The sequence below is a fragment of the Halomonas sp. B23F22_3 genome, from assembly GCF_043496965.1.
Classification (GTDB): domain Bacteria; phylum Pseudomonadota; class Gammaproteobacteria; order Pseudomonadales; family Halomonadaceae; genus Halomonas.
In genome coordinates, this window is the sequence record NZ_JBIEKG010000002.1 from 1 (window position 1) to 56951 (window position 56951).

49 protein-coding genes and 2 riboswitches (1 of these 51 running past the window's edge) are annotated in these 56951 nt (G+C 66.0%); of the genes, 33 read left to right on the plus strand and 16 right to left on the minus strand.

Translation table 11 applies throughout. The features are described 5' to 3' along the window. Window positions 1-489 precede the first annotated feature (489 nt). Window positions 490-873: a nuclear transport factor 2 family protein gene (locus ACGTNG_RS03685; RefSeq protein WP_108444877.1), complete on the plus strand. Its 384-nt coding sequence runs from the start codon at window positions 490-492 to the stop codon at window positions 871-873. 46 nt (window positions 874-919) lie between these two features. Then, entirely contained in the window at window positions 920-2362 is a 1443-nt protein-coding gene (locus ACGTNG_RS03690) for an NAD(P)/FAD-dependent oxidoreductase (RefSeq protein WP_394575568.1), read from the plus strand. A gap of 93 nt (window positions 2363-2455) precedes the next feature. Here the strand turns inward: ACGTNG_RS03690 and pdxR are convergent, their stop codons facing one another. Then, on the minus strand, window positions 2456-3928 hold the full coding sequence (gene pdxR / locus ACGTNG_RS03695) for a MocR-like pyridoxine biosynthesis transcription factor PdxR (protein WP_394575569.1): 1473 nt from the start codon (window positions 3926-3928) through the stop codon (window positions 2456-2458). Between the two features lie 399 nt (window positions 3929-4327). Here pdxR and ACGTNG_RS03700 point away from each other — a divergent pair, with 399 nt between their 5' ends. The 5 genes from ACGTNG_RS03700 (at window position 4328) to ACGTNG_RS03720 (ending at window position 9323) form a co-directional block, all read left to right on the plus strand. Continuing rightward, window positions 4328-5341, plus strand: a complete 1014-nt coding sequence (locus tag ACGTNG_RS03700) for a TRAP transporter substrate-binding protein (RefSeq protein WP_394575570.1) — start codon at window positions 4328-4330, stop codon at window positions 5339-5341. 95 nt (window positions 5342-5436) lie between these two features. Beyond that, entirely contained in the window at window positions 5437-6000 is a 564-nt protein-coding gene (locus ACGTNG_RS03705; protein WP_394575571.1) for a TRAP transporter small permease, read from the plus strand. Window positions 6001-6002: 2 nt separating this feature from the next. Then, a complete protein-coding gene (locus tag ACGTNG_RS03710; protein ID WP_394575572.1) occupies window positions 6003-7343 on the plus strand; it encodes a TRAP transporter large permease in 1341 nt (446 codons plus the stop codon). A 61-nt stretch (window positions 7344-7404) separates the two neighbouring features. After that, window positions 7405-7896, plus strand: coding sequence for a universal stress protein (locus tag ACGTNG_RS03715; protein ID WP_394575573.1), 492 nt, complete (start codon window positions 7405-7407; stop codon window positions 7894-7896). Between the two features lie 356 nt (window positions 7897-8252). Then, the gene (locus ACGTNG_RS03720; protein WP_394575574.1) at window positions 8253-9323 is read left to right on the plus strand and encodes a YeiH family protein; all 1071 of its coding nucleotides are present in this window, start codon (window positions 8253-8255) and stop codon (window positions 9321-9323) included. A gap of 109 nt (window positions 9324-9432) precedes the next feature. Here the strand turns inward: ACGTNG_RS03720 and pta are convergent, their stop codons facing one another. Together pta and ACGTNG_RS03730 are read right to left on the minus strand one after the other, a co-directional pair. Beyond that, entirely contained in the window at window positions 9433-11634 is a 2202-nt protein-coding gene (gene pta, locus ACGTNG_RS03725; protein WP_394575576.1) for a phosphate acetyltransferase, read from the minus strand. Further along, window positions 11621-12826, minus strand: a complete 1206-nt coding sequence (locus ACGTNG_RS03730; RefSeq protein WP_394575578.1) for an acetate/propionate family kinase — start codon at window positions 12824-12826, stop codon at window positions 11621-11623. The genes pta and ACGTNG_RS03730 overlap by 14 nt, the downstream gene beginning before the upstream one ends. Before the next feature lie 222 nt (window positions 12827-13048). On the opposite strand from ACGTNG_RS03730, the gene ACGTNG_RS03735 reads away from it, so the two are divergent. After that, window positions 13049-13555 carry a porin family protein gene (locus tag ACGTNG_RS03735; protein ID WP_394575580.1) on the plus strand — a complete coding sequence of 169 codons (507 nt, stop codon included), beginning with the start codon at window positions 13049-13051 and terminating at the stop codon, window positions 13553-13555. 122 nt (window positions 13556-13677) lie between these two features. Here the strand turns inward: ACGTNG_RS03735 and thiC are convergent, their stop codons facing one another. The 6 genes from thiC to ACGTNG_RS03765 form a co-directional block, all read right to left on the minus strand. Then, window positions 13678-15582 carry a phosphomethylpyrimidine synthase ThiC gene (gene thiC / locus ACGTNG_RS03740; protein ID WP_394575581.1) on the minus strand — a complete coding sequence of 635 codons (1905 nt, stop codon included), beginning with the start codon at window positions 15580-15582 and terminating at the stop codon, window positions 13678-13680. 77 nt (window positions 15583-15659) lie between these two features. Further along, a riboswitch (TPP riboswitch) is annotated at window positions 15660-15771 on the minus strand. 85 nt (window positions 15772-15856) lie between these two features. Then, on the minus strand, window positions 15857-16525 hold the full coding sequence (tenA, locus tag ACGTNG_RS03745; protein WP_394576164.1) for a thiaminase II: 669 nt from the start codon (window positions 16523-16525) through the stop codon (window positions 15857-15859). A 69-nt stretch (window positions 16526-16594) separates the two neighbouring features. Then, window positions 16595-16737, minus strand: a riboswitch (TPP riboswitch). 84 nt (window positions 16738-16821) lie between these two features. Then, a complete protein-coding gene (locus tag ACGTNG_RS03750; protein WP_394575582.1) occupies window positions 16822-20199 on the minus strand; it encodes a hypothetical protein in 3378 nt (1125 codons plus the stop codon). A 60-nt stretch (window positions 20200-20259) separates the two neighbouring features. Next, window positions 20260-21189 (minus strand): lysophospholipid acyltransferase family protein, encoded by a 930-nt coding sequence (locus ACGTNG_RS03755; protein WP_394575584.1) that lies wholly within the window; start codon window positions 21187-21189, stop codon window positions 20260-20262. Between the two features lie 3 nt (window positions 21190-21192). Beyond that, window positions 21193-21576 (minus strand): DUF4870 family protein, encoded by a 384-nt coding sequence (locus ACGTNG_RS03760; protein ID WP_394575585.1) that lies wholly within the window; start codon window positions 21574-21576, stop codon window positions 21193-21195. A gap of 87 nt (window positions 21577-21663) precedes the next feature. After that, window positions 21664-22065 carry a VOC family protein gene (locus ACGTNG_RS03765; RefSeq protein WP_394575586.1) on the minus strand — a complete coding sequence of 134 codons (402 nt, stop codon included), beginning with the start codon at window positions 22063-22065 and terminating at the stop codon, window positions 21664-21666. A gap of 39 nt (window positions 22066-22104) precedes the next feature. Between ACGTNG_RS03765 and ACGTNG_RS03770 the strand changes: the two genes are divergently transcribed. The 6 genes from ACGTNG_RS03770 to ACGTNG_RS03795 all read left to right on the plus strand — a co-directional run bounded on the left by ACGTNG_RS03770 (window position 22105) and on the right by ACGTNG_RS03795 (window position 30197). Then, complete coding sequence (locus ACGTNG_RS03770; RefSeq protein WP_394575587.1) at window positions 22105-22743, plus strand: class I SAM-dependent methyltransferase; 639 nt, start codon at window positions 22105-22107, stop codon at window positions 22741-22743. A gap of 365 nt (window positions 22744-23108) precedes the next feature. After that, window positions 23109-24458, plus strand: a complete 1350-nt coding sequence (locus ACGTNG_RS03775) for a purine-cytosine permease family protein (protein ID WP_394575588.1) — start codon at window positions 23109-23111, stop codon at window positions 24456-24458. Between the two features lie 194 nt (window positions 24459-24652). Then, window positions 24653-26698 carry a hydantoinase/oxoprolinase family protein gene (locus tag ACGTNG_RS03780; protein WP_394575589.1) on the plus strand — a complete coding sequence of 682 codons (2046 nt, stop codon included), beginning with the start codon at window positions 24653-24655 and terminating at the stop codon, window positions 26696-26698. Continuing rightward, window positions 26695-28668: a hydantoinase B/oxoprolinase family protein gene (locus tag ACGTNG_RS03785; RefSeq protein WP_394575591.1), complete on the plus strand. Its 1974-nt coding sequence runs from the start codon at window positions 26695-26697 to the stop codon at window positions 28666-28668. Before ACGTNG_RS03780 ends, ACGTNG_RS03785 begins: the two co-directional genes overlap by 4 nt. A 131-nt stretch (window positions 28669-28799) precedes the next feature. Continuing rightward, window positions 28800-29822, plus strand: coding sequence for a helix-turn-helix domain-containing protein (locus ACGTNG_RS03790; protein WP_394575592.1), 1023 nt, complete (start codon window positions 28800-28802; stop codon window positions 29820-29822). A 69-nt stretch (window positions 29823-29891) separates the two neighbouring features. Beyond that, entirely contained in the window at window positions 29892-30197 is a 306-nt protein-coding gene (locus ACGTNG_RS03795) for a cupin domain-containing protein (RefSeq protein WP_394575593.1), read from the plus strand. Between the two features lie 15 nt (window positions 30198-30212). Here ACGTNG_RS03795 and ACGTNG_RS03800 read toward each other — a convergent pair whose 3' ends face one another. After that, entirely contained in the window at window positions 30213-30623 is a 411-nt protein-coding gene (locus ACGTNG_RS03800) for a hypothetical protein (protein ID WP_394575595.1), read from the minus strand. Between ACGTNG_RS03800 and ACGTNG_RS03805 the strand changes: the two genes are divergently transcribed. Next, the gene (locus ACGTNG_RS03805) at window positions 30601-32034 is read left to right on the plus strand and encodes an MFS transporter (protein WP_394575596.1); all 1434 of its coding nucleotides are present in this window, start codon (window positions 30601-30603) and stop codon (window positions 32032-32034) included. The two genes, ACGTNG_RS03800 and ACGTNG_RS03805, sit on opposite strands and share 23 nt — an antisense overlap. A 58-nt stretch (window positions 32035-32092) precedes the next feature. Here the strand turns inward: ACGTNG_RS03805 and ACGTNG_RS03810 are convergent, their stop codons facing one another. Genes ACGTNG_RS03810 through ACGTNG_RS03820 form a run of 3 tightly spaced genes read right to left on the minus strand, consistent with a single transcriptional unit; the run spans window position 32093 to window position 34856 of the window. Then, a complete protein-coding gene (locus tag ACGTNG_RS03810) occupies window positions 32093-33334 on the minus strand; it encodes an NAD(P)/FAD-dependent oxidoreductase (RefSeq protein WP_394575597.1) in 1242 nt (413 codons plus the stop codon). A gap of 20 nt (window positions 33335-33354) precedes the next feature. Beyond that, window positions 33355-34425 carry a YkvI family membrane protein gene (locus ACGTNG_RS03815; protein ID WP_394575598.1) on the minus strand — a complete coding sequence of 357 codons (1071 nt, stop codon included), beginning with the start codon at window positions 34423-34425 and terminating at the stop codon, window positions 33355-33357. A gap of 53 nt (window positions 34426-34478) precedes the next feature. Then, a complete protein-coding gene (locus tag ACGTNG_RS03820; RefSeq protein WP_394575599.1) occupies window positions 34479-34856 on the minus strand; it encodes a RidA family protein in 378 nt (125 codons plus the stop codon). A gap of 265 nt (window positions 34857-35121) precedes the next feature. Here ACGTNG_RS03820 and ACGTNG_RS03825 point away from each other — a divergent pair, with 265 nt between their 5' ends. From ACGTNG_RS03825 to ACGTNG_RS03845, 5 genes are all read left to right on the plus strand, one after another. Then, a complete protein-coding gene (locus ACGTNG_RS03825; RefSeq protein WP_394575600.1) occupies window positions 35122-35712 on the plus strand; it encodes a helix-turn-helix domain-containing protein in 591 nt (196 codons plus the stop codon). A 94-nt stretch (window positions 35713-35806) separates the two neighbouring features. Beyond that, a complete protein-coding gene (locus ACGTNG_RS03830; RefSeq protein ID WP_394575601.1) occupies window positions 35807-37612 on the plus strand; it encodes an acyl-CoA dehydrogenase in 1806 nt (601 codons plus the stop codon). A gap of 75 nt (window positions 37613-37687) precedes the next feature. Next, window positions 37688-39319 carry an acyl-CoA synthetase gene (locus ACGTNG_RS03835; protein WP_394575602.1) on the plus strand — a complete coding sequence of 544 codons (1632 nt, stop codon included), beginning with the start codon at window positions 37688-37690 and terminating at the stop codon, window positions 39317-39319. 213 nt (window positions 39320-39532) lie between these two features. Next, entirely contained in the window at window positions 39533-40381 is an 849-nt protein-coding gene (locus ACGTNG_RS03840; RefSeq protein ID WP_394575603.1) for a 3-hydroxybutyryl-CoA dehydrogenase, read from the plus strand. A 240-nt stretch (window positions 40382-40621) separates the two neighbouring features. Then, window positions 40622-41395, plus strand: coding sequence for an enoyl-CoA hydratase-related protein (locus ACGTNG_RS03845; RefSeq protein ID WP_394575605.1), 774 nt, complete (start codon window positions 40622-40624; stop codon window positions 41393-41395). A 91-nt stretch (window positions 41396-41486) separates the two neighbouring features. Here ACGTNG_RS03845 and thpD read toward each other — a convergent pair whose 3' ends face one another. After that, window positions 41487-42431, minus strand: coding sequence for an ectoine hydroxylase (thpD, locus tag ACGTNG_RS03850; RefSeq protein WP_394575606.1), 945 nt, complete (start codon window positions 42429-42431; stop codon window positions 41487-41489). A 359-nt stretch (window positions 42432-42790) separates the two neighbouring features. Between thpD and rbsD the strand changes: the two genes are divergently transcribed. The 5 genes from rbsD to ACGTNG_RS03875 are packed head-to-tail and all read left to right on the plus strand — an operon-like array spanning window position 42791 to window position 47732. Then, window positions 42791-43210 (plus strand): D-ribose pyranase, encoded by a 420-nt coding sequence (gene rbsD, locus ACGTNG_RS03855; protein WP_394575607.1) that lies wholly within the window; start codon window positions 42791-42793, stop codon window positions 43208-43210. Then, window positions 43207-44739 carry a sugar ABC transporter ATP-binding protein gene (locus tag ACGTNG_RS03860; RefSeq protein WP_394575609.1) on the plus strand — a complete coding sequence of 511 codons (1533 nt, stop codon included), beginning with the start codon at window positions 43207-43209 and terminating at the stop codon, window positions 44737-44739. Before rbsD ends, ACGTNG_RS03860 begins: the two co-directional genes overlap by 4 nt. Window positions 44740-44745: 6 nt before the next feature. After that, a complete protein-coding gene (rbsC, locus tag ACGTNG_RS03865) occupies window positions 44746-45711 on the plus strand; it encodes a ribose ABC transporter permease (protein WP_394575610.1) in 966 nt (321 codons plus the stop codon). Window positions 45712-45761: 50 nt separating this feature from the next. Then, window positions 45762-46649 carry a ribose ABC transporter substrate-binding protein RbsB gene (gene rbsB, locus ACGTNG_RS03870; RefSeq protein ID WP_394575611.1) on the plus strand — a complete coding sequence of 296 codons (888 nt, stop codon included), beginning with the start codon at window positions 45762-45764 and terminating at the stop codon, window positions 46647-46649. A 51-nt stretch (window positions 46650-46700) separates the two neighbouring features. After that, window positions 46701-47732, plus strand: coding sequence for a LacI family DNA-binding transcriptional regulator (locus tag ACGTNG_RS03875; protein ID WP_394575612.1), 1032 nt, complete (start codon window positions 46701-46703; stop codon window positions 47730-47732). Here the strand turns inward: ACGTNG_RS03875 and ACGTNG_RS03880 are convergent. After that, complete coding sequence (locus ACGTNG_RS03880; protein WP_394575613.1) at window positions 47713-48483, minus strand: Mut7-C RNAse domain-containing protein; 771 nt, start codon at window positions 48481-48483, stop codon at window positions 47713-47715. The genes ACGTNG_RS03875 and ACGTNG_RS03880 overlap by 20 nt on opposite strands. 36 nt (window positions 48484-48519) lie before the next feature. Continuing rightward, complete coding sequence (locus tag ACGTNG_RS03885; protein WP_394575614.1) at window positions 48520-49401, minus strand: DMT family transporter; 882 nt, start codon at window positions 49399-49401, stop codon at window positions 48520-48522. 143 nt (window positions 49402-49544) lie between these two features. Here ACGTNG_RS03885 and ACGTNG_RS03890 point away from each other — a divergent pair, with 143 nt between their 5' ends. From ACGTNG_RS03890 to ACGTNG_RS03925, 8 genes are all read left to right on the plus strand, one after another. Further along, window positions 49545-50624 (plus strand): NAD(P)-dependent alcohol dehydrogenase, encoded by a 1080-nt coding sequence (locus ACGTNG_RS03890; RefSeq protein ID WP_394575615.1) that lies wholly within the window; start codon window positions 49545-49547, stop codon window positions 50622-50624. A 367-nt stretch (window positions 50625-50991) separates the two neighbouring features. Then, window positions 50992-51330, plus strand: coding sequence for a hypothetical protein (locus tag ACGTNG_RS03895; RefSeq protein WP_394575616.1), 339 nt, complete (start codon window positions 50992-50994; stop codon window positions 51328-51330). A gap of 102 nt (window positions 51331-51432) precedes the next feature. Next, complete coding sequence (locus ACGTNG_RS03900; RefSeq protein ID WP_394575617.1) at window positions 51433-51651, plus strand: GDCCVxC domain-containing (seleno)protein; 219 nt, start codon at window positions 51433-51435, stop codon at window positions 51649-51651. Between the two features lie 118 nt (window positions 51652-51769). Then, a complete protein-coding gene (locus ACGTNG_RS03905; protein WP_394575618.1) occupies window positions 51770-52615 on the plus strand; it encodes an MOSC domain-containing protein in 846 nt (281 codons plus the stop codon). 142 nt (window positions 52616-52757) lie between these two features. Further along, a complete protein-coding gene (locus tag ACGTNG_RS03910; protein WP_394575620.1) occupies window positions 52758-53561 on the plus strand; it encodes a methyltransferase domain-containing protein in 804 nt (267 codons plus the stop codon). A gap of 682 nt (window positions 53562-54243) precedes the next feature. Then, window positions 54244-55272 (plus strand): hypothetical protein, encoded by a 1029-nt coding sequence (locus tag ACGTNG_RS03915; protein ID WP_394575621.1) that lies wholly within the window; start codon window positions 54244-54246, stop codon window positions 55270-55272. Next, entirely contained in the window at window positions 55269-56117 is an 849-nt protein-coding gene (locus ACGTNG_RS03920) for a histidinol-phosphatase HisJ family protein (protein ID WP_394575622.1), read from the plus strand. Before ACGTNG_RS03915 ends, ACGTNG_RS03920 begins: the two co-directional genes overlap by 4 nt. A 23-nt stretch (window positions 56118-56140) precedes the next feature. After that, a protein-coding gene (locus tag ACGTNG_RS03925; protein WP_394575623.1) for a hypothetical protein crosses the window boundary here: on the plus strand, window positions 56141-56951 show its 5' portion. The gene runs 314 nt beyond the window's last position; the window shows 811 of its 1125 coding nt (coding positions 1-811); the start codon lies at window positions 56141-56143; its stop codon lies off the right edge, out of view.

The following is a 56951-nucleotide window of genomic DNA, read 5'->3' on the forward strand; positions in this document are numbered from 1 at the left end:
ATGAACGAAGGCAAGACCTGCATCCTCGAGATCATGTGCACCCGGGAGCTGGGCGACCCCTTCCGCCGTGACGCCCTGAAGAAGCCGGTGCGCCTGCTCGAGAAGTACCAGGACTACGTCTGATCGAGAGCGAACCTATCATCGAATGTGCTGCAACGTGTTCCCCCGGCTTCGCCGGGGGTTTTTTTGTCTGACAAACGACCGATCACGGCACAAGAAGCCCCGCCCCGACGACGCCGGTCGCCGTCGGGGCGGGGCTTCTTGCGGACTGAGCCGAGGGCCATCGGGCCGCTCGAGTGGCGTGACGAATTGCGCACCGCGCGAGGCCGATCACGGCGAGCACGCTGGTCCAACCGCCGGGGCGTATCTGGCGCTAATGCCCCCTCGGCTTTGTCAGTAGGCTGGATCCGTTCGCGGCCGATGTGCCGCCCGATGTGTCACCCATTGCGTCACGACACAGCCAACAACGACAACCGTCAGGAGCCCGCCATGAGCCAGCCGACCACCGAACTTCTCGAAGCCTTCAGCGACGCACTGAACCGTCACGACATCGATGCCGTTATGAGCATGATGACCGATGACTGCGTCTTCCACGCCATCGCCGGTCCCGAGCTGCAGGGCAAGAGCTTCGTCGGCCAGGCCGAGGTGCGCCAGGGCCTCGAGAACGCCTGGAAGACCGCCCCCGATGCCAGCTGGACCGACGCCGAGCACCACGTGATCGGCGACAAGGGCTTCACCGAGTCCACCTATCAGGGCACCACCACCGACGGCGTACGCTCCGAGGCTCGGATGATCGACGCCTTTACCTTCCGCGACGGCAAGATCGCCGTGAAGAACGCCTTCCGCAAGAACCGCCCCCCCGTCAACGCCTGATTGCCTCGGGTTCGAGCACGCCATCCAGACTGCTAGGAGTCCGATCATGGAGACAACAATGCCAAGAAGCGGGACGGAGACCGAGGCGACCAGGACCTCACCCTCCCAGCCATATGATCCGGCCTATGACCCCCTGAAGAGCTCCACGCCGGGGGCGGGTCGTGACTATGCGCCGACCTACTGGATCGGCACCGCCGGCGAGCCGCCGGCCGATGACGGACCCATTACCCAGGACACGGATGCCGATGTGGTGATCATCGGCTCCGGCTTCACCGGACTCACGGCGGCGATCTTCCTGGCCGAGGAGTACGGCATCAAGGCCACGGTGCTCGAGGCCAATCGCGCCAGCTGGGGCTGCTCGACCCGCAACGGCGGCCAGGCCCAGTGTGCCTCCGGTCGCCTCAAGCGCTCCCAGTGGATCCAGCGCTACGGCCTGGATACCGCGCTGAAGCTGCATCGCGAATGCCTCGATGGCATGGCGACCTTCAAGGCGCTGATCAAGGACATCGACTGCGAGCCCCAGCCGGGTGGCCACCTCTACGTGGCCCACCGCGACAAGGTGATGCCGACCCTCGAGAAAGAGGCGAAACTGCTACGCGAGACCTTCGACTACGACGCGCGGATCATCGACGCTGATACGGTGAAGCGCGAGTGGCTCGGCGACCAGGAGGCGGCCGGCGCCATGCACGAGCCCGAGGGCATCGGCATCCACGCTGGCAAGCTGGCCTTCGGCTACCACCGCAAGGCCCGGGCGCTGGGGGTGAAGATCCATCCGGCGAGCCCGGTGCAGGGCTTCGAGACCCGCGGCGGCGTGCACTACCTCAAGACCCCGGGGGGAGTTGTCAAAGCGCGGGCCGTGGGCATCGCCACCGGCGGCTACACCTCCCAGAGCCTGCATCGCGAGCTCAAGAACCGGCTGCTGCCGATCCTCTCGAACTCCATCGTCACGCGGCAGCTCACCGACGACGAGATCGAGGCCTGCAGCCTGCGCACGCGCCAGGTGATCACCGATACCCGGATCCTGCGCCACTACTATCGCCTGCTGCCGGACAACCGCCTGCAGATCGGCAGTCGCAGCGCCATCACCGGCCGCGATGCGCCGCAGAAGAAGTACGAGTCGATGCTGATCGGCGACATGCACCGCAAGTTCCCGGCGCTCGATGGCGTCGATATCGACTACTCCTGGTGGGGGTGGGTGGATGTCAGCCACGACATGATGCCGCGCATCCATCAGCCCGATGCCAAGGAGACGGTCTATTACGCCCTGGGCTACGGCGGCAACGGCGTGATGTACTCGGCCCAGGCCGGACGACGCCTGGCGCAGTGGATCGCCGGGCATGGCCAGGAGCTGGACCTGCCGATCTTCACCTCGAAGCTGCCGTTCCCCAACCTGCGCGAGAAGGTCGAGTCCCAGGCCTTCGCGCCCTTCCGGCGCGTCGGCCAGCGTTTCCTCTATCGCTGGTACCACCTGAAGGACGAGGTGATCTGAGTCGCGCCCTGTCCATTGCCTTAAGCCGCCCTAGAGGCGGCTTTCTTGTGGGTGCGAGCTGAAGAGAGGAAGGCCGCTCCAGGCGGGCGGTGCTCAGGAGGGGGTGATCGCCTGGGGAATCAGCGCCGCCAGGCGTTCGATGCCGGCCTCGATGCGCGCCTCGGGAATGGCCGAGAAGCCCAGCCTGAAGTACTCGAGCTGAGGGCCGTCGAAGAAGTGGATGTCGCCGCACTCGATGAGGATGCTCTGCTCGGCCGCGAGGCGGCGCAGTTCATGGCAGTCGAGCCCTTCGGGCCCCTTGACCCAGAAGCACGAGCCGCCATAGGTCGAGGGCACGAAGGCATCGGGCAGGTGCCGGGCCAGCGCCTCGTTCATGCGCTGCCAGCGGCTGTGGAACACCTGGTGGATCTGGCGCAGCAGGGCATCGTGATAGCCGCGGTCCAGGAACAGGGCCACGGCGCGCTGGTTGTTGGTCGGCGGGTGGCGCAGCATCAGCCGGCGCAGCGCGCGGGCCTCGCGGATCAGCGCCGGCGGGCCGACCATGTAGCCCAGGCGCAGGCCCGGCGCCAGGGTCTTGGAGAGGCTGCCCACGTAGATCACCCGGTTGTGGCGATCCAGGCTCTTCAGCGCCGGCGTGGGGTTGTCCAGGTAGTTGGTCTCGCTCTCGTAGTCGTCCTCGATGATCAGGAAGTTGTCGATCTCCGCCATGTCGAGCAGCTCGCGGCGCCGCTCCAGCGGCATGGTGACCGTGGTCGGCGACTGGTGGCTCGGTGTCACGTAGAGCAGCTGGCAGTCGGCGATCGTCGGATCGAGGCGCATGCCCTGTTCGTCGACGGGCAGCAGGTGGATATCGTCGGTGAAGGTGCGGGCGATGTTGTAGACGTCGACGTAGCCGGGATTCTCCATCCCGAAACGACGGCCGGCCTTGAGCAGCAGCATGCAGCTGATCCACAGCGCCTGCTGGGCCCCGACCGTGACCAGGATCTCCTCGGGCTTGGCCCACACGCCGCGGCGTGGCAGCAGCCGCTTGTGGATCTGCTCGATCAGCAGCGGGTCGTCGTCGTTGAGGTGGTCCACCGACCAGCTGCGGATCGCCGGCACGCTCATGGAATCGCGGCTGCACTCCCGCCAGTGCTGTGTCGGGAAGAGCTCGGGATCGATCTGGCCGTAGAGGAACGGATAGTCGTAGCGATGCCAGTCGCTGGGCTTGTTGATGGTCTGCTGTCGGGAGGGGTGCATGGTCAAGAGCTCCTCCCAGGGCAGGCGCTCGGCGTCGATATCGTTCAGGCGCACCGGTTTCTCGGCCCGGCCCTCGAGGATCTCGGGATTGACGAAGTAGCCGCTGCGCTTGCGGGCGATCAGGTAGCCATCGTCGAGCAGGTGCTCGTAGGCCAGCATCACCGTGTTGCGGGCAACATGCAGCTCCTTGGCGAGCTTGCGGCTCGAGGGCAGCGGCTCGTCCAGGGGCAGATGGCCGTCGAGGATGGCGCGGGCGATCTGCTCGCGCAGCTGTTTCTGCAGGCTCTCCGGTAGGTCGGGATCGAGATGGAAGAGAAGCTGGCTCATTGAAATTGTGTCTCGCCAAGGTGCTGGAAAAGGCAGCTAGAGATTATGCCATAGCGTTGAGGCATCATGGCGGCCGACTCGGGGCCCGCCCGGCGTGTCGATGATCGTTCTCTCATGCGACGGGCTGGACCAATCGATGTCGGAAGACTGGTTCTAGTGGCGCTCTGGGGGAGTGCGTAGAACGTGGTAGTCAGGATATGGCGTACAGCATGTATCCCGATGATCGGCGAGGGGCGAGATCGCGGAGTCGAGGCAGGCGCGGTGAGAAACACAATAAATCACCTCGAATCGCCGCCTTGGGCCGCCCTCGATGGACACCCCGGCTCGCCGTCATCCAGGAGCGCCTCGCATCACGTTGGCATCCTGTCTTTCCGACAATAACAAGCTGTGGAGATCACAATGCGTATCCAGAAACTACTCCTCCCCATGGCCGTCTCTGCCGCGACCCTGGCACTGAGCGGCCAGGCCATGGCCGAGACCTGGAAGATGGCCCTGGGCGACGCCGCCGGCGGTACCCAGTACGAACTGGGCACGACCTTTGCCGATCTCGTCGAGGAGAAGACCGAGGGCGAGGTCACCATCGACCTGTTCCCCAACGGCCAGCTCGGCAGTGAGCAGGACACCGTCAACAATGCCAGCATGGGGATTCTCGATCTCTCGATTCTGGCCATCAACAACATCACGCCGTTCTCGCCGACCGTCGGGGTATTGACCCTGCCCTACGTGATCCAGAGCCCCGAGGATGCCAAGGCGCTGACCCAGGGCGAGATCGGCGAGGAGCTCACCCAGAACACCATCCGCGATGCCGGCGTACGCATCCTGGGCTGGGCCTACTCCGGCTGCCGTCGCCTGACCAACTCCGTGCGTCCCGTGGCCTCGCCCGAGGATCTCGATGGCCTGGTGATCCGGGTGCCCAAGAACGAGATCATGATCTCTTCCTACCAGTCCTGGGGTATCAATCCCAACCCGCTGGCCTGGTCCGAGACCTTTACCGCGCTGCAGCAGGGCGTGGTCGACGGTCAGGACAACCCCTACATCACCATCGACACCATGAAGTTCTATGAGGTCCAGGACCACGTCACCGACAGCTGCTACGTGTTCTCGTTGCAGCCGCTGATCATCAGCGAGGGCAAGTTCCAGAGCCTCAGCCCCGAGATGCAGGACCTGGTGCTGGAAGCCGGCCAGGCCGCCACCGAACACAGCTATGACTTCCTGTTGGAGAGCGAGGAAGCCATCAAGCAGCGCCTGGTGGAAGAGCACGGCATGCAGATCACCCAGCCCGCCAACGACGAGCAGGAGTGGATCGAACAGGCCACCAGCATCTGGCCCGACTTCTACGACAGCATCGGCGGCAAGGAGAAGCTCGATCAGGCACTCTCCGTCCTGGGTCGTGATCCCGCCCCGCAGCCGTAACTCTCATTACCGCGGCATGCAGTGTGCCCCCGTACCGGCCCCCGGCCGGTGCGGGGAACTGCCCATCGGGAGTCTGATCGCAAGGGGCCAGTCTCATGAAATCGCTACTCTTCAAGATCATCGATAACCTGGAGAGCGTCCTCTGTCAGCTCCTCCTGGTGTCCTTCGTCTTACTGCTGTTCGCCCAGATCGTGCTCAGAAACCTCTTCAGCTACTCGCTGCCCTGGGGCGATGAGCTGGCGACCTACGCCTTCGTGTGGTTCGCCTACCTGGGGGCGGTCTACGCCACCAAGATGTCGGCGCATAACCGCGTCACCTTCCAGTTCAAATTCTTCCCGCGCTGGGTCGAGACGTTCTGCAGTGTGCTCACCGACCTGATCTGGATTGGCTTCAATGCCGTCTTCATCTATTTGAGCTACGACTTCGTCTTCAACAAGATGAACCTCTTCTGGAAGTCCCAGACCCTGGGCGTTCCGATGAAGTATTTCTACCTGATCCTGCCCATCGCCTTCGTCGCCATGACGCTGCGAATCCTTCAGAACAACTACCTGAAGTTCGTCAAGAAGGTGGACCTCGTGGACCCCGAGTCCCAGACGGTCGAGAAACTCAAGCACAACGATGACGCGGCGGGCGACGGCTCGACGCCGCGGGAGCACTGAGTATGGATGCCACGATTGTCTACGTACTGTTCGGCGCCTTCTTCCTGCTGCTGATCCTCGGGGCACCCATCACGGTGTCGCTGGGCGTGGCGGCACTGACGACCTTCATCAGCCTGGGCGAGAACCCCATGGCGTTCGTGCAGATCGCCTTCACCTCGGTGGGCTCCTTCCCGCTGATGGCGCTGCCGGCGTTCATCCTGGCCGGGGCGCTTATGGAAGCCGCCGGCATCTCCAAGCGCCTGGTCGACATCGCCGAGGCCTTCGCCGGCCCCGTGACCGGCGGGCTCGCCGCGGCGACGGTGTTCGCCTGCATGTTCTTCGGCGCGATCTCCGGCTCTGGGCCGGCGACCACGGCCGCGGTGGGCATGCTGATGATCCCGGCCATGGCCAACCGCGGCTATGACCGCGGCTATGGCTCGGCCATCACCGCCTCCTCGGGCGGGCTAGGGGTGGTGATTCCGCCCTCGATCCCGATGGTCATCTTCGGCATCTCCGGCATGGGCCTGCAGCCGCCGCCCGAGGCCATCGCCGAGCATGGCGCCTTCCAGACGCTGTCGATTCCCAAGCTGTTCATCGCCGGCATCATGCCCGGCGTGGTGATCGCCGGCTGCCTGCTGACCATCAACTACTTCATCTCGAAGAGGCGTGGCTATCGTGGCCTGACCGATCACTGGTCCTGGCCGCAGATCCGCGGCACCCTGCGCAAGGGCATCTGGTCGATGTTGGCGCCGGTCATCATCCTCGGCGGCATCTACAGCGGGCTCTTCACGCCCACCGAGTCGGCCATCGTGGCGATCTTCTACACGCTGATCGTGGGCGTCTTCCTGCACCGGGAGCTGGCCTGGAAACCGGCCCTGCGCACGCTGCAGACCACCACCTGGATCACCGGACGGGTACTGCTGATCCTGTTCACCGCCACGGTGTTCGGTCGCCTGCTCGTCGAGCAGCAGGTGCCCGCCATCATCGCCGAGGCGATGCTCGGGTTCACCGACAACATCTACCTCATCTGGGGCATGATCATCTTCTTCCTGCTGTTCGTGGGGATGTTCATGGAAACCCTGGCGGCGATCATGATCCTCACCCCGGTGCTGCTGCCGATCATGTACATGCTGGGCATGGACCCGGTGCACGTAGGCATCGTGGTGGTCTGCGCCCTGGCCATCGGCTTCCAGACGCCGCCGCTCGGGGAGAACCTCTTCGTGGCCTCGGGGATTGGCGGGGCCTCGATCGAGGAGATCTCGCTGAAGGCGCTGCCCTTCGCCGCGGGCTCCATCGTGGCGCTGTTCATCATCGCCTACTTTCCGCAGATCGCGCTCTGGCTGCCCGGCGTGATGGGCTACTAGTCGCTATCCGTCGCTGACATCGGCACGGCGTCTTCGATGCCGCGCCGAAGGAGGAACCATCATGACGCATGGCATTCGACGCATTCTCTGCTGCGTGGGACTCAGGGGGGACTGCGACCTGGTGCTGGCCCAGGCGGTGGGACTCGCCCAGGCCACCGGCGCCGAGCTGCACGTGCTGCACGCGGTCAAATCGCTCTCCGACGACGTGCTCAATACCCTCAAGACCAGCATTCAGGATCGCCAGATGCTCGAGAGCCTGATGGCGCAGCGTCTCGACCAGGCACGCCAGGAGCTCGATGAGCGGCTCGCGGCCTTCTGGTCTCGTTATCCCGAGCGGCGCGAGGCCTTCGGCGAACGCGAGGTGACCTGCCGCGTGCTCGAGGGCTATCCCTCCTCGGTGATCAGCCACTACGCCACGCGCACCGGCAGCGACATGATCGTCATGGCGGCCAACAAGCGCAGCTTCACGGCCACCTATGCCGGCAAGGTCACCAAGGGCGTGATCAAGCGCGCCCGGGTGCCGGTGGTGGTGGTGCCTACCCGGCAGGATTAGTCGCCGAGCGTCCGGTTTCGTGCTGCCAATGTGCGTTGCCGCACCTTGTGTCGCGCTCTCTATTCCCCTCCTTCATGCCCTGAATTGCGCCCGGCCTCGTGCCGGGCGCCGTCGTTGAGGCCGGCTCCATTCGTGGTCTTACCTCTCGCCGCTAACTGGTCCTAACCTCGCTTCCATCCTCCCGTCACCATGATGCCCATGCCGGCCGGTGAGGGATTTCCCTGGTCGGCATCGACGTCCCGTAAGGACGTCATCGGCACGCGAGCCGAGCGCCAGTGGCAACCCTATTCCAACAACGAAGGGCCGATGACGTCGCAGGATGCGACGCTCGTTCCATAGCTTATCGAGGTGGCGATATGACTCGTCGAGACGCCGACGCGGCAACCGATCCGTCGACCTTCCAGGCCGACAAGCGGGTTCTGCCCCGACGCCTGGAACCCCTCCAGCGCGTGCTTCCCGGGCTGATGATCTGCGTGACCATCGCCCTGGCGACGACCTTCATCGCGGATCATTACGGCGGCCCGACGCTGCTATACGCCCTGCTGTTCGGCATGACCCTGCACTTTCTCTCCGAGGAGGGACGCTGCCTGGCCGGCGTCGAGTTTGCCGCCAAGAAGGTGCTGCGGATCGGCGTGGCGCTGCTGGGCGTGCGTATCACCATCGAGCAGGTCGCCGAGCTTGGCATCGGACCGGTGCTGACCGTGGTCTGCGGGGTGATGCTGACCATCGCGCTCGGCGCCCTGCTGGCGCGCCTGCTCGGGCTCGACAAGGACATGGGCCTGCTGACCGGCGGCTCGGTGGCGATCTGCGGCGCCTCGGCGGCGCTGGCCCTGTCGGCGGTGATGCCGCGTCACGAGACCCATGAGCGGAACACCATCATGACGGTGGTGGGGGTGACCACGCTCTCCACCATGGCGATGGTGATCTACCCGCTGATCGTCGGGGTGCTGGGGCTCGGCGATACCGAGGCGGGCATCTTCCTCGGCGGCACCATCCACGACGTGGCCCAGGTGGTCGGCGCCGGCTACATGATCTCCGAGGGCACCGGCGACGTCTCGACCTTCGTCAAGCTGCTGCGGGTGGCGATGCTGGTGCCGGCGGTGATGGTCTTCATGTTCCTGTTCCGCCGCGAGCGGCGCCAGGAGGAGGGCGCCAGCAAGGTGCCGATGCTGCCGACCTTCCTGGTCGCCTTCGTGGCGCTGGTGATCATCAACAGCCTCGGTTGGATTCCGCCGGTGGTCACCGAGGGCTTCACCGACCTGTCGCGCTGGTGCCTGGTCACGGCCATCGCCGCGCTGGGCATCAAGACCTCCTTCCAGAAGCTCGCCGTGGTCGGCTGGAAACCGGTGGTGCTGATGGTGGCGGAGACCGTCTTCCTGCTGCTGCTGGTGCTGGCCTTCATCTATTTCGGGGTGGCGAGTATCTGACCACGTCCTGAACCCGGCAAGCGCTCAGCGGGCGCCCCCTCGAGCGATCGAGCGGGGCGCCCGCGCCGTTGGGGGCGGCGAAGCGGCGGCCGGGGAGGGCGCCGCGGCCTCAGGGCGCCTCGGCGGCCTGGATGGCGGTCAGGGCGATGGTGTAGACGATGTCGTCGACCAGGGCCCCGCGCGACAGGTCGTTCACCGGCTTGTTGAGCCCCTGCAGCATGGGGCCGACGCTGACCACCCCGGCGCTGCGCTGCACCGCCTTGTAGGTGGTGTTGCCGGTGTTGAGGTCGGGGAACACGAACACCGTGGCGCGTCCCGCCACCGGCGAATCCGGCGCCTTCTGGCGGCCCACGCTCTCGATGGCCGCGGCGTCGTACTGCAGCGGGCCGTCGATGCAGAGCGACGGCTCACGCTCCCGGGCGATGCGCGTGGCCTCGCGGACCTTGTCGACGTCGGCGCCGCTTCCGGAGGCGCCGGTGGAGTAGCTGATCATCGCCACCCTGGGCTCGATGCCGAAGGCCGCGGCGGAGCGGGCGCTCTGGATGGCGATCTCGGCCAGCGCCTCGGCGTCCGGGTCCGGGATCACCGCGCAGTCGCCGTAGACCACCACCTGCTCGGGCAGCAGCATGAAGAAGATCGACGACACCTGGCGATAGCCGGGGGCCGTCTTGATCAGCTGGAAGGCCGGGCGAACGGTGTTGGCGGTGGTGTGGATCGCCCCCGAGACCAGGCCGTCCACCGCGCCCTCGGCGAGCATCATGGTGCCGAGCACCACGCTGTCCTGGAGCTGGTCCGCGGCGGTCAGGGCGTTGAGCTTGCCGGGACGACGCCTGACCATCGGCTTGACGTAGGCGAGGCGGATCTCTGCCGGATCGAGGATCTCGAGCTCTTCGGGCAGCTCGAGGCCGCGCTGGCGCGCCACCGCCTCGACCTCCTCGCGCCGTGCCAGCAGCACGCAGCGGGCGATGCCGCGCTGTTGGCAGAGCACCGCGGCCTCCACGGTGCGCGGCTCGCTCCCCTCGGGCAGCACGATTCGCTTGCTGGCCTGCTGGGCCAGCCGCACCAGCCGATGGCGGAAGGCGGCCGGCGAGAGCCGGCTCGGGTAGCCGAGATTGAGGTTCTCCTTGAGCCAGCGAAGGTCGAGGTGATCGGCCACGAAGCGGGTCACCTGCTCGGCCCGCTCGGGGTCGTCGACGGGGATGTCGTTGGCCATGCGGTCGAGCTGCTGGGCCGTCGAATAGCTGTCGGAGTCCACGGCGAGCACCGGCAGCCCGCTCGCCAGCGCCGGGCGGCAGAACTCGATCATCGCCTCCTTCGGCAGCTCGCCGTGGGTCAGCAGCAGGCCCGCCAGCGGCACGCCGTTGGTGGCCGCCAATGAGGCGGCGAGCAGGATGTCGTCGCGATCCCCCGGGGTGACCAGCAGCCGGCCGGCGCGGAAGACGTGCAGGGCATGGGAGGCGCTGCGGGCGCACAGGCTGGTGCCCAGCACCCGGCGCCGGTCGGCCTCGCCCTGATGCAGGATGCGCGCTTCCAGGGCCCGGGCGACGTCCAGCACCCGGGGAGCCGAGAGGGTAGCGTGCCAGGGCACCGCGCCGATCAGGTGGAAGCGGTCGTCGTCCAGCGCCGGCAGGTGGCGGCGCAGGCGCGCGAGCTGTGGGTCGTCGAGCCCGGAGGTGAGCTCGGGCGCCGCCAGCGGCGCGGGGGTCTCGTCGTCGGGCTGCGGGCGCAGGCGCATCAAGATGCAGCCGAGGGTGCGCGGGGAGTCGACGCCCTCGAAGGGTTGGGCGTGCAGGTCCAGGCGCTCCGCCAGGTCGCGCGGATCGCTCAGGTCGCCGTCGGCCACGAGGATGACACGCGCATTCAGCGCGTGGGCCAGCGCCTCGTTGAGCCGGCTCGCATAGCTGCTGTGGGGGCTGGGGGCGAGCCCCTCGATCACCACCAGCTCCGGGGCGTCGCCCGCCTCCGGCAGGGCGACCCGGGCATGGCGCTCGACGGCTTCTTCCATCAACTCGTCGGCGCGCTCGTCGCGCAGCAGGCGCTCGAGCCGGGCCTGGGGCAGCGGAGCGGGCGGGTCGAGGCCCAGGGTGCTGGCGGCCAGGGCGCAGGAGCGATCGGGTCCCTGGCCGTTGATCTCGTCCTGGCGGAACGGCTTCATGAAGCCGGCCTTGAGCCCGAGGGTATCCAGGGCGCGGAGCAGGCCCAGGCAGGCGGAGGTCAGGCCGACGCCGCTGTCGGTGGGCACCAGCAGGAGGTTGCGGGGGTCGGGTCGGCGATCGCTCGGACGGTCATTCGGGCGGTCACTTTGGCTCATGGGGGACGGCCTCTTCCTTCAGCAGCTGGCGGGTTTCCTCGGCGATGCGCCCCTCCTCGTCGGTGGGGATGACCCACAGCTCGGGGGCGCGGCCGTGCTCGCCGGAATCGATGCGGCCTTCTCGACCGCCCACGGCATCGGCATTGGCTCGGGCGTCCACGCGCAGGCTGAAGTGACGCAGCTGCTCGACCACCCGGGCGCGCACGTCGCTGTCGTTCTCGCCGATGCCGCCGGTGAAGACGATGCCATCCAGACGCGGCAGGGCGCAGGTGAGCCCCGCCAGCGACTTGGCCAGGCGATAGCAGAATACCTCGATGGCAAGCTCGGCGCCCGCGTGGTGCTCGGCGGCGGCCTGGTGCAGGCGGCGCATGTCGTTGGAGAGCCCGGAGAGGCCCAGCAGCCCGCTCTCCTTGTTGAGCAGGGTGTCGATGCGCTCGAGCGACCAGCCCAGCTGGCGGGCCAGGTGGGCGTGCAGGCCGGGGTCCACGTCGCCGCTGCGGGTGCCCATCACCAGGCCCTCCAGCGGCGTCAGGCCCATGCTGGTGTCGACGCTCGCCCCCTGCCAGACCGCGCAGGTGGAGCAGCCGTTGCCCAGGTGCGCGATCAGCCAGCCGCCATGGCGGCGCTCGCTCAGGGCGCCGACCCGGGCGCTCACGTAGGCGTGGCTGCTGCCATGGAAGCCGTAGCGGCGAATGCCGTGCCGCCGGTAGAGCGTGTCCGGCAGCGCATAGCGATAGGCCCGAGGGGGCAGGGTCTGGTGGAAGGCGGTATCGAAGACCGCTACCTGCGGCAGATCGGGGAACAGTGCCTGGGTGGCCGCCATGCCTTCGAGGTTGGCCGGGTTGTGCAGCGGCGCCATGGCCACGGTGGCCTCGATGGCCCGCTTCACCGCGGCGTCGATGCGGGTGGCGCGGGTGAAGCGCTCGCCGCCGTGAACGACGCGATGCCCCACCGCCACGGGATGCTGTCCCTCGAGGCCCTCGAGGATCTCCGCCATGGCGTCGGCATGGCGGGCCCCGTGCAGCGGCCGCGAGAACGGACGACCCTGGCCATCGATGCCCGTGAGGCGCGCATCCTCGCTGCCCAGGCGCTCGGCCAGGCCGGAGAGTCGTGGCTGATGGAAAGCGTCGGGCACCAGGGCATACTTGATCGACGAGGAGCCGCAGTTGATGACCAGTACCGGGTCGTTCATGGCACATCCTTTCGTGTCGAGGGGAGCGGGGCCGGATTCCTGCGAAATTAACACGTTGCGAGTCGGTAAACAGTGACGTGGATCGCGGACGGCGACGCAGGCGCTGCTCTTACTTGTGCGACGCCGCGGCTCGTCGCATGGAGGTGAGCATTGCACCTTGGTCGAAGGTGTACCAGAATGAAGGCGTGTATGAAAACAGTGTTTTCTAACTGGAGAGCTGCCATGAAGACCTTCACGATCTCTGCCGTATCCGCCGCCCTGCTGCTGGCCGGCACTAGCGCCTTGGCTCAGGGCAGCCCGATGAACTACGACCCGAGCCCCTACCTCGGCGGCGACGCCCTGTTCTGGGAGCTGGATCCGGACCGCGGCCCCGGCAAGGCCGACAGCACCGGCCTGCGCCTGCGCGGCGGCGTGGCCTTCAACGACTACTTCGCCCTGGAGGGCCATCTCGGCGGCGGTGGCTCCGACGGCAGCGTCGAGCTCGACTACCTGGCCGGCGCCTACGCCAAGGGCATCCTGCCCATCACCCCGGACTTCCGCCTCTACGGCTTGGCCGGCTTCACCGAGGTGGACTTCGACGTCGACGATGAGACCGGCTTCTCCTGGGGCGGCGGCGCCGAGTTCGACGTGGCACCGAACCTCGCCCTCGGGGCCGACTACGTCCGCTACCTGGACGAATCGAACTACACCTTCGATGCCGCGAGCGTCGGGATGACGTTCCGCTTCTAAGCGTCCGGCGCGCGTCCGCCGCGCCATGATAAAACGCCCCCGCCGGAGAGCCGGCGGGGGCGTTTTTCATGTCGCGATAGGAGCCGACGACCGTCTTTGACGGCAACGGTCGCGGCGTCGTCTCAGACCTCCTTGTAGAGCTCGGCACCCTCCTGGCGGAACCGTTCGGCCTGCTCCTGCATGCCACGCTCCATTGCGTCCTGGTCGCCATTGAGGTCCTTCTCCTTGGCCTCGCTCTTGAAGACCGAGTCGCGGACCTCCTGGCTGATCTTCATCGAGCAGAACTTGGGCCCGCACATCGAGCAGAAGTGCGCCACCTTGGCGGAGTCCTTGGGCAGGGTCTCGTCGTGGTACTCCCGGGCGGTGTCCGGATCGAGCCCCAGGTTGAACTGGTCCTCCCAGCGGAACTCGAAGCGCGCCTTGGAGAGCGCGTTGTCGCGGCGCTGGGCGGCCGGGTGCCCCTTGGCAAGGTCGGCGGCGTGGGCGGCGATCTTGTAGGTGATGATGCCGGTCTTGACGTCGTCCTTGTTGGGCAGGCCCAGGTGCTCCTTGGGGGTCACGTAGCAGAGCATGGCGCAGCCGTACCAGCCGATCATCGCCGCGCCGATGCCGGAGGTGATGTGATCATAACCGGGTGCGATGTCGGTGGTCAGCGGCCCCAGGGTGTAGAAGGGCGCCTCGTCGCACTCGGTGAGCTGCTTGTCCATGTTCTCCTTGATCAGGTGCATGGGCACGTGGCCGGGGCCCTCGATCATCACCTGGACGTCGTGCCGCCAGGCGATGCGGGTCAGCTCGCCCAGGGTCTCCAGTTCGGCGAACTGCGCCTCGTCGTTGGCGTCGGCCACCGAGCCCGGGCGCAGGCCGTCGCCCAGCGAGAAGGCCACATCATACTGCTTGCAGATCTCGCAGATCTCCTCGAAGTGGGTGTAGAGGAAGCTCTCCCGGTGGTGGAAGAGGCACCACTTGGCCATGATCGACCCACCGCGCGAGACGATGCCGGTGGTGCGCTTGGCGGTCAGCGGCACGTAGCGCAGCAGCACGCCGGCGTGGATGGTGAAGTAGTCCACGCCCTGCTCGGCCTGCTCGATCAGGGTGTCGCGGAACACCTCCCAGGTGAGGTCCTCGGCCACGCCGTTGACCTTCTCCAGCGCCTGATAGATCGGCACGGTACCGATCGGCACCGGGGCGTTGCGGATGATCCACTCGCGGGTCTCGTGGATGTTCTGCCCGGTAGAGAGATCCATGATGGTGTCCGAGCCCCAGCGGATGCCCCAGGTCATCTTGTCGACCTCGTCCTCGATGGAGGAAGTGACCGCCGAGTTGCCGAGGTTGCCGTTGATCTTCACCAGGAAGTTGCGGCCGATGATCATCGGCTCGGACTCCGGGTGGTTGATGTTGCAGGGGATGATCGCCCGGCCGGCGGCCACCTCGTCGCGCACGAACTCGGGGGTGATCTCCGCCGGCAGGCGCGCGCCGAAGCCCTGGCCGGCGTGCTGGTGGCCGAGGATGCGCTCGACCTCCTGAGTCCCGAGCGCCTGGCGACGCTGGTTCTCGCGAATGGCGATGAACTCCATCTCCGGGGTGACGATCCCCTGGCGGGCATAGTGGAGCTGGGTGACGTTGCGGCCTTGCTTGGCGCGACGGGGGGCACGGGTCAGGTCGAAGCGCAGGTTGGCGAGCATCGGGTCGTTGGCCCGGCGCCGGCCGTATTCGGAGGTCGGGCCGTCGAGCCATTCGGTGTCACCGCGTTCCTCGATCCAGTCGCGGCGCAGCTCGGCAAGGCCCTGGCGCAGGTCGATCTCGGCCTCGGGATCGGTGTAGGGGCCGGAGGTGTCGTAGACCAGCAGCGGCGGGTTGGCCTCGTCTTCCCCGGAGGTCCCGGTCGGCGACAGGCTGATCTCGCGGAATGGGACGCGGATGTCCGGGCGCGAGCCCTCGATATAGACCTTGCGCGAGCCGGGCAGCGGCTGGATGGCGGCCTCGTCGACGCGGGCACTCTCGGCGAGGAAATGGGCGGTCTTGCTCATGGTGTTCTCCCTAGGATTGTCAGGGTCTTGTCAGGGAGGACACAGGCGGGAAGGACAGGGGCCATGGCGTCGGGGCACACGGCCTGTCGCTTGATCCCTACGCTGGTCCTAGCCAGTTCAGGTTCAACGGGATCCATGCTGGCAAGCGCATGGTCTCAGCCGTCATCAACGGCGCCCCGTCAAGCGTGGTGGTCGGGCAATCTCGCGATTCCCCTTCTATCCCGTGGGTGGGCGGCCTGACCAGAACCAGCCCGGGACGACAGGTGGGACCAGCTCAGAGGCGCCGGTCGAGCCCCATCTGCCAGAAGTCGATCTCGAGCCGGGTGGCGTCGCGGAATACCGCGGTGAGCTCCGCGAAGCGCGCCGGCGTCACCTCCGCCAGGCGCGCGTCCAGCCAGGCGCGCTCGTCCGCCATGGCCTGCTGGAACGTCTCGCTCTCGTACATGGCGATCCAGGCGTCATAGGGGTTGGCGGCGCCGCGCACCGTGGTGGTGCGGCCGTTGAGCCACCGGGCGATCTCGCCGTAGCCGACCAGGCAGGGGGCCAGCGCCACGTGCAGGTCCAGCAGGTCGCCGCGGTGGCCGGTGTCGAGCACGTAGCGCGTGTAGGCCAGCGTCGCGCGCGCCTCGGGCAGGCGCGCCAGGTCCTGCTCCGAGATGCCCCAGCCGCGGCAGTAGTCCACGTGCAGCCCCAGCTCCACGTCGAGGATCGTCTTCAGGCCCTCGAAGGCGTGGCGTAGCTCGCCGAGGTCGCGGCTCTTGTAGGCGGCCAGGGCGTAGGCCCGGGCGAAATGGATCAGGAACAGGTAGTCCTGCTGGAGGTAGTGGCGAAAGGCGCCTTCCTCGAGGGTGGCGTCGCCGAGCCGGCGCACGAAGTCGTGCTCGATATAGGCGCGCCAGTCGTCCTGGCAGGCCGCGGTGAGATTGTCGAATCGGTAGCCCATCATGCCTCCGGTCGGGGGGAGATCCGGAAGCGGGGCGGGGGAGGGTGGCCAGGGAAGGTGCCGAGGGGGCACTGGTCACCGCTTGATTCCTACGCCGGTACTAGCCGGATCAGGTTCACGGGACCAGCGCTCGGTGTCCTGAGTCTGTTTCGACAGTCTCTCGACACCCCGCGCCATCTCAGCCGGCTCTACCGGCACCCCGTCAAGCGAAGCACTTACCTTAGCATCCTGGCGTCGTCTTGCCACCCTCCGGGGGGGAGGCCGGTGTCGTCTCGCCGGGGTGCGGGGGCGGCGCGTCATTCCGGCTCGGCGTCCAGCCACTCGACCCACTCCTGGCGCTCAGGAAGGGTCAGCTCGCTGGCGGGCCGAGCGCTGGCATACCACTCGCGGACGTTGCGCAGCTGCCATCGCCGGCGGTCGCCATCCAGCTCGATGCCCAGTCGAAAGGGCCCGTAGCGGGCGAGGGCGCGGCCAGACAGGCGGGCATCGCGCAGGGCGACGTTGGCCAGCAGCTCCAGCCGACTGCCGCCCTGCACGGCGAGGTCCTCCAGGCGGAGGGTGTCGTCGTCGAACATCACGCGCGCCTTGCCGCGCACCTCGCCGAGCGTCAGCCTGTCGCGCAGCCAGCCCCGCTCCCGGGTCGAATCGACGAACAGGTTGACCAGCAGGCCACTGTCGCGCATGGCCAGGTCGAGCCGGGCGTCGAGGGACAGCGGTGCCTCCCAGCGCATCTCTCCCTCGGGGACCTCGAGGCGCGCCCACCAGCCCCGGGTGAGGCCGCCGGCGGCGTCCTCCAGTCGCACGTCGCGCATGCTCAGCGTGGAGCCTGCCACATCGAAGCGCAGCGTCTCCAGGTCGCCATCGGAGAGGCGCGTCGTCAGCGTCAAGTTGCCCTCCAGGACCTGCTCATCGATGGCGAGGCGGGCGTCGGAGGCGTGAAGCTGCAGGCTGCCCTCGGCCCCCAGGCCCTCCAGCCGCAGGTGGGTGGCCATCGTCGCCTGGCCCGAGAGGAAGGCGATGCCGGCATCTTGGGGCAGGTAGTCGTTGAAGGCGGCGAGATCCGGTATCGCCACATCGGGCATGTCGATGCGCGTGCTGAGTGCCTCCAGGCCCTCACTGGGGTCGAGGTGGGGCGACCGGCTGCGGATCTCCAGCCGGCGGCCGTCGATCAGCGCGTCGCTTCCCCCCTGGCGGCGCAGGCCGAAGCGGGGCAGGGAGAGGTGCAGCTGCGCGCCGGGGGCGGTGGTCTCGAGCACCAGCGAGCCGTCGCCGAAGGCCTCGTAGTGCAGGAAGCGCACGGCGAGCCGGTCGGAGTGCACGCGAAGCCGGCTTTCCGGCATCACCTCGCCGTTCGCCAGGTCGAGGTCGAGGCTCAGGCGTCCGCCCCCCTCGACGCCCAGGCCATGTTCGTCAGGCAGAAAGGCATTGAGGAAGCCGAGACGGTCGAGCTGGCCATCCAGCCGCAAGGTGCCGGCCAGAGGGCGGCGTGGCGCCTCCCGGCCGGGCCAGTCGAAGCCGCCCTCGAGGCGCGCCCGGGGCAGCACCAGCAGGGTGCGAAGCGTCTCTCCGCGACGCGACGAGGCGGTCAGGGCCAACCGGCTGCCGGACAGGTCGACTCGCTGGCGGTCGGGAACGATCTCGCCAAGCTCCAGGGTCACGTCCAGCTCGCCCTGGAACTCCTCCTCCAGCAGGCGGCCCCTGATCTCGTCGCCGGCGAGGGTGATGCGCCCGCGGCCCCGGTCGTCCTCCAGCACGATGCGCCCGCGGCTGTCGGCCCATCCGGCCGCCAGCTCCAACGGCGCAGCCTCCGGCAGGTAGGCGTCGAGCACCGCCACATCGGGGATGCGCGCGCCGTGCCACTCCGCCGTCAGCGAGCGGGAGCCCGGGAACGGCGCTCGTGCACTCGCCGTGCCGGTGAGGGAGAGCCGCTCGGCCTGGAAGAGCCGGCGGCCATCTGCGAGGCGGGTGAGATCCACCTCATTGAAGACGAGGGCGAGGTCTGCCTGCGGATCGGTGCCGTCGGGGCGCAGGGTGAGCAGCGCCCGACCCTCGCCGCGGGCATGGACGCCCAGGAAGCGCGCCCCCAGCGCCTCGGAGTGCACCTCCAGCTGGCTGCCCTCCAGCGGCTGCCCCTCCTGGATGCGCAGGGTCCCGGCGAGCCGGCCGCCGCCTTCCAGGGCGAGTCCGACGCCGTCGAAGCGTTCGGCGAGGAAGGGGGTGAGCATGCCGAGATGGCCCACCCGACCATGTAGTTCCACGTCCGCCGACCAGGGCGGGGCGGCGTCGGGCGGGAGGGCGTCCGCCGGGGCTCGCCAGGCCCGCGGGAGCTGGAACCGAGCCGTGGGCAGTTGCAGCTCGGCGGTGAGCGGCTGCGCCTCGCCCGAGGCGGTGGCGTCGAGGTCGAGTCTCGCGCCGGAGATGTCCACCAGGCCGCGTTCGACGTCGAGCTCGGCAATCGGCAGGTGCAGGTCGAGTCGTCCCGTCAGCGACTGCTCGCCGAGGCCCAGAGCCAGGGCCTCGCCGGACAGGTCGAATCCCCCGCTCAGGCGCTCGCCGTCAAAGGTCAGCTCGCCCTGCAGCCGCGACACGCCCCCTTCCAGTGTCAGGGGCACCTCGGCAGGGAGATAGCGGTCGAGGGCGGCGATGTCGCCTACCTCGGTGTTCCGCCACTGCAGCTGGGCCCGGACATGACGCGCCTCGTGACGCGGGTCGGGGAGCACCTGAAGGCGCAGGGCGGGCGTGGTGAGGTCGAGCCGGAAGCCGTCGCCGCGGAGCAGGGGCGCAGACGCGGGGGGAGCGGCGACATCGGTCATCTCGATGTCGTCGAGATCGACTTTGATGCGGGTGCGCTTCTTCATCTCGGCCACCACCGACCCGGCCCCATCGATCCGGTAGCGTGCTCCCTCCTCCAGCCAGTGGCTCTCGTCGAGCCGCACGCTCAGCTGCGGGGAGTCGAGGCGCAGGCGGCTGCCAGGCCGTACCTCGCCCCCCTCGATCACGACCTCGCCGCGCAGGTCGCCGCGGCCATCGACCTCCAGCCAGCCGAGCGAGGCGAGGTAGGGGTTGAAGACGGTGTAGGCATCGCTGCGCCCGGCCAGGGCAACGGTGCCCGAGACGGCGCGTCCCGCCTCGGTGCCGGTCGCCTCGGCCAGCGCCAGCGGAGCGAGGGACAGGTCGGCCTCCAGGGTGACGCCCTCCACCAGTCGCGTGTCGTCCTTCAGCACGGCGCCGTCGTCCAGCGTCAGCCGCACCGCCTCCGCGGCCAGCGTGCCGGCTCCCCAATGAAGGCCCGCCAGGTGCAGGCGGCCGCGTCCCTGCAGGCGGTAGGCATCCAGCCTGGCGTGGCGGATGCCCTCGGCATCGAGGCGGCGAAGCCAGACCTCACGGCTAAGCAGCGGGGCCAGGGCGACGCCCAGCGTGGCGGTCTCTGCCTCAAGCGCGACGTGGTGTTCGGCGGCGGTGCCGGCAAGGCTTAGACCGGCCACCTGCAGGTGGCCGGGAAAGGCGGTCCAGGCCCGCTCCCACTCCAGCGTGAAGTGCGGCGCGCGGTCGAGTTGGCGGCGTCCCCAGTCGCTGTTAAGCAGGGCGTTGGCGATGACGAGGTAGAGAACATGGAGAGCCGCCAGGAGGAGGGCGAGCCGGGCCAGCGTCCTGAGCGGCGTGAAGCGAATCATGGAAGGCGCTGGCGTGTCGGATGCATGGGCCACCTTCGAGTCGGACGGCAACGGCCGCCCTCAGTAGAGCCGGAAGCGCTTCCAGCCGGGTTTGCCCTCGGCCTCCTCGGGAGTCTTGCGATAGCGCTTGTACTCCCATTGGTACTGGGCCGGGTCCAGGGCGATGGTCGACTCCACGCAGGCGTTGACCCCGGTGGCCGAGATGGTCTCGTCGGGATCGTAGACCCGCTCGTCGGCGGCCAGGAAGTGCAGGGCGAAGCCCCGGCCGGGCAGGCGCAGGGCGACGCCGGTGACGACCCGCGCCTCGGTGCGGGCTACCAGCTTGGGCAGCAGGGTGGCGGTGTAGGCGGGCCGGCCGAAGAAGGGCGCGAAGACGCCGCTGCCCCAGCTCGGCACCTGGTCGGGTAGGATGCCCACCGCCTCCGTGCGCTTGAGCGCCTTGAGCAGGGCGGCCACGCCGCGGGGGTTGGTCGGCACCAGGCTGGCGCCGCGGCGTTCGCGGCCCCGGCGGATGATCGGATCCAGCGCGGCGAGCTTGGGCGGCTCGTACATGGCGGTGAAGGGGAAGTGGCCGGAGAGCCAGAAGTTCAGCACCTCCCAGTTGCCGAAGTGGGGCGCCAGCACGATGACGCCGCGTCCCTCGGCCCGGGCCTCGTCGAGGAGCTCGCGGCCGTGCACCTCGACGATTGACGCCTCGACCCGCTCGGGGTCGCCCATCCAGGCGAAGCCGAGCTCCAGCATGGTCGCCGTGGAGTGGGTCAGGCTCTGTCGCGCCAGCCGCCCACGCTCGGCGTCGCTGCGCGTGGGGTAGGCCTCGGCCAGGTTGATGCGGGTGACCGTGCGCTCGCGGCGGCTGAAGCGCTCGACCAGCGGGCCGATCATCCGGGCCAGCCGCCACAGGGTCGTCAGGCGACGATTGGCGAGGCCGCGCCACAGGGTGGCGATGGCGCGCGCCTGGCCGGCAGGCGCGCGGGGTTCATCGTCGCGCATGGCTCACACCCACCAGGTGTCGACGTTGTCCGGCGCGCGCCGCTCGTTGAGCGCCTTGAGCCCCTTCACGCAGCGGATCACCAGCCACACCACGGCGGCCAGCCAGGTCAGAAAGCCGATCAGTACCAGGGTGAGCAGGCCGGAGATGCCGAAGTAGAGCAATGCCATCCAGAAGGTGCGGATCTGGTAGCGGTAGTGCTCGTCGAGCCAGGCCGGCCCGTTGCCGCGGTAGACGTAGGCAATCACCACGGCCACCAGCGAGGTCAGCCCGCCGGTGACCATGCCCGCCAGGTGCAGCACGTACACCACAATGGGAATGGTCGTGTCGGGGGTGCTGCCCTGTTCGGCGACGGCCCGGTCGTCATCTCGGTGCAGGTTGTCGTTCATGGCTCGTCCCTGATGGTGGCTTCGCTGGCGCCAATGATACCGACCGAGGTGAACAATGACACCAGGCCGAGCGTGCCCGAGGGGCCGTCAGTGCCCTGCGGCGGGCTGGGGCTTCACGGGGCGGCTGATCTCGATGAGGTTGCCGTCGGGGTCGCGCAGGTAGAGCGAGCTGAGCTCGCCCGTGGCGCCCTGGCGCGGCACCGGGCCGAGCTCCACCTCCACGTCCAGCGCCTCCAGGTGGCGCTGCACCTCGTCCAGCGGCAGCAAGCTGCGCACGCAGAGATCCAGGCTGCCGGGCGTCGGCGTGGCGGCGCGGGGGGTGATGTCGGTGGCGGTCCAGTGCAGGCGCAGGGCCATGTCGCCCAGCATCAGGTCGACGCGTTCACGGTCGCGGTAGCGGACCTCGAGCCCGAGGACGCGGGAGTAGAAGTCCACGGCGCGGGAAATGTCGGTCACGGTGATGACCAGGTGGTCCAGACCTGACAGCATGCATGTCTCCTCGGAATGATGGCCTGGCAAGAGAATACGATGATGCTGATCTGTCCGCTATGCGCGTCGGTCGATACCGCGCCCTTTCATCGCGACGCCAAGCGCGACTATCAGCGCTGCGGGCGCTGCGCGCTGGTCTTCGTGCCGCCGGCCCAGCGCCTCGGCCCCGAGGCGGAGCGAGCGGTCTACGACCAGCATGAGAACTCCCCCGACGATCCCGGCTATCGGCGCTTCCTCTCGCGGATATATGACCCGCTGCGCGAGAGGCTCGCCCCCGGCGCGCCCGGGCTCGACTTTGGCGCGGGGCCGGGGCCGACCCTCTCGGTGATGTTCGAGGAGGCAGGCCACCCCACGGCCATCTATGACCCCTTCTATGCACCGGATGCCTCGGTCCTCGAGCGTCGCTATGCGTTCATCACGGCCACCGAGGTGGTGGAGCACCTCTTCGCTCCCGGCGAGGAACTCGACCGGCTGGTCGACCGGCTCGAACCTTGCGGCTGGCTAGGGCTGATGACCAAGCGCGTCACGAGCCCCGAGGCCTTCGCCGGTTGGCACTACATCCTCGATCCCACCCACGTCTGCTTCTTCAGTGAGGCGACCTTCACTTGGTTCGCCCGTCGCCATGATCTGCGGGTGCAGTTTCCCGCCGACGACGTGGTATTGCTGCAGCGGGGGTGACATTTAGTGGCGGTCCAGGCGTTACTCGTGACGCAGTTAAATAGTTAACGCTAATAAAGTTTGATGTTTTATTTACTAGCTAATTATTAGCTTGTCCAACATGGCTTGCTCGTCGTTCCCTGGCCTGCGACGGGTGCTGTGCACGCCATGCCAATCGACAGTGCATCCTACGACAAACGCTTCTCGGGGCTTTCTGCCTAAGGTGTGTGGGTGCCGGTCAGTTACGTGAGCGCGGAGGCAGTTCAAAAATAATAGCTGCGCACTCGACATGGCCTTGCTCGGTATTCCATTAACCACTCCCTATGTGAGTTTTATGCTATCTAAGGATGCATAAATAAGGGTATATAATAACAATGGAGAAAGCGATGAAAGCAACCACTAATAGTGAGGCTAAAGACCTCGATTTTTCTGAACGCCCCGTGCCGGAAGAAGGCAGGATGCCACGTGTCAATTTGATGATGGCCTGGTGGGCGGTATGTAGCGCGATCTTCTATATGGTGGTGGCGGCCGCCATGGCGCGCACTTATGGAACTGCCAACGCCTTGCTGGGCATTACCTTGACGGTGATCGCCTATGGCCTGATTAATGGAATTATCAGTCGTTACTCCATGAAGACGGGGTTGACGGTTGCTCTTTTCTCGAAGGTTCTTTTCGGCCACTTCGGTGCCGTCGTAGCTACGCTGATATTCTTCGCGACGGCTCTCTACTACGCGGTATTTGAAGGCTATGTCATGGCGCTGGTGCTTTCAGAGTGGAGTGGAAACCTCTCCATGCCGTTGGCCACGGCGATCGTGGTTATATTCGGTGTCGCCTTGATATTCGGTAGCGTGCAACACTGGCTGGATAAGTTTAATGGCGTTCTGTTGCCAGTCTATGTGATCGGCATGCTGGTTGCGGTTGGCATGGCAGTGGCTGAGTTCGGTTATCCGTCGGGCTGGTTGACCCGCGTGCCGGAAGGCGGTGCTTCCCCCTGGGGCTGGCTGCATACCTTTGCCTACTACATGGGCGTCTGGGTGCTGATGATGTTCACCTTCGACTATGCGCGCTTTGGGCGCAAGAAGGACTCGGGGTTTCATGCCCGCATCACCTTCGGGGTTCCCTTCTATGCTGTGACCTTCCTGTTCAGTGGTGTTGTCGGCATCCTTCTCGACTCAATGATCCCCACGGATGGACTGTCCGAGGCCTCCATCGTCCTGGGTCTTCTTGAGCTGATGGGAGTTGGGGGACTGCTGCTGGTCTGGGTGACTCAGAGCCGTATCAACACGGCCAACTTCTATCTCGCGACCGTCAACTTCGAATCCTTTGTTCGCAAGGTGACGGGGATTCGCCTGTCCAAGGTGCTGGCGGGCTGCATGATAGGCGTGATCGCTTATGTGTTGATGATGGCGGATGTCTTCTCCTACATTCTTCAGGCCCTGGCCTATCAGGGAGTCTTCGTGGTGGCTTGGGTGGGAGTCGCGCTGGCGCACATTCTGTCCCGAACCTACCAGGACCGCTTCAATGGCCATGTGGAACTGGACAACGCCTATATCCCTGCCTTCAACCCCTGTGGACTGATGGCATGGTGCGGAGCCGCGTTGCTCGGCATCGTGATCATGCAACTTCCTTCCGTATCGGGGTTCTCTGCGCCGGCCACCTTCCTGTGCGCCTACGTAACCTATGCGCTGGGCCTGCGTGTCGCCAAGGCGGAGTGGTACGTCGCCAGCCTCAAGTAGCAACAAAATCGGTCGCGGCTGAATCTTCCAGGATTGAGTCAGCCGAGACGGTTCATCACCTGACTACAGAAACTTGACCCGAGGTAGTCGCTCGTTTCGCCGCGATGCAAGTTAGATAAATAACCAATAATAAAAATAATCGCAACAATGAAGGTCGTTAAAACAGTAGCTTTAAAAACAATAGAGGAATCACTATGTCAAAGTTGAGAGTCGCCGTAGATGCCGGCGGAACCTTTACCGATGTCTGTATCTATCATGAGGATACTCAGGAATTCCGCGTCACCAAGGTTCCCTCCACGCCAAGTAACCCCAAACAGGCCGTGATCGATGGGGTCCGGCGTGGTGAGATCGATCTCTCGGACGTGGACCTGTTCTTCCATGGCACCACCGTTGCCACCAATGCGCTGATCACCCGTCGCTTTCCCAAGGCGGCACTGGTCACCACCAAGGGCTTTCGCGATGTGATCGAGATTCGCGACGGCACCAAGGACAACCTCTGGGATGCCTACGAGGACGTGAGTGGGCCCTACATCCGCCGCCGCGATCGTTTCGAGGTGACCGAGCGCGTCGACTATGCCGGTGAGGTGGTGACCCCGCTGGATGAGGAGGAGGCCCGAATCCTGGCCCGCAAGCTCAAGCGGCGGGGCGCCACCACGGTAGCGGTGTGCTTCATCAACTCCTATGCCAACGCCGGGAACGAGAAGCGCATGCGCGAGATCCTCGAGGAGGAGATTCCCGAGGCCAGCGTCTCGACGTCATCGGACATCCTGCCCGAGATATTCGAGCATGACCGCTTCAATACCGCGGTGGCGAATACGGTGCTGGGCCCGCTGGTGTCTGACTACGTCAAGCAACTCGACGATGAGTTGAGTGCGGGTGGCTACGACAACGACCTGCTGCTGCTGCACTCCGGTGGCGGCTCGATGACTCCGGCCATGGCGAAGCACTTCCCGGTCCGTCTGGCGGCATCCGGCATCGCCGCGGGGGCGATCGCCGCCCAGCATATCGCCGAGCAGTGCGGTTATCAGAATGCTGTCGGGCTGGACATGGGGGGCACCTCGACCGATATCTCACTGATACATGATGGTGAGCTGCGCGTGACAAAGCAGTGGGGAGTGGAGTATGGCCACCCCATCGTGTTCCCGAGCATCGAGGTGCTGACTGTCGGTGCCGGCGGCGGCTCCCTGGCACATATCGACATCGCCGGCGCCTTGCGCAATGGGCCGCAGTCCGCCGGTGCCGATCCCGGTCCGGCCTGCTACGAGCGCGGCGGCACGGAGCCTACCAATACGGACGCCAACCTGACGCTGAATCGTCTGGGGACCGTTCTTGCCGGCGGCGCGCTAGAGCTGAACCGGGACAAGGCGACCCAGGTCATCGAAGAGCGTGTCGGCCAGCCGCTGTCACTGGATACGGCCGAGGCGGCGCAGGCGGTCATCAAGGTGGCGAATGCCAACATGGCCGATGCGGTGCGGCTGGTGTCGATCCGCCGTGGCCTTGACCCGCGTGACTTCGCCCTGATCGCCTTTGGTGGTGCCGGTGCCCTGCACGGTGCCGAGGTGGCCAAGGAGCTGGGTATCCCGGCGGTGATCGTGCCCCCCAACCCCGGGGTGACCTCGGCGATGGGGTGTCTGCTGGTGGATATCCAGCACGATCTCTCGATGATGTACACCGCGGCGGCGGAAAGTGCCGACCTGGAAGACCTCGACCGCCAGTTCCGGTCGCTGGAGGACGAAGCGGTGGTCCGGCTGCGCCATGAAGGCGTCGCCGATGCCGATGTAGTCCTGCAACGTGGCATCTCCATGCGCTATCAGGGTCAGTGGCGCTCCCTGCAGGTGGCGATGGGCAGCGGCGACGCATCACTCGAGGAAGCCATCGAGAGGTTCCATCAGGAGCATGAGCGGCAGTTCTCCTTCCGTCAGAATGCGCTCCCCGTCGAGATCTACCAGCTTCACCTGCGTGCCGTGGGCAAGACGCCCAAGCCGGCGTTTGCGCGCAGCGAGCGGCAGCCTGGTGCTCAGGCAGAGCCGCAGGCGCATCGTGAGGTGTACTTCGAGGGGCAGTGGCACCAGACGCCGGTCTACGACCGGGCAACCCTGCCGGTAGGGTTCGAGTTCTCCGGCCCCGCCATTATCGACCAGCTGGACTCCACCACCGTGGTACCGCCCGATACGGTGGCGTCGATCGATGAGTGGAAGAATATTCGCATTCAACTGATTCAGTCGGGAGAAGAAGCATGAGCATGGCACACACCAACAAGGATAACGCTCTCGATCCGGTCACATTCGAAGTCCTCAAGAACGCTTTCGCCACGAGCGTCGACCTGATGAGCGAGCAGATCCTGCGTACCTGCTACTCGTTCGTCATCTATTCGCGCGACTTCTCCTCCGCACTGTGCGATGCCCAGGGCAATACGGTCATGCAGGGAAGCGGCGACATCGCGGTACACGTCGGCACCCTGCACTTCCAGTGCAAGGCGGTGCTCGAGGAGTTTGCAGGCGATATTCACCCCGGTGATGTCTTTGCCATCAACGATCCCTATCGTGGCGGCACGCACCTCAACGACGTCAGCTTCATTCGGCCAATCTTTTCCGAAGGGGAGATCATCGGCTTTGCCCAGAACAAGGGACACTGGGCGGATATCGGCGGCAGTGTGCCGGGCTCCTTCGACGTCAACGCCAGCACCCACTTCAGCGAGGGGCTTCGCATCACGCCGGTACGTGTCTGGCGGGAAGGCGTCTTCCTGCACGATGTCGCCCAGCTGCTGGTCTCCAACACCCGCGCCCCGGCTCAGGCCCTAGGGGACCTGCAGGCCCAGGCAGAGGCCACGGCGGTCTGTGAGCGTGAGGTCCTGCGCCTGGTCGACAAGTACTCCAAGGCCACCGTCGTGGCGGCCATGCAGGAGACCCAGGACTATGTCGAGAGGGTCGTGCTCAAGAGCCTGGCGGGAATGCCCAAGGGCGAGTGGGAGACGGTCGACTATATCGATGCCGACCCTGCGCTGGGCGAGGGGATGGTGCCGATTCGCATCAAGCTGACGCTGGATGGCAACGGCATTCACTATGATCTGTCGGGTTCGGCGCCCGCCGTCTCCACCTTTCTCAACTCCAGCTACGGGACAACGCACTCCGCCATCTACGCGGGTACCAAGACCTTCTTCCCCGACGTTCCGCTCAACTCCGGGTTCTATCGCGCGGTAACGGCCAATATCGGTGCAGAGGGCAGCGTGGTGAATGCGGGCTGGCCTCATGCGGTCACCGGCTTCTGTTCCGGCCCCTACGAGAAGGTCATGAACGGTATCTTCGAGCTGTGGAGCGGGGTCATGCCGGAGCGTGCCATGGCCTGTGCCTTCAACCTGGAGTATCTGCTGATCGGGGGTAATGATGGGCGCACTGGCAGTGGCGACTACTTTATGTGGTACGACTGGATGGCCGGCGGCTGGGGCGGGCGTCAGACCAAGGACGGTTCGTCGGCCACCTCGCCGGTGTTCGGCACCGGGCTGGCGGTTCAGCCGGTGGAAGGGCAGGAGAGGCTGAATCCCGTGCTGACGATGTGTCACGAGATCAGCATGGACTCGGCCGGGCCAGGCCGTTTCCGCGGCGGCTGCGGTGTCGAGAAGGGGGGTAAGCTGACCCAGGTCGACAAGACGGTGATGAGCTACTGCTGTGACCGCGGTCGTTCGGTGACCTGGGGGGTGAATGGTGGGCTGCCCTCCGTGCCACACGGGGTGTGGATCAACAAGGGAACGCCTGATGAGAAATACCTGGGTGCCACCTTCTCGAACGTGACGGTACGTTCCGGTGATACCTTTACGCGTCCCTCGGCGGGCGGCGGTGGCTTCGGTGACCCGCTGGAGCGCGAGGCAGAAGCAGTGCTGGAGGATGTGATCGATGGCTATGTGTCCGTCGAGCGCGCGGAGTGCGACTACGGCGTGGTGATCCACGTCAACGATCCTGATATCGATGACTATGAGATCAACGTCGAGCGAACGGCCAAGGCGCGGGAGTGGATCCGGGCAAATCGGCGCGAGTGGTTGAAGGCACCTCCCGAGGACGTCGCCAAGCAGTATCGGGATGGCGAGCTGAATGCCCTGGATGTGATTCGTCGCTACGGCGTAGTGCTGGACTGGGGCACCGGCGAGCTGCTGGAGAAGTCCACCCAACAGTCTCGTGACTCGCTGGCCAAGCGCTCATCCAGTTACTGGACGTGATATTACGATCGCTAAGGTGAACGGCGAGACTTCGGTAGGACCTTGGCCTGATCAGGTCGGGCCGAGTCTCCGGGGTCTCGTCTTCGTTGCGACACGCGCAGACATGGCGCGTGAGCAGAGAGAGGAATGGCATGAAAACAACGACGACAATGCCAGGCACCGCCGAGTTGCCAGGATACGCCAGGCCGACAAGGGCTGGTGGAGCCACAAGTCCCGACACACGGTTAAGCTCCAACTCGAAGGATCGCTGGACGCAGATCATTTCCGACACTTACTTTCCATTGACACTCAACTACGGCGGCCACAAGGAAGACGCCTTCCAGGGGTCGCTGAAGGTCTGGAAGGCTGCGGGCAGTGACTACTCCCTATCGCGACTCACCTCCGACAGGGCTGAGTATTCCCGATCGTGCTCGCAGATTGCCGAGGATAGCCAGGCCTCGTTTCTGGTGACGATCCCGTTACAGGCAAAGGTGTTTTTTTCCCAGCATGGAAGAAGCTTGAATTGCCCCCCGGGCCACTTCATCGTCGAGCAGGGCGATGCCCCTTATCGGTTCGGCTATGCAACGCCGAATGACATGTGGGTCTTCAAGGTGCCCGAGGGTTCGATGAAGTCCCGCATTCGGCGTCCGGAACGCTATTCACAGCACTGCTTCTCCGCCCAGGAGGGCATAGGCTGTGCCTTCGTGGAATTCCTGAAGATCTGCTCGCAGCATGTGAACGACTGCAGCGTGGAAGATCAAAGCCGCCTGTTCGAGCAGGCCCTGAGCATGCTGTCGATGGTGCTGGAGCAGGACGAACGGGTGCTCAACAGCGACCAGTCGCATCTGAAGACTGCCCACTTGATGCGGATCGAGCGCTATATCTCGGCCAACTTAGGCGATCCCGAGCTGTCGCCCGCTCGCACCGCCCATTACTGCGGCATCTCCCTGCGCTACTTACACAAGCTCTTTGCAGGTTCAGGATATACGGTTGGCGAATGGATACGCGCTCAGCGGCTGGAGGCCGCGCATCGTGAGCTCGAGTCGCTACCCCTGGGAGTCAATATCGGCGAGGTGGCCTACCGCTGGGGGTTCTCGGAGCAGGCACAGTTCAGCCGTGCGTTTCGCAGGCGATTCGGTTATTCCCCCAGCGAACTTCGGGATCGCCAGACGTGAGTGGCGGCTGTGTGATTCGAAGCAAGTAGTTAATCGTTCAGCATTAACAGAAAGGAGGCAAGTCTTGCCATGCAGAGAGCGCAGGCCGTGAGCCAACTTCAAGCCGACGATAGTCAGGTGATAGTGACCCGCTGGGACTTTCCTCCCGGGTCGGAAACGGGCTGGCATCGTCATGCGCATGATTATGTGATCATTCCGTTGACCGACGGCCGGATGCGACTGGAAACGCCCGAGGGAGAGCGGGAAGTCATCCTCGAGGCAGGGGGTTATTATACGCGAGTCGAGGGCACGGAGCATAACGTCATCAACGATGGCAAAGAGCCGTTTGCTTTTGTCGAAGTTGAAATAAAAAAGGTGCCGACTGAATCCGCGTAACACCTGCTATCAGAGTTACTTTTTCAAAACCGCTAGAGTGAGGATGTTAAGTCGCGCGGTCCGCGCCTTTCGTCGGTAGATCTGAACAAGCCCGAGGCCTTCATCGGCTGGCACTACATCCTCGATCCCACCCACGTCTGTTTCTTCAGCGAGGCGACCTTCACCTGGTTCGCCCGGCGCCACGATCTGCGGGTGCAGTTTCCCGCCGACGACGTGGTATTGCTGCAGCGGGGGTGATCGAGCAACTTTTGATAACGTGTCGTTATCATAAGGAAAAAGCCTCGATCTGGCCTCGATAAAGGGATTGGCGGCGCCCGGCGCCGAGCGTATATTCCACATGCTAATGCTTGCTGCCGGCCCCGGCGGCGCCTCTCCCACTCCGCGTTTCTCGAGACTCTTGCCCATGTCCCGGCAGCTGCTGCTCATGGCCCTGGCCCCCCTGCTGGGGCTCTTCATTCTGGGGATCGGCAACGGTTTCCTGGCCACCGTGATCACCCTGCGCCTGGACGCCGCCGGCGAGTCGCCGGTGGTGATCGGCTGGGTCTCCTCCGCCTACTTCATCGGCCTGGCGCTGGGCGCCATGCTCAACGACCGGCTGCTGCTGCGCATCGGCCATATCCGCGCCTACGGCAGCTTCGCCTCGCTGGTGGCGGTCACCGTGCTGCTGCAGGGCCTGGTGGACGCGCCCTGGGCCTGGTTCGCGCTGCGCCTGATCGGCGGCTGGGCCACGGTGGGGGTGTACCTGGTCATCGAGAGCTGGCTGCTGGCCTCCGGCGATGCCCGGGTGCGCGGTCGCCTGCTGGCTCTCTACATGATCGCGCTCTACGCCGCCGGCGTGCTCGGCCAGCTGCTGCTGGGCGTCACCGAGGCGATGGGCGGGCCGGCCTCGTTCATGGTGATCGGCCTGCTGGCCTCGCTCTCGGTGCTGCCCATGGCGATGATCCCGCGGGTCTCGCCGCTGATCGAGAAGGCCGAGCCGCTCTCGCCGCTGCGCCTGGTCACCCTGACCCCCACCGGGGTGATGGGCAGCTTCGGCTCGGGGCTGGCGGTGGCCGCCGCCTACTCGCTGCTGCCGCTCTACCTGCAGCGCACCGGGCTGTCGGTCGACCGGGTCGGCCAGATGATGGCGGTGATGGTGCTCGGCGCCATGCTGCTGCAGTACCCGGTCGGGCGCTGGTCGGACCGTCACGACCGCCAGCTGGTGCTGATCCTGATCGGCGCCTTCTGCACCCTGATCTCCGCGGCGGTGATCTGGCTGCCGATGAATACGGGGATCCTGGCCGTGCTGCTGTTCCTGCTCGGCGGCGGCGTCTTCTCGCTCTATCCGGTGGCGGTGGGCCACGCCGCCGACCGCGCCCCGGCCGGCGCCCTGGTGCGCATGAGCCAGGGCCTGCTGCTGATCAATGCCATCGGCTCGGCGGTGAGCCCGCCGCTGGTCTCGCCGGTGATGAGCCTGCTCGGCGATACCGGCCTGTTCTGGTCCTTCGGCGGCCTGGGCCTGTTCCTGGTGCTCTTCTTCAGCTGGCGGCGCAGCGTGCGCCCGGCGCCGGTGCCGGTGGCGCCGTTCTCCGCCTCCACCCCGATGTCCTCGGCGGGTGCCGAGCTCGCGGTGACCGAGGAGTGGGTGCAGGGCGCCCTGGAGCACGAGCACGTGGAGGATCTCTCCGGCGCCGTGGCCGAGGTCGAAGTGGCCGAGGCGCTGGTGGGACCGCCGCCACCGGACGAGCCGCGCATCGTTTACTACGAGGATGAGGAAGCGGCCGAGCCGGCTCGTGCCTATGCTTCACGGGCGCCAGGGGCGCTCGAGGATCCGAAGGCTTCGGGCCTGGAGGAGTGAATGCCGGATCGATAGCACCGGCATTGAACAGGGCGTGAGGCGACCGCTCCGGGGGCCTTCAGAAACGATCGGAGCGGAAGGGCGCCATCTCGATATCGGGGGGCTCGCCATCCATCATCTGCCCGAGCAGCCGGCCGGTGATGGGCCCCAGGGTAAAGCCTTGGTGACCATGGCCGAACGCGAGCCACAGTCCGGGCTGCCCGGGAGCCGGCCCGATGACCGGCTTCATGTCCGTCGTGCACGGGCGAGCACCTTGCCAAGGGATGAGATCGAGTCGCTCGCCCAGGGGGAAGAGCTGGCGGGCCACCGCTTCGGCGGCGGCCAGCTGCTGGCCTTGCGCCGGGGCGTCGAGAGACGACAGTTCGGCGCCGGTTGTCAGGCGGATGCCGCTCCGCATGGGGGCCAGGAGATAGCCCAATTCCGCATCCAGTACCCAGTGATTCAGTCGGGCGGCATCGTGGCTGCCGTAGTGCATATGGTAGCCACGTTTGGTGATCAGAGGGATCGATAGGCCCAGCTTCGATAACCAGCGTACCGACCAGGGGCCTAGCGCCAGGACCACCCGCTCCGCACCTAGGTCGCCCCTGTTCGTAGTGACTCGCCAGTGCGGTCCCTGGCGTGATATCCCGCCTATCGACGCCTGCAAGAAGTGACCGCCTCGCGCTTGGAAATCAGCCGCATAGGCCGCCACCAGAGCTCCGGGGTCCGTCGCTGTCCAGGGCTGGGTCCAGTGGATCGCACCGGCGAGTCCTGGCGCCAGGTGCGGTTCCAGGTCAGCGAGCGCCTTGGGATCCAGAGCGCGATAGGTCACGCCATATCGCGCCGCATCCTCATCGGCCAGCCTGCACTCTGTCTCCATCGCTGCGGCCGTGCGAAAGGCCTTTACGTACCCTTGACGACGAATCAGGTGCTCGGCTCCCGTGGCCTCGATCATCGACGCATGGGCTTGGAGGGAGTGAGAAATCAAGGCCGCGTAGTCAGGCACGATACCCGCGTATCGCTGTGGGGATGATTGCTGCCAATAGCGACACAAAGGGCCAGCGGATCGCAGCACATCTAGCGCCCGATAGCGGATATCTACCTGCCGGTTGGGAAGCACCCTCATCAATGTCCCTAGGTCGCGAGGAAAGGGATAAGGGCGTACGGCCTCCCGCTGGATGATGCCGGCATTGCCAAAGGAGGTTTCACGCCCCGCCTCACGCCGATCCACCAGGGTTACCCTGTGTCCCCGCTCTAGCAGGTGCCACGCTACCGCGACACCGACCATGCCGGCTCCGAGTACGATAATCTCACGTGACATCGTGACTCCCTCCTGCCGTGTTATGAACGCACCAGGCCTTGGGACTTGGCCTGACGCTGGCGGATCCAGGCCACAAGAATCGCCGCCATCAGGAAGAAGCCGAGATAGCCGAAGAAGGGATAGACTGTTCCCACCAGGCTGACAAAGCCGAGCAGGCTGCAACCATAGGCCACCAAGCCGATCAGCAACGAGCCTTGCCGGAATCGCGGCGTACCCGCGGGGAGAAAGCGGGCGGAGAAGGAGTAGAGCGTGCCCACAGCGGTGCTGATGATCATGCCAAGGATCACCAGGGCCACCAGCACTGCGACCAGCGGAGAGATCTCCATGACCAGAGAGAGCATGGGCATGGGCAGGCCGGCGACGCTATCCAGCCGTGACAACAGGCCCAGGGCGATGATCAGCATCAAGCCACCCAGGATCACACCGCCGAGTATTCCGCCCCAGCGGGCCGACCGCTCATCGGGGGCCGTACCTCCCATGATGGCCAGAATGGGAATGCCGGCGACAATGTTGTAGGAAACGTAGAGCAGGGCACCTAGCCACCAGTGGCTGGCACCCGCCGTCTGGGTCGCAGCGACGCCCTCGAGCGTGGCCAGGTCCGCATCCCGGGTCATCACTGCAAAGGTCGCTACGCCGACGGAGACGATGACCAGGAGAGGGGTCACGGTACCGATCAGGGTGATCACGCGCCGGATATCCAAGCACACCATGCCCACCACCAGCAGCGTCACCAGAGCACTCCCCAGTGCCGCTGGAATCTCGAACTGTTGCTCAAGCAGGGCTCCCGCGCCAGCTAGCATCACGACGGTCACCGCGAACATGAAGAAGGTGATCAGTCCATCCACCAATACCCCCAGCTTGGGGCCGCAAACGGCATGCACCACCTCCTTGTGGGACTTTGCCTGCAAGCGACTCCCCATGCCGGCCAATGCCATGCCCAGGAAGACGAAGACCGCCGCGCTCAACAGGGTGCCCAGCAGTCCCCATAGTCCGAAGTTGACGAAGAACACCAGGATTTCGCGTCCGGAGGCAAACCCTGCCCCTACCAGCACACCGACGAAGGCTCCCGCAATTTTGAAAGCATCTCTCATGGCCCGTGACTCCTATATTTGTGCTTGTTGTTTTCTGGATTGAGTACCGCCGCTCAGGCATCGCCCACCCAGGCCTGTACCTCGACTTCCACATCGACCCCCAGTGCCAGTCCGGCCGTGACCGTTGAGCGGACTGGCAGACCCGCCTCGAAGTAGCGCTTGTAGACCTCATTGAAGCCGGCGAAGTGTGTAATGTCGGAGAGCCAGACCGTTGCCTTGACCACCCGGGAGAAGTCCGTGCCGCAGTGCTTCAGAGTCTCTTCGATACGCGTCATGACGGCTTCGGTCTGCTCCTGAATCGTGCCGCGGACAACCTCTCCCGAGGGTGTCATGGGCACCTGGCCTGAGAGCAGCAGGAAGCCGCCGACTCGGATAGCCCGGGAGAAGGGAAACGGCAGTGCGCTCGGGTAGCGCTCGATGTGGTCGTTCATCTTGTTTTCTCTCTTGTGTCTTGTCGGTTGCTTGATTGGGTGGGGATGCCGGCGAGTGGGCTTGGCACCAAGGTTTTCGCAGGGGCCCGATCGAAGGATAACGATAGCCGGGAAATTCTCTTATAAGAGAATGTCAGATATGAGAACTGTAAAGTCAAGCGACTCTCAGGCTAAACTGTCGGTCTAATCCAGCCAGGTCTTGCGCAACGCCTCTATGACCATGTCCTCCTCACCTCAGCCCCCGCAGCCCTTGATTGACAGAGCCTTGGTAGGCGCTCGCCTGCGTGCCAGCCGCAAACTGCAGAGACTGACCCTCAAGCAGCTATCGGAGCGCTGCGGTGTTGCGCTTTCGACGCTCTCCAAGATGGAGCTCGGGCAAGCTGCAGTGAGCTACGACAAGCTCGCCGCGGCGGCTCGCATCCTGAATATCGACCTGCCTCAGCTGTTCACCCCGGGGGAGGCCTCCGACGGCACGACTCAGCCTACGGTGGTCAGCACCCGCATCACCGATACCATGGGGTATGGAACGGGAAGCTATGAATACCACCCGCTGGCGGGCGACTTCCCCCGGCGCAGCATGAGTCCGCTCTATGCGAGGATCATGGCTCGCGATATTGGCGAGTTCGATGACTACATCCGGCATCCGGGGCAGGAGTTCACGGTGGTGCTTTCGGGCCGTATCCGGATCCTCTTCGAAAATGGCGAACAGATCCGCCTGAAGGAGCGGGAAACGGCGTATTTCAACAGTGCAATCGGACATATCTACCTGGCGGAGGGGGAGAGCGATGCTGAGGTCATTGCGGTGATGTCGGAAGCGCCGGCTATCAACGCATCAACGGCGATGGGTTCTGCCTGACGTTGACACCGTGCAATGTTGAGACCTTGGGCTAATGGCCAACGAAAAGTAGGGAATCTACTATCGTTGCTATCATTTTTCCCAGAGGTGCTCCATGACCCCCTATGCCGCCCCCGTCCGCGACTTCCGCTTCGTGCTGGAGGAACTGCTCGAGCACGGCTCCCTGGCCCTGCCCGGCTTCGAGGAGGCCAGCCCCGATCTCGTCGAGGCGGTGCTCGAGGAGGCGGCAAAACTCGCCGGAGACGTCTGGGCCCCGCTCAATGCCAGCGGCGACCGCCAGGGCTGCACGCGCCGCCAGGACGGCTCGGTCAGCGTGCCCGACGGCTTCATCGAGGCCTATCGCGCCTACGCCGAGGGCGGCTGGAACGGCATCGGCGTGTCCGAGGCGCGGGGTGGGCAGGGCCTGCCCGAGGTGGTGGCCAGTGCGGTGCAGGAGATTCTCCACGGCGCCAACATGGCCCTCGGGCTCTGCCCGATGCTTACCGCCGGAGCCATCGAGGCGCTGGCCCACCACGGCAGCGAGGAGCAGCAGGCCACCTATCTGCCGAAGCTCGTCGAGGGCACCTGGGCCGGCACCATGAACCTCACCGAGCCCCAGGCCGGCTCCGATCTCTCCAAGGTGCGCACCCGGGCGGTGCCGTGCCCCGAGGGGGAGGGCGACTACTACCGGCTCAGTGGCCAGAAGATCTACATCACCTGGGGTGAGCACGACGCCGCCGAGAACATCCTGCACCTGGTGCTGGCGCGCACGCCGGACGCCCCCGAGGGCAATCGGGGGATCTCGCTGTTCCTGGTGCCCAAGTTCCTGGTCAACGACGACGGCTCGCTCGGCGAGCGCAACGACGTCACCTGCGCCTCCATCGAGCACAAGCTGGGCATCCACGGCTCGCCGACCTGCACCCTGAGCTTCGGCGAGAATGCCGGCGCCATCGGCTACCTGGTGGGCGAGCAGGGGCGCGGCCTCAACCACATGTTCACCATGATGAACGAGGCGCGCCACAAGGTGGGCGTGCAGGGCATCGGCGTGGCCGAACGGGCCTGCCAGCACGCCTTCGCCTATGCCATGGACCGCGTGCAGGGCAAGCGCCCGGCGCACCGCGGCGGGGGCGAGTGCGCCATCAGCGACCACCTGGACGTGCGGCGCATGCTGCTCTCCATGCGCGCCCGCACCGATGCGCTGCGCGCGCTCGCCCTCTACTGCGCCGCCCAGCTCGACGTGGCACGCCACGCCGAGGACGAGGACGACCGCCAGGCCGCCCAGGCGCGGGCCGAGGTGCTGATCCCGGTGGTCAAGGCCTTCTCCACCGACCAGGCGGTGGAGATCGCCTCGCTCGGCGTGCAGGTGCACGGCGGCATGGGCTTCATCGAGGAGACCGGCGCCGCCCAGCTGCTGCGTGACGCGCGCATCGCGCCCATCTACGAGGGCACCAACGGCATCCAGGCCCTGGACCTGGCCGGGCGCAAGCTGCAGCGCGACGGCGGCCGGGCGCTGGGCTCCCTGATCGACGAGGTGGAAGGCACCGCCCGGGCGCTGTGTGCCGCGCCCGGCCTCGCGCCGCTCGGCGAGTCGCTCGCCGCCGGCGCCGCCGATCTCACCGCGGCGCTGGCCGTGCTGCTGGAGCAGGGCTGCGATCCCGAACGCGGCCCCGACGCCGTCCAGGCCTACGCCACGCCCTTCCTGAACCTAGCCGGCCACGTGCTCTGCGCCTGGCAGATGGGACGCTCGGCGCTGGCGGCCACCGCCGCCCGCCAGGCCGGCAACGACGATCCCTTCTATGCCACCAAGCTCGCGAGCGCCGACTTCGCCATTCGCCAGTGGCTGCCCGTGGGACGCGCCCAGCGCGCGGTGATCGAGGCCGGCATGGAGAGCCTCGTCGCCTTCGAGCCCGGCGCCCAGTAAGCCTTGAGTAGTGAGCCTCTTCGTCGCCGGCCGTCGGGCCGGCGACGACCCACCGGAACCTCCGTGGAGCCCATCATGACCCAGAGCATCTTCGAGCAGGGCCTGCCCCAGACGCCGGCCAACCACGTGGCGCTCTCGCCGCTGACCTTCATCGAGCGCAGCGCCAGCGTCTATCCGGACTACCCGGCGGTGGTGCACGGCGAGATCCGCCGCACCTGGGCCGAGACCTGGGAGCGCTGCCGGCGCCTCGCCTCGGCGCTGGAGCGCCGCGGCATCAAGCCCGGCCAGACCGTGGCCGCCATGCTGCCCAACGTGCCGGCGATGTTCGAGGCGCACTTCGGCGTGCCGCTGGCGGGCTGCGTGCTCAACACCCTGAACATCCGCCTGGACGCCGAGGCCATCGCCTACATGCTCGAGCACGGCGAGGCCCAGGCCGTGCTGGTCGACCCCGAGTTCGCAGAGGTGATCGAGGCCGCGGTGGCCGGGCTTGCGCACCCGCCGCTGCTGATCGACGTCGACGATGCGCTCTTCGAGGGCGAGGCGCGCCGCATCGGTGAGGTGGAGTACGAGGCCCTGCTGGCCGAGGGAGATGCGGATTACGCCTACGTCCTGCCAGAGGACGAGTGGCAGGCGATCTCGCTCAACTACACCTCCGGCACCACCGGCAAGCCCAAGGGCGTGGTCTACCACCACCGCGGCGCCTACCTGAACGCGGTCAGCAACATCCTCGAGTGGGCCATGCCGCACCATCCGGTCTACCTGTGGACGCTGCCGATGTTCCACTGCAACGGCTGGTGCTTCCCTTGGACCATCGCCGCCAATGCTGGCGTCAGCGTCTGCCTGCGCCGGGTCGACCCGAAGCGGATCATGGACCTGCTCGCCGACGAGGGCGTGACCCACTTCAGTGGCGCGCCGATCGTGCTCAACGGCCTGGTCAACCTGCCCGACGAGCAGAAGCGCGACTTCGATCATCCGGTGAAGGTCACCACCGCCGGCGCGGCGCCGCCCGCCTCGGTGATCGCCGGGGTCGAGCAGCTCGGCATCGACGTGACCCATGTCTACGGCCTGACCGAGGTCTACGGCCCGGTGACCGTGTGCGCCTGGCGCGAGGCCTGGGACGAGCTGCCCCTGGAGCAGCGCGCGCGGATCAAGTCCCGCCAGGGCGTGCGCTACCACATGCTCGAGGCGCTCTGCGTGGCCGACCCGACCACCCTCGAGCCGGTGCCCAAGGACGGCGAGACCATCGGCGAGATCCTGATGCGCGGCAACAACGTCATGAAGGGCTACCTCAAGAACGAGACGGCCACCGAGCAGGCGCTGGAGGGCGGCTGGTACCATACCGGCGACCTGGCGGTCTGGCATCCGGACGGCTACCTCGAGATCAAGGACCGCTCCAAGGACATCATCATCTCCGGCGGCGAGAACATCTCCACCATCGAGGTGGAGGACGCCGTCTATTCGCATCCGGCGGTGGAGGAGGCCGCGGTGGTGGCCAAGCCCGACGAGAAGTGGGGCGAGACGCCCTGCGCCTTCGTCAAGCTCAAGGTGGGCTACGGCGAGGTCACCGAGCAGGAGATCATCGAGCACTGCCGCAAGCACCTGGCCCGCTTCAAGGTGCCCAAGACCGTGATCTTCACCGAGCTGCCCAAGACCTCCACCGGCAAGATCCAGAAGTTCGTGCTGCGAGATGAAGCGCGCAAGCAGTAATCCGACAGGAAGCACGGCCCAGTGCTTCCTGTAGCGAGAGGCGCCGGGAACAGGTCGAAGAGGAGGTCTTTGCCAGGAAGGCAAAAGTAGCGCCCAGGGATGGGTTCACAGCGCCTCCTTGATGGTCCGACACTTCGGGGCCTGTTGCCGGAAACGCCTCGAGCGAGCCGTACAATTGCAGTGGTCCTGCCAACGACACCTAAGGAGAGTGCAATGAGTGAGCAACCGATCGGCGTGGTCGGCGCCGGCACCATGGGCCAGGGCATCGCCCAGGTACTGGCGGCGAGCGGCTTCGAGGTCAAGCTCTACGACGTCGCCGACGAGCAGCTCGGCCGCGCCACGGCGGCCATCGACAAGGGCCTGGGCAAGCTGGTGGCCAAGGAGAAGCTCAGTGACGCCGACAAGTCGGCCGCCATGGGGCGCCTGGACACCACCACCGCGCTGGACGCCCTGCGCGAGTGCGAGGTGATCATCGAGGCGGCCCCCGAGCAGCCAGCGCTCAAGGAGAAGCTGTTTCGCGACCTGAGCCGCCTTACCCATGATGCGATCCTCGCCTCCAACACCTCCTCGCTGTCGCTGACGCGCCTGGCGGGGGTGTGCGAGCGCCCGGAGCGGGTGGTCGGCATGCACTTCTTCAACCCGGTGCCGGTGTTGAAGCTCGTCGAGGTGATTCGCGCCGAGCAGACCAGCGACGCCACCGTGGCGCGCATCGAGGCGCTGGCCGAGGCGCTCGGCAAGACCGCCGTGCCGGTGGGCGACTCCCCGGGCTTCGCGGTGAATCGGCTGCTGGTGCCGATGATCAACGAGGCGGCGTTCCTGGTGCAGGAGGGCGCGGCCACCCCCGAGGCCATCGACGAGGCGATGAAGCTTGGCGCCGCCCACCCCATGGGGCCGCTGGCGCTCGCCGACCTGATCGGCCTGGACGTCTGCCTGTCGATCATGGAGGTGCTGCAGGAGGGCTTCGGCGATCCCAAGTACCGCCCCTGCCCGCTGCTGCGGCGCATGGTCGATGCCGGTTATCTGGGGCGCAAGTCTGGGCGCGGCTTCCATGTCTATGAGTGACACCCGGGGGCTTTGCCGGAGACAGGTCTACGAGGAGGCGCTGTAAATACCTCCCTGTACGCTACCGACGCCATCCATGGCGTAGGACCTCCTCTCCGACCTTTCCCCGGCGCCCCTTTCGTCACGGGTGGCCAGCCCCGACAAAAGAGGGGATTGCCGCCCAACCAAGCGTTCGCTAGGGTTGGGCGGTCTGCTTTCAATAACGCCTTCCCCCTCAACAACAATCCCAGGAGCCATTCCATGAGCGAGACCCTGATCGAGGTCGCCGACAACGCCGGCATCGTCCGCCTGACCATCAGCCGCCCCAAGGCGCTGAACGCCCTGAACAGCGCCGTGATCAGCGAGCTGGCCGGCGTGCTGGACCAGCTTGAGCAGCGGGACGACCTGCGCGCCGTGCTGATCACCGGGGCCGGCGAGAAGTCCTTCGTCGCCGGTGCCGACATCGCCGAGATGCGCGACAAGACCCCGGAGCAGGCCCGCGCCTTCGCCGGCCAGGCGCTGAAGACCATCAAGCGCCTGGAGACCCTGCCGGTGCCGGTGGTGGCGCTGGTCAACGGCTTCTGCCTCGGCGGCGGCTGCGAGCTGGCCCTGGCCTGCGACTGGGCGGTGGCCAGCGACAATGCCATCTTCGGCCAGCCCGAGGTGCTGCTCGGCGTGATCCCCGGCTTCGGCGGCACCCAGCGCCTGCCGCGCCGCGTTGGCCCGGCCATGGCCATCGACCTGGTGACCACCGGCCGCAAGATCGATGCCCAGGAGGCGCTGCGCATCGGCCTGGTCAATCGCGTGATGTCCCAGGACGAGCTCGAGGCCTACGCCGAGGAACTCACCAAGCAGCTCGGCGGCAACGGCCCCGAGGCGGTGCGCGGCGCCAAGCAGGCGGTCCACGACGGCCTGGATCAGGACCTCGACAGCGCGCTCGCGCTGGAGACCAGCCTGTTCGCGCTCTGCTTCGCGGGTGAAGAGCAGCGCGAGGGCATGAGCGCCTTCGTCGAGAAGCGCAAGCCGAACTTCTGATCTCGCGCTTCCCGCCGCCATGCAAACGGCCGTGACGCTCGCGTCACGGCCGTTGTCGTTGGAGACAGGCGGGTTGTGCCGGTCGGCACGCTCAGCGCAGCGGCTCGACGCCCTGGCCCGAGAGCTCCGGAAAGTCGTCATGCATCGTCAGCGGCTCGATGTCCTCGCGGGTCGCCAGGAACTCGGGCCGCCGCGAGGGCGCCGCATAGGGCTCGTCCAGGGTGTTGTCCACGCTGTTGTAGACGAAGAACAGGTTGGAGCGCGGCCAGGGCGACATGTTCTCGTTCGAGGCGTGCAGCGTGTTGCATTCGAACAGCAGCAGCGAGCCCGCCGGTCCCTTGGGCGCCTGGATGCCGCCATGCTCGGCGAGCCGCGCGAGGGCCTGCTGATCGGGCACGCCGACCTCCTGGGCCTTCAGCGACTCCTGCCAGTTGGCCTCCGGGGTTTCCCCCATGCAGGGCACGAAGTGGCGGTGCGAGCCGGGAATCAGCATCAGCGGGCCGTTGAACTCGTTGTTGTCGGTCAGCATCAGCGAGGCGCTGACCGCCCGCATGCGGGGCATGCCGTCCTCGGCGTGCCAGGTCTCGAAATCCGAGTGCCAGTCGAAGCCGCTGCCCTGGAAGCCGTACTTGTCGTTGATGCGCGACTGATGGATATAGACCTCGCTGCCCAGCAGCTGGCGCACCATGCCGAGGATGCGCGGGTCGCGGGTCATGCGGTCGAAGTGCTCCGAGAAGCGGTGCATGCCGAACACGGAACGGATGGCGCCATTATTCGGGTCCTTGATGACCTGCTCGGAGCGCATCAGCTCCTCGTCCTTGGCCATCTCATTGAGCTCCTCGAAGAACGGCTCGATGCGATCCCGCGAGAAGAAGCCGTTGAACCACAGAAAGCCATCCCGTTCGTAGCGCGAGAGTGCCACCTCATCCAGCGGCCCCTCCCAGCGACGCTGGTTGCGGGCATGCACCACCGGCTCTCGGCGGGGCAGGGGGGCGCGGTAGTCGTTCAGGCGAGTGGGATAGGGATCTGCCAACATGAGAAACCTCCTCGTGATGTCAGTTACGCTAAACCCGGATGTGCGTGGGGACCTGGGGAGACGGGCCGTGCTGCCGGTGCTCCGAGCCGCCGTGGATGTTCTATGTCGCTTCGTGGTCAAGCCCCCTCACTGGGATAGGTATAGCCAACACCGATGAGGTTCAACCCTTGGCGGGACAAGCGCCGCCGCTTTTGCACCAGCGATGCGAGCCCGATCCGCCTGCTCGAGGCTCGCAAGACGGCCGTGGCGCAATCGCCACGGCCGTCTTGCGTTGGGCATAGACTTATGGATAATCGCGACCGCAAACGTTTGCGTCCTACGCTGAAGCTCATTATCGCGATACCTCGCCTGGATGTGTCATGAAACGCCACGGCCTTCTCAATGCCCCCCTCGCCACGCTCATCGCCGAGCTTGGTCATACCGACACCTTCGTGATCGCCGATGCCGGGCTGCCGATTCCCCCGGGCGTGCCCCGGGTCGACCTGGCGCTGCGCCCGGGCCTGCCCGGCTTTCTCGAGGTGTTCGACGCGCTGACCGACGAGCTCTGCCTGGAGGGGGTGACCCTGGCCAGCGAGCTTCGCGAGGTGAGCCCGGACCTGCATGACCGGCTCGCGGCCCGCCTCGATGCCCTGGACGCCCGGGACAAGGGCCCCCTGGAGCGCCAGCGGGTTTCCCACGAGGCCTTCAAGGGCCTGCTGCCCGCGGCGCGCTTCGTGGTGCGCACCGGCGAGTGCACGCCCTACGCCAACGTCGTGCTGCGCAGCGGGGTGCCGTTTTGACCTCCACGGAGAACCCGATCGAGGCCGCGCTGCCGCGCATGGCGTTGCAGGGCATCGGCAAGTCGTTCGGCGCGGTCACGGTGCTGCAGGACGTCGACCTCGACCTCTATGCTGGCCACGTGCTGGCGCTGGCCGGCGAGAACGGGGCCGGCAAGTCGACCCTGATGAAGGTGCTGAGCGGCGTCCACCAGGCCGACGCCGGGGCGATCCGCCTGCACGGCCAAGAGGTGCGCTTCACCACCCCGCGCCAGGCCATGGATGCCGGCATCGCCATCATCCACCAGGAGCTCAACCTGGTGCCGACCCTCTCCGCCGGCGAGAACATCTTCCTCGGCCGTGAGCCGCTCACGGCCTGGGGCAGCGTCGACTGGCGTCGCCTGTTCCGTGAGGCGGCCGCGCTGCTCGAGGAGCTCGAGCAGCCCATCGACCCGCGCGCGCCGGTCTCCGAGCTGAGCATCGGCCAGCAGCAGATGGTCGAGATCGCCCGGGCGCTGTCGCTGGATGCCGAGATCATCGTCATGGACGAGCCCACCGATGCGCTGACCGACGTCGAGACCGCGGTGCTCGAGCGGGTGGTCGCCACCCTGCGCGCCGCCGGCAAGTCGCTGGTGCTGATCACCCACCGGCTGGCCGAGATATTTCGCATGTGCGACGACGTCGCCGTGCTGCGCGACGGCCGCCTGGTGCATCAGGGCCCCACGGCGGAGTCCAACGAGGACCGGCTGATCCAGCAGATGGTCGGCCGCGAGCTGGCCGATCGCTACCCCTACGAGCCGCCCGAGGCCGGCGACGTGGTGCTCGAGGTCGAGCACCTGGTGGCGCCGGGGGTCGAGGACGTCTCGTTCACCGCCCGCGCCGGCGAGGTGCTGGGCTTCGGCGGCCTGATGGGCGCCGGGCGCACCGAGATGTGTCGCGCCCTGTGCGGCGACGTGGCGCGCCGCGCCGGCCGGGTCCGCGTCAAGGGGCGCGAGGTTCGCTTCAGCTCGCCCCAGCAGGGCCTCGAGGCGGGCCTCGTCTACGTGCCCGAGGATCGCAAGCAGTCGGGCCTGGTGCTCGAGCACTCGGTGGCCGACAACATGTCGCTGACCGCGCTGCCGGCCTTCTGCGGCCCGCTGGGCGTCATTCGCCACGGCCGCGAGGCCAGCGCCATCGCCCACTACATCGAGGCCTTCCGCATCAAGCTGAGCGACCCCCGCCAGCCCGTGAAGACCCTCTCCGGCGGCAACCAGCAGAAGGTCTCGCTGGCCAAGGCGCTGATGCCCGAACCCGAGATCGTGATCCTCGATGAGCCCACGCGCGGGGTCGACGTCGGCGCCAAGCGTGAGATCTATCTGTTGATCAACCGGCTCAAGCGCGAGGGCAAGTGCGTCCTGCTGATCTCCTCGGAGATGCCGGAGCTGATCGGCCTGTCCGATCGCATCCTCGTGCTGGCCAACGGGCACGTCAGCGGCGAATTCACCCGCGACGAGGCCACCCAGGAAAAGATCATGACCGCGGCGGCACATGTCGCCACGCCGATGGAGACTTGAGAGACCATGACTGCTACCCCCATGAACCGATCGGCGGTGCGCCTGCTGATCGACAACAAGGCCTTCCTGGCCCTCGTGCTGCTGGTCGTGGTCAGTGCCGCCATGAGCGACAACTTCCTGACCGGGGACAACCTGCTCAACGTCCTTAGGCAGACCAGCATCAACGCCATCATCGCGATGGGCGTGACCTTCGTCATCCTGACCGCCGGCATCGACCTCTCGGTGGGCGCCGTGCTGGCGCTGAGCGGCGCCTTCGCCGCCTCGATGACCGCCTCGGGGCTGGCCCCCTGGATCAGCGTGCCCGGCTCCATCGCCGCAGGGGCGGCGATGGGCATGGTGTCGGGGCTGTTCGTGGCCTTCGGGCGCATCCAGGCCTTCGTGGTCACCCTGGTCGCCATGACCGTGGTGCGCGGGGCGACGCTGGTCTACACCGACGGCCGGCCGATCTCGATCGGCGGCGGGGACGTCGCCGACGCCTTCTGGCAGCTCGGCGGCGGCTACTGGATGGGCATCCCGATTCCCATCTACCTGATGTTCTTCGTCTTCGTGCTCTGCTGGGCGGTGCTGCACCACACCCGCTTCGGCCGCCACGTCTACGCCGTGGGCGGCAACGAGCAGGTCGCGCGGCTGTCGGGCATCAACGTCAATCGCATCAAGGTCAGCGTCTACGCCATCGCCGGGGCCTGCGCCGCCCTGGCCGGCGTGGTGCTGACCGCGCGCCTGGGCTCCGCCCAGCCCAACGCCGGCATGACCTATGAGCTCGACGCCATCGCGGCGGTGGTCATCGGCGGCACCAGCCTGATGGGCGGGCGCGGGCGCATCTTCGGCACGCTGGTCGGGGCGCTGGTGATCGGGGTGCTCAACAACGCCCTGAACATCCTCGGCGTCTCGTCCTACTTCCAGATGATCGCCAAGGGCGCGGTCATCCTGCTGGCGGTGCTGATCGACAGCCGCTCGCAGTCCTCGTCCTGACTCGCGCCTAGCCCGGACACTCGACAACAAGACCTCAGGAGCCTTGCCACATGAAAAAGCTGATCCTGGCCACCGCCGTGGCCGCCACCGTGGGCCTCGGTACGGCCCAGAACGCCATGGCCGATCGTATCGCCCTGGTGATCTCGACCCTCAACAACCCCTTCTTCGTGACCCTGCAGGAGGGCGCCCAGGCCCAGGCGGAGGCGCTCGGCCACGAGCTGATCGTGCTCGACTCGAGCAACGACGCCGCGCGCGAGCTCTCCAACGTCGAGGACGCCTTGTCGCGTGACATCGACGTGCTGCTGATCAACCCCACCGACTCCGATGCCGTCGCCTCGAGCGTGCGCACTGCCAACGCCCAGGACGTGCCGGTGATCACCCTGGATCGCAGCGCCAACGGCGGCAACGTGGTCTCGCACATCGCCTCCGACAACGTGGCGGGCGGCGAGCTGGCCGGCGAGTTCATCATCGAGCAGCTCGGCGGCGAAGGGCAGGTGGTGCAGCTCGAGGGCGTGCCCGGCGCCTCGGCGACGCGCAACCGCGGCGAAGGCTTCATGACCGCCATCGAGGCGATGGACGGCATCGAGCTGGTGGCCACCCAGCCGGCCAACTTCAACCGCAGCGAGGGCCTCAACGTCATGGAGAACCTGCTCCAGGCGCACCAGGGGATCGACGCGGTGTTCGCCCAGAACGACGAGATGGCCCTCGGCGCCCAGCGCGCGCTGCAGGCGAGCGGGCTGGACGACGTCGTGCTGGTCGGCTTCGACGGCACCGACGACGGCATCCAGGCCGTCAACGACGGCAAGATGAGCGCCACCATCGCCCAGCAGCCGGCGCGCATCGGCGAGTTCGGCGTGACCGCCGCCGACCGCCTGCTCAAGGGCGAGAGCGTCGAGGCCAACGTGCCGGTGCCGCTTCAGCTGGTGACCCAGGAATGATGCCGGTGACCCAGGAGTAACGCCGGTGACCGCAAGGTTGGGCGCCGCGCCATGATTCGCCTCAAGGACGTCGCCCGGCAGTCGGGCGTATCGGTGACCACGGTCTCCCACGTGGTCAACGGTACGCGGCGCGTTGCCCCCGCCACCCAGGTGCGGGTGCAGCGCGCCATCGCCGAGCTCGGCTATCGGCCCGACAGCATCGCAAGGGCCCTGAAGTCGAACCGCAGCCGCACCATCGGGATGATCGTGACGGCCGCCAACAACCCCTTCTTCGCCGAGATCATCCGCGGCGTGGAGGATCACTGCTTCGCCCACGGCTACAGCCTGATGCTGTGCAACACCGGCGATGCGGATACCCGACAGCTCACCTACCTGCAGGCCCTGCGCGACAAGCGCGTCGACGGCCTGATCGTGATGACCGCCCATAGCGGGCCCGATTTCCTGGCGGCGCTGGCGCGCCAGCCGCTGCCCACCGTGCTGATGGATGCCGACCCGACCAGCGGCGAGGAGATCGCCGTGGTCAACGACGACTCGCGCCTGGGCGCCAGGCTCGCCATTGAGCACCTGCTGGCGCGCGGCCTGACCGACATCGCCCTGTTGACTGGACCCGCCTCGCATCCGCGCTCCCGCGAGCGCCTGGCCGGCGCCCTGGAAACGCTGGAGAAGGCGGGCCTTCGCCCGCCCGACTCGCGCATCGTCGCCACCAACCTGATGGCCGACGGCGGCCATGACGCCATGCAGCGGCTGCTCGAATCGTCATCGCCGCCCCAGGCGCTGTTCGCCTTCAACGACCTGGTGGCCATCGGCGCCATGCGCGCGGCCCGCGAGCACGGGCTCCGGCTTCCCGACGAGCTCTCGGTGGTGGGCTATGACGACATCGAGCTCGGCCGCTACTTCAGCCCGTCCCTGACTACGGTGCACCAGCCGGTCTACGAGCTGGGGGCGATGGCCAGCGCCCAGCTGATCGATCGCCTGGAGCACGGCAAGCCCCTGCAGCCGGTGCTGCAGCTCGATCCACGCCTCGTGGTAAGAGAGTCGGTAAGAGCGTCGGCGGGCGAGTCGGTCAACGCTCCCTCTCCCTGAGCCCCTGCTGCCTGAGGCCTCGTCGCCGCAGGCGCTCCACCCGCGCTTCCAGCCGCGCGACATGGCTGCCGTGCCAATAGAGCCGGCCGCACTCCTCACATTCCAGAAACGTCTCCACGTAGCGTCGCGTCAGCGGCTCCAGGCGGTCGATCACCGCCGCCTTCTCGACGCTGGCCAGCCGGCCGTTGCAGCGCGCACAGCGGGTGAAAGGGGCAAAGGCGGGATAGAGGTCGAACTCGTCGCACACCTCCTCGACCTGGCGCCAGGGATCGGTGTGGCGTACCCAGTGGGCGAGGCGGATGCGCTTGCGCCGAAGCAGCGGACGATCGCGGGTCAGCACCACGCGACCCTCCCGCTCGGCGATGGCCGCCAACTCGGCATCGTCGATGTCGCGGCGGTAGTGGCAGTCGAAGCCGAGCAGGCGCAGATAGCCAGCGAGCCGGCCGAGGTGGGCATCCAGCACGAAGCGCGGGCATGTTGGGGGAGCGGGGCGCAGATGGCGCGCCGCCGGCGGGGCGCTGGTCCAGGGGTAGACCTCGACCCGCTCGCCGCCGGCCAGGATGTGCTCGAAGCCCACCGAGTCGCCATCGACCAGGATGACGTCGACCTCGGTATGCGGCACCCCCAGCGATTCGATCACGTCCTTGATCGCCGCCCGCCGCGTCACCGCCTGGGTGTGCGTGCGGCCGCGCCGGGCCGGCGGCAGCAGGTCGTTCAGCCGGTCATGGAAACGGATCTCGGCGTCGGCCATGGCGTCTCCCGTCCGCGGAGCCTGTCCCCGGTCAGTCTAGGCCAGCGGGCGCCGGCCCAGCCGAATCATCCGCGTGGCGATGGCGGTGCCCGCCAGGGTGATCGCCATGCCCGAAAGGATCTGCAGGCTGAGCTCCTCGTCGAGCAGCAGGAAGCCCCACAGCAGGGCGCTGACCGGCACCAGGAAGGTGACGGTGGAGGTCGCGGTGGCGCCGGCGCTGGCGATCAGGCCGAAGTAGAGCAGGAAGGCCAGGGCGGTGCTGAGCACCGCGAGCGCCAGGCCATTGCCCCAGGCCAGGGCGCTGATCGGCGCCTCGGGCCACAGCAGCAGCCCCGGCACCAGCAGGATCAGCGCCGAGGCGCTGGTGCTGCCGGCCGCCAGCACCCGTACCGGCAGGTGGGCGAGGTGGTTTTTGGCGTAGTTGCCGGCCACGCCGTAGCAGAAGGTGGCGCCCAGCACGGCGAGGATGAACCAGCCGTCGCCGCCCAGCGCGAAATCCAGCCGGTCCGCCGAGAGCACGTAGACGCCGAACAGCGCCATGGCGAGCCCCAGGTACTGCTGACGCTGAATCGGCGTGGCGAAGAACAGCGCCCCGATCAGCGCGGTGAAGATCGGCGTGGTGGCGTTGATCAGCGAGGTGAAGCCCGCCTCCAGCCGGGTGGTGGCGAGCGCCAGCAGCGAGAAGGGCAGCACGTGGTTGATCAGCCCCAGCAGCAACAGCCGGCCCGCGTGCTCCCGCACCAGGCGCAGGTAGCGAACGCTCAACAGCAGCGGCACCAGCAGCAGCGCCCCGATGCCCATGCGCAGCAGGATCAGCGGCACGGGGCCGAACTCGGGCACCGCCACGCGCATGAAGATGAACGACATCCCCCACAGCGTGGAGAGCAGGATCAGGCGCAGGGTATCGGCCGCTGACATTCGAGGTCCTTGGCGTTAGGGAGCGGAGTGCGTGACGGCGCAGGACGCTAGTTGATGCGTCCTTGACGTGCATCACGGGCAAGAGGACAGATGGCTGTTATAGCTTACCCGCTTAATATTCTAATACATGCCAGGAGCCCTTCATGCCCGCCATGATGAAAGCCGCCATCTTCGTCGAACCCGGCCGCATCGAGATCGACGACAAGCCGATGCCGGAGATTGGTCCCAACGATGCCCTGATTCGCGTGACCACCACCACCATCTGCGGCACCGACGTGCACATCCTCAAGGGCGAGTACCCGGTGGAGCGAGGCCTGACCGTGGGCCACGAGCCGGTGGGGGTGATCGAGAAGCTCGGTGCCAACGTTCAGGGCTATCGGGAAGGGCAGCGCGTGATCGCCGGGGCGATCTGCCCCAGCTTCACCTCCTACGCCTGCCAGGACGGCTGTAGCGCCCAGGACGGCGGCCACCATGCACACGGCTACAAGCCCATGGGCGGCTGGCGCTTCGGCAACACCATCGATGGCGCCCAGGCCGAGTACCTGCGCGTGCCGGATGCCCAGGCCAACCTCTCGCCGGTGCCCGACGGCCTGAGCGATGATCAGGTGCTGATGTGCCCGGACATCATGTCCACCGGCTTCGCCGGGGCGGAGTCGGCCAATATCAAGATCGGCGACAGCGTGGCGGTCTTCGCCCAGGGGCCCATCGGCCTCTGCGCCACCGCCGGTGCCAGGCTGCGCGGCGCCGGGCTGATCATCGCCGTGGACGGGGTCGACGAGCGGCTCGAGATGGCCCGCAAGATGGGCGCCGATGTGGTCATCGACTTCCGCAAGGTCGACGTGGTCTCCGAGATCCTCAAGCTCACCGGCGGGCGCGGGGTGGATGCCTCCATCGAGGCGCTGGGGCTGCAGCAGACCTTCGAGTCCGCCCTGCGGGTGCTCAAGCCCGGCGGCACCCTGTCGAGCCTGGGCGTCTACTCCGAGGACCTGACCATTCCCCTGGACGCCTTCAGCGCGGGCCTGGGCGACAACCGGATCGTCACCTCGCTCTGCCCCGGCGGCAAGGAGCGCATGCGCCGGCTGATGCAGATCATCGACAGCGGCCGCCTGGATCTCGGCCCCATGGTCACCCACCGCTATCCGCTGGAGCGGATCGTCGACGCCTACGACCTCTTCTCCCACCAGCGCGACGGCGTGCTCAAGATCGCCCTCGAGGTGTCGTGAGCGCGTGAGGGGAATGAGAGGGGTTTCGCTTGCCGAGAGGGGACGATAAGCTGTCGACCTTCACTACCTCACGCGTTTCACGGCGGCGTTATACGATCGGTCTGTGATGAGGGGCGATGCCGAATGGCCGCTCGCCCTGCATCGCCATGACCTCTCGTGCAGGCCCCACGCCTGTGGATGACCGCGAGCGCCACGCCGCCTGCCGGTGGGCGCTAGCCCTTATATTTATCGCCGAAACGCTGTCGGACTCATCACCGCCATGCTGGTGGCCTGGCGGCCATCGCGTGTCGAATCGGCAGTGCCGAGCAATGGATGTCGCCCCCTTTGGTAACTCGCCGCATGCGGACATGCGGCCCACGGAGCAACGATGGAAACAGAACTGAGCGAATTCGAACAGGTGATGCGTCGCCAGATCGAGGACTTCATGAGCCCCAAGCAGGGCGACAAGAAGCGCGGTGGCGCGACCACCGCCTCGCCCGCGTCCGAGCCGGCGCCCAGGGCGCCCCGCAGCAAGGCCGCCGGCGCGCCGAAGACCGGCCACCTGGTCAAGCTGGCGGTGCGCACCAAGCCGCTGGAGATGGATACCGTGTTCGAGCACGCCTCCACCAGCATCTCCAAGATCGAGGCCCAGCTCGAGGCCGAGAAGGCCGCCAAGAAGGCGGGCTATCCGATCATCGGCTACGTGATCGAGACCCAGCGCCTCTGAGGCCGCGCCCTCAGGACGCCGACACCCGCCGCGCCGCGTGAGGCCGTCCGCCAGATGGCTATGCTGAACAGACCAGCCACTCACGCCAGCGAGGAGTTCGGCATGACGGAGATCGTCACGACATCGACCCTGACCTGCCCGGAGTGCGGCCATCGCAAGACCGAGACGATGCCCACCGACGCCTGCCAGTATTTCTATGATTGCGAGCAGTGCCATCGCCTGCTGACGCCCGAGGAGGGCGACTGCTGCGTCTTCTGCTCCTACGGCGACGTGCCCTGCCCGCCGGTCCAGCAGGACATGGGCTGCTGCGGCGGCCAGTGAATGGCGAGTCAGTCACGCCTGACGCCGATCGCGCGTTGACGCGCCCGTGCCGCGTGCCTCTATGCCCGGCGGTCCCGGCACGGCACGATAGGGGCCCCATCGGCGAGAGGAACGCCCCGTGAAGATCACCCAGCTCACCATCTACCCGGTGAAGTCGCTGCGCGGCATCTCCCTCCAGCGCGCCGAGCTGACCGAGCGTGGCCTGGCCCATGACCGGCAGTGGATGGTGGTCGACGACATCGGCCGCTTCGTCACCCAGCGCCAACTCCCCGGGATGGCCCAGATTGGCGTGCGCCTGACCGACGAGGCGCTGGTGCTCGAGCATCCAGACGCCGCGCCGCTCGCCATGCCGCTCGATCGCGCGGACCAGCCGCGCCTGCCGGTCTACGTCTGGGACGACCTGTGTCAGGCGCTGGACGAGGGGGCTGATGCCGCCGCCTGGCTCGGCGCCGTGCTCGGCGACTTCAAGGGCAGCGGCCTGCGCCTGGTGCGCTTCGCCCCGGACCAGCGTCGCGACGTCGAGGCCCACTACCTGGCCCCCGACGAGCGGGCCCATACCGCCTTCGCCGACGGCTATCCCTTCCTGGTGGTCACCGAAGGGTCGCTTGACGAGGTCAACCGCCGCCTGCACGCCAAGGGCCTAGAGTCCGTGCCCATGGAACGCTTCCGGCCCAGCATCGTGGTGGATGCCAGCGAGCCCTTCGCCGAGGACAGCTGGGGCGAGCTCGCCCTTCACGAGGGCGCGGTGCGCCTCGGCCTGCGCAAGCCCTGCCAGCGCTGCAAGATCACCACCGTCGACCAAGCGACCGGCGAGATCACCGTGCCCGGCGAGCCGCTGCGCACCCTGGTGGAGATGAACACCCGCCTCGCCCCGGGCGGCTACTTCGGCCAGAACGCCATCCTGCTGGCCGGCAGCGGCCGCACGCTCGCCGTCGGCGATGCCCTGGTGGCAAGCCCGCGCTGACCCGCCGTGCCGCGAACCTGATCGAGGCCGGGCTATACTCCGAATACGGGCGGGCAACGTGACGTCCGCCGGTTCCCATCGACGCCCGCGGCCCGCCTGCCCCCTTTTCCAACGGGGAGGGGGAGATAGGGGAGGGCGGGTGATGAACGACACACCGATGGCTCAGGAGATCGAGGCGGCCCGCGCCTACGAGGCGCTCTTCGTGGCCTCGCTGTTTCGGCAGTGGGCCACGCCACTGCTCGACCTGGGGCGGGTCGCGACCGGCGATCGCGTGCTGGACGTGGCCTGCGGCACGGGGATCCTCGCCCGCGAGGCCCAGCCCCGCGCCGCCCCCTCCGGGCTGGTGGTCGGCCTGGATGCGATGGGCGGCATGCTCGAGGTGGCCCGCGAGCTCGCTCCGGAGATCCTCTGGCGCCAGGGCAACGCCCAGCAGCTGCCCTTCGAGGACGAAGCGTTCGACGCCGTGCTGTGCCAGTTCGGGCTGATGTTCTTCATCGACCAGCCGGCGGCCCTTGGCGAGATGCACCGCGTGCTGGTGCCCGCGGGACGGCTCGCCGTGGCGGTGTTCGACGGCCTGGACGGCAACCCCACCTACGCCCGCGAGGTCGCCCTGCTGGAGCGCATCGCGGGCCCCGCCGCCGCGGAGGCGCTGCGCGCCCCCTTCGTGCTCGGCGACGAGGCCGCTCTTGAGACCATGGCCCGCGAGGCCGGCTTCGAGGACTTGGCGGTGGCCACCCGCCAGGGCATCGCCGACTTCCCCAGCATCACCTCGCTTCTCGAGGCGGACCTGCGCGGCTGGCTGCCGGTGATGGGCGTGCACCTCGACGAGGCCACCATCCAGCAGGTGCTCAGCGAGGCCCAGGTCGAGCTGGGTGACGTCATCGACCCCCGCGGCCGCGCGGTGTTCGAGGTCTCCGCGCACCTGCTCAGCGGCCGCCGGGGCTAGGGCAGCCACCCTCCACGAAAACCATCAACCCACGCCAAGACATCCTCTCTACGACCTATGCATTAGCGCTCGTTCACACATCCCAAAGAAATCTTTGGTAGCCTCGTTGTTACCAGATATTTCCGCGTGGATGTGTGCTGTCGCCTAATGGCGACGCTTTTCTCCAGCAGCGGCCAGCAGCGGCCAGGAGGCGGCACCTCACGGGCCTGTCATAGCGGTAGCGTGCCTTCCTCCGAAATGTGGGTTCGTTGCGGGGGCATTTGCGTTGATGGGCGATGGTTCTCTCCAAGTCGTGGGAGCCGGGGCATTACTTCTGCAGAGACTGCTATCGACCCAAAGCGGACGTGTCGGCAAGGGTGCGAGGTGCGCTTATCGGTGTTGAATGAAGTCAGGTGTCGCGCATATTGCTTGAACTCAGGAAAAATATTTAAAGAATAATGTATATATGCCGATAGTTAGACACGACACGAAAGTCCTAAACGTCAGTGTCATAATTATTTCAGCGCTATACTGTCATCGTATGCGCGGCCTATCCAGGCTTATGATTTATAGAATAGCCTTCTATATTGGATAAGACGGCAGTACAATGGGTGTCTCTCCGCAGGATAAGAGGCTTATCTGCGGAGAAAATTTAAATATCGCCTCGAAAAATGGTGATAAGACTCTATACGGGAAAGTAAGCATGGATCTCCAGGGGCATCTGCTTTACATCGATATTACCCAGGTCTGCGGTGTGGGCTGCGCATTCTGCATGTATGCTGACAAGCATAAGGCGGGCGAGAGCATGACACTGTCGACGCTAGCACAGGAAAACTTGTCTGCCCTGATCAATGGGTCCGATGTGAAGCGGATCTCTGTTAGTGGGGAAGGCGAGCCGCTCAATAACGTAAAGGTATTTCACGAAATTCTCAGGCTTTCTGGTGGCGGGAACAGCTTCGAGTTTATTACTAGTGGATTCCTTCCTCATGACAAGATGGCCGAGTTCTACGAAACAACAAACCAGATCGTGCTAGATAACGGGGACACTTGCAATATTCGCCTGAGCACAGATAGCCATCACATCAAGCAAGTGAAGTGGCGGGCTCACGGATTCAGCATAAATTTCCTGCGAGAATTTCGCCCAGCTGGGCTGAGCTTTTCGTTCCGCTCCATCGATACCGACCGTGATTTTACACGGGATTACTTAGCCTCCGAGCTGGCACGTTGGGGGATTCTCGCCGTCATAGAGCCGCGGGATACCCTTGAGGATATATTGGTCGTTGGTAAAGACAGCTTTAAAATTGATTACAAGAACCTTGTGCACCCTGCACCGAGTACGCCTGACGGATACTTGGATCTGTATGACTATATCGAGGCCACCGAGAACAAGGTCAACAAACGCTTCACTTTTGGCAGCTTGAATAAGCCGCCGCTAGCTAACGGAATGGATTTAACAATAAAGCCCAACGGAGATGTCTACCTGTACGGGGTTGAGAGCCAGCGACTGGGTAATATTCACTTCGATACCGTTCGTTGGAAATACTTAGCCTCCCATGTAAGGGAAACTCCGTTGGTGAGAGCGCTTTATAGTCAGCCGTTGACCGACCTGCTGGCTCGTATCGACAACGTGGAACTCGTACAGTCTATCGTGGCGAAGGCAAACAACCCCTATTGGCTAGTCAAAGAACTGGCGATTCACGACGGCCTGCTTGAGAAATTGGTGCCCGCATGATTGATTCTCATAGCCACACTTTTTATTCGAAACATGCGACCGGTTCTGTCGACGAACTAGTTCGCGCGTCAATAGCTGCGGGTGTGAAGGTTCTAACCATTACCGATCACGCGCCTTTCGCCGTGGACTCGGACAATCGCCTTTTGGAGGCTGAACTCGACTACTACTTCGCCGATATTGATCGAGCGCAGCAGGTATATCAAGGGCAGATCAAAATACTGCGTGGCTTGGAGTTCGACTATATGCCGGGTTCCGAATCCTACAATCATGACCTTATGGCTCGCTACGAGTTGGACTTCGCCATCGGCTCAATCCATTACGTCGAGGTGCCCGGCAATAGAATGGTGAAGGTATGGGAGCTGCCACGCCTGGCTGGACAAGCGTTCCTTGATCGTTACTGCGCGAATCTAGAGGCACTGCTGGAAAGTGGCTTGTTCGATGCTGTGGGTCACGCAGACACCTTGCTGAGAGGCGTTTCCGAAGAAGTCGTCTTGCGTCGTCTTGAGCCGTTACTGCCGCTCTTCGCCCGCAATGGCATCGCTTATGAGTTGAATGCTTCGGGCATTCGCAAATCGAGCCTGGATCTTGAGTCGGGAAACGAGATACATGGGGTGTGGTCCTATCCGTCTCGCGCACTGTTGACGCAATTGATGACACACAACGCAGCTTTCACCGTTGGCTCTGATGCTCACGACCCTTGCGATGCTGGCGCGGGAATCAGGGATATGCTCAATGCTCTGCAACCTCTTGGCTTGCAGAGTATCAGCTACTTTGAACGCCGCCGCAGAATAGACGTGCCCTTGGACGAGCCGGCCGCTCTGGCGGTAGGTCAAAGCAACCAATAAATTATTTTACAGTGAACATCGAAATGTCTGACAACTTGCTCCCGATCCACTGGAGCGAAACCGCAGCAGCACCGGCCGATGTCCAGTTGGCAAGGTTTCACCAAGCTCGGATGCAGATTCGTCCCGAGGACGTGAAGCTGGGGTTACGTGCATTCGCAGCCGACCTGCTCAAGCGCGCCCTGATAAACATGCCCGAGTACGTCTCTATTTTCGGTGGGAGCGCCTTGAACTATCTGTCGCCGGACGGTTTGGGCTCGTTCCGGAATATGGGCAGTGACTCCGACGCCTCGGCCTTGGTCGCAACCTATAGCCGCGCTAAGTATGGGAGCATGAGGGATATACGCTACTTGGCATGGTTACTGATAGAGCATATATGTGCACAACTTGACGAGCCTGAATCGCATTGGGCGCGCCTGTTCCACACCGCAAAGGCCTGTAATGATAACGTGGTGATGATGACTACCGGCTTGCGCAATGTGCCATCCACGGCGAACGTCCTTTATGACATCGTGGTAGAGGAGGTCAATCTCAAGCTTGCGCATATGGATTTGCCTACGATTATTAATGTCAAGTTGCCTCGGATTGCGCCACCGTGCGAGAACTACGCCAGCCTGAGTACCGAGGAGCGCGAGCGCGTCAACCTAGTTCAGGATCATGTCATCCCCGCTGAGAACTTCTACCGCTGGAGCGGTGTGCATGTGATCTTTGGTGATGATGTGCTGGTGACCGGATCGACCGCTGACAAGGTGCTGTACGAGTCCATGCTTAACGGTGCCAAGTCGTTCCAAGCAATCTACCCAGTAGCGATTGATCCGAGGGTAGCGCTTGTTGATG

Excerpts from the sequence above, each read along its gene's own strand:
- rbsB (WP_394575611.1), top strand. The coding sequence starts at position 45,762 with ATGAAAAAGCTGATCCTGGCCACCGCCGTGGCCGCCACCGTGGGCCTC.
- ACGTNG_RS03750 (WP_394575582.1), bottom strand. The coding sequence starts at position 20,199 with ATGATTCGCTTCACGCCGCTCAGGACGCTGGCCCGGCTCGCCCTCCTC.
- ACGTNG_RS03780 (WP_394575589.1), top strand. The coding sequence starts at position 24,653 with ATGTCAAAGTTGAGAGTCGCCGTAGATGCCGGCGGAACCTTTACCGAT.
- ACGTNG_RS03800 (WP_394575595.1), bottom strand. The coding sequence starts at position 30,623 with ATGAGCAGCAGCTGCCGGGACATGGGCAAGAGTCTCGAGAAACGCGGA.
- ACGTNG_RS03820 (WP_394575599.1), bottom strand. The coding sequence starts at position 34,856 with ATGAACGACCACATCGAGCGCTACCCGAGCGCACTGCCGTTTCCCTTC.
- ACGTNG_RS03845 (WP_394575605.1), top strand. The coding sequence starts at position 40,622 with ATGAGCGAGACCCTGATCGAGGTCGCCGACAACGCCGGCATCGTCCGC.
- ACGTNG_RS03700 (WP_394575570.1), top strand. The coding sequence starts at position 4,328 with ATGCGTATCCAGAAACTACTCCTCCCCATGGCCGTCTCTGCCGCGACC.
- ACGTNG_RS03835 (WP_394575602.1), top strand. The coding sequence starts at position 37,688 with ATGACCCAGAGCATCTTCGAGCAGGGCCTGCCCCAGACGCCGGCCAAC.
- ACGTNG_RS03910 (WP_394575620.1), top strand. The coding sequence starts at position 52,758 with ATGAACGACACACCGATGGCTCAGGAGATCGAGGCGGCCCGCGCCTAC.
- ACGTNG_RS03710 (WP_394575572.1), top strand. The coding sequence starts at position 6,003 with ATGGATGCCACGATTGTCTACGTACTGTTCGGCGCCTTCTTCCTGCTG.
- ACGTNG_RS03730 (WP_394575578.1), bottom strand. The coding sequence starts at position 12,826 with ATGAACGACCCGGTACTGGTCATCAACTGCGGCTCCTCGTCGATCAAG.
- rbsC (WP_394575610.1), top strand. The coding sequence starts at position 44,746 with ATGACTGCTACCCCCATGAACCGATCGGCGGTGCGCCTGCTGATCGAC.
- ACGTNG_RS03900 (WP_394575617.1), top strand. The coding sequence starts at position 51,433 with ATGACGGAGATCGTCACGACATCGACCCTGACCTGCCCGGAGTGCGGC.
- ACGTNG_RS03885 (WP_394575614.1), bottom strand. The coding sequence starts at position 49,401 with ATGTCAGCGGCCGATACCCTGCGCCTGATCCTGCTCTCCACGCTGTGG.
- ACGTNG_RS03915 (WP_394575621.1), top strand. The coding sequence starts at position 54,244 with ATGGATCTCCAGGGGCATCTGCTTTACATCGATATTACCCAGGTCTGC.
- ACGTNG_RS03690 (WP_394575568.1), top strand. The coding sequence starts at position 920 with ATGGAGACAACAATGCCAAGAAGCGGGACGGAGACCGAGGCGACCAGG.
- ACGTNG_RS03840 (WP_394575603.1), top strand. The coding sequence starts at position 39,533 with ATGAGTGAGCAACCGATCGGCGTGGTCGGCGCCGGCACCATGGGCCAG.
- ACGTNG_RS03890 (WP_394575615.1), top strand. The coding sequence starts at position 49,545 with ATGCCCGCCATGATGAAAGCCGCCATCTTCGTCGAACCCGGCCGCATC.
- ACGTNG_RS03760 (WP_394575585.1), bottom strand. The coding sequence starts at position 21,576 with ATGAACGACAACCTGCACCGAGATGACGACCGGGCCGTCGCCGAACAG.
- pdxR (WP_394575569.1), bottom strand. The coding sequence starts at position 3,928 with ATGAGCCAGCTTCTCTTCCATCTCGATCCCGACCTACCGGAGAGCCTG.
- ACGTNG_RS03755 (WP_394575584.1), bottom strand. The coding sequence starts at position 21,189 with ATGCGCGACGATGAACCCCGCGCGCCTGCCGGCCAGGCGCGCGCCATC.
- ACGTNG_RS03715 (WP_394575573.1), top strand. The coding sequence starts at position 7,405 with ATGACGCATGGCATTCGACGCATTCTCTGCTGCGTGGGACTCAGGGGG.
- ACGTNG_RS03770 (WP_394575587.1), top strand. The coding sequence starts at position 22,105 with ATGATGCTGATCTGTCCGCTATGCGCGTCGGTCGATACCGCGCCCTTT.
- tenA (WP_394576164.1), bottom strand. The coding sequence starts at position 16,525 with ATGGGCTACCGATTCGACAATCTCACCGCGGCCTGCCAGGACGACTGG.
- ACGTNG_RS03875 (WP_394575612.1), top strand. The coding sequence starts at position 46,701 with ATGATTCGCCTCAAGGACGTCGCCCGGCAGTCGGGCGTATCGGTGACC.
- ACGTNG_RS03830 (WP_394575601.1), top strand. The coding sequence starts at position 35,807 with ATGACCCCCTATGCCGCCCCCGTCCGCGACTTCCGCTTCGTGCTGGAG.
- rbsD (WP_394575607.1), top strand. The coding sequence starts at position 42,791 with ATGAAACGCCACGGCCTTCTCAATGCCCCCCTCGCCACGCTCATCGCC.
- ACGTNG_RS03735 (WP_394575580.1), top strand. The coding sequence starts at position 13,049 with ATGAAGACCTTCACGATCTCTGCCGTATCCGCCGCCCTGCTGCTGGCC.
- ACGTNG_RS03810 (WP_394575597.1), bottom strand. The coding sequence starts at position 33,334 with ATGTCACGTGAGATTATCGTACTCGGAGCCGGCATGGTCGGTGTCGCG.
- ACGTNG_RS03920 (WP_394575622.1), top strand. The coding sequence starts at position 55,269 with ATGATTGATTCTCATAGCCACACTTTTTATTCGAAACATGCGACCGGT.
- ACGTNG_RS03790 (WP_394575592.1), top strand. The coding sequence starts at position 28,800 with ATGAAAACAACGACGACAATGCCAGGCACCGCCGAGTTGCCAGGATAC.
- thpD (WP_394575606.1), bottom strand. The coding sequence starts at position 42,431 with ATGTTGGCAGATCCCTATCCCACTCGCCTGAACGACTACCGCGCCCCC.
- ACGTNG_RS03720 (WP_394575574.1), top strand. The coding sequence starts at position 8,253 with ATGACTCGTCGAGACGCCGACGCGGCAACCGATCCGTCGACCTTCCAG.
- pta (WP_394575576.1), bottom strand. The coding sequence starts at position 11,634 with ATGAGCCAAAGTGACCGCCCGAATGACCGTCCGAGCGATCGCCGACCC.
- ACGTNG_RS03805 (WP_394575596.1), top strand. The coding sequence starts at position 30,601 with ATGTCCCGGCAGCTGCTGCTCATGGCCCTGGCCCCCCTGCTGGGGCTC.
- ACGTNG_RS03775 (WP_394575588.1), top strand. The coding sequence starts at position 23,109 with ATGAAAGCAACCACTAATAGTGAGGCTAAAGACCTCGATTTTTCTGAA.
- ACGTNG_RS03705 (WP_394575571.1), top strand. The coding sequence starts at position 5,437 with ATGAAATCGCTACTCTTCAAGATCATCGATAACCTGGAGAGCGTCCTC.
- ACGTNG_RS03895 (WP_394575616.1), top strand. The coding sequence starts at position 50,992 with ATGGAAACAGAACTGAGCGAATTCGAACAGGTGATGCGTCGCCAGATC.
- ACGTNG_RS03880 (WP_394575613.1), bottom strand. The coding sequence starts at position 48,483 with ATGGCCGACGCCGAGATCCGTTTCCATGACCGGCTGAACGACCTGCTG.
- ACGTNG_RS03815 (WP_394575598.1), bottom strand. The coding sequence starts at position 34,425 with ATGAGAGATGCTTTCAAAATTGCGGGAGCCTTCGTCGGTGTGCTGGTA.
- thiC (WP_394575581.1), bottom strand. The coding sequence starts at position 15,582 with ATGAGCAAGACCGCCCATTTCCTCGCCGAGAGTGCCCGCGTCGACGAG.
- ACGTNG_RS03685 (WP_108444877.1), top strand. The coding sequence starts at position 490 with ATGAGCCAGCCGACCACCGAACTTCTCGAAGCCTTCAGCGACGCACTG.
- ACGTNG_RS03795 (WP_394575593.1), top strand. The coding sequence starts at position 29,892 with ATGCAGAGAGCGCAGGCCGTGAGCCAACTTCAAGCCGACGATAGTCAG.
- ACGTNG_RS03765 (WP_394575586.1), bottom strand. The coding sequence starts at position 22,065 with ATGCTGTCAGGTCTGGACCACCTGGTCATCACCGTGACCGACATTTCC.
- ACGTNG_RS03785 (WP_394575591.1), top strand. The coding sequence starts at position 26,695 with ATGAGCATGGCACACACCAACAAGGATAACGCTCTCGATCCGGTCACA.